Origin of the sequence: Pantoea sp. BR_17, assembly GCF_041955125.1 — a bacterium.
GTDB classification, from domain to species: domain Bacteria; phylum Pseudomonadota; class Gammaproteobacteria; order Enterobacterales; family Enterobacteriaceae; genus Pantoea; species Pantoea stewartii.
The window spans coordinates 52087-109757 of record NZ_JAVAXT010000006.1; the positions used below are offsets into that span (position 1 = coordinate 52087).

Annotated in this window: 48 protein-coding genes (1 of these 48 running past the window's edge); 15 read left to right on the forward strand and 33 right to left on the reverse strand. The window is 55.0% G+C overall.

What is annotated here, in order from left to right; translation table 11 throughout:
- Positions 1-103 precede the first annotated feature (103 nt).
- The 3 genes from RAC60_RS11235 to ppiA all read right to left on the reverse strand — a co-directional run bounded on the left by RAC60_RS11235 (position 104) and on the right by ppiA (position 1514).
- Positions 104-703, reverse strand: coding sequence for a putative adenosine monophosphate-protein transferase Fic (locus tag RAC60_RS11235; RefSeq protein WP_006120990.1), 600 nt, complete (start codon positions 701-703; stop codon positions 104-106).
- Positions 693-863 carry a YhfG family protein gene (locus RAC60_RS11240; RefSeq protein ID WP_006120991.1) on the reverse strand — a complete coding sequence of 57 codons (171 nt, stop codon included), beginning with the start codon at positions 861-863 and terminating at the stop codon, positions 693-695. The genes RAC60_RS11235 and RAC60_RS11240 overlap by 11 nt, the downstream gene beginning before the upstream one ends.
- A 78-nt stretch (positions 864-941) precedes the next feature.
- Complete coding sequence (gene ppiA, locus RAC60_RS11245; RefSeq protein WP_375093714.1) at positions 942-1514, reverse strand: peptidylprolyl isomerase A; 573 nt, start codon at positions 1512-1514, stop codon at positions 942-944.
- Positions 1515-1773: 259 nt separating this feature from the next.
- On the opposite strand from ppiA, the gene tsgA reads away from it, so the two are divergent.
- Positions 1774-2952 (forward strand): MFS transporter TsgA, encoded by a 1179-nt coding sequence (gene tsgA / locus RAC60_RS11250; RefSeq protein WP_110268742.1) that lies wholly within the window; start codon positions 1774-1776, stop codon positions 2950-2952.
- Between the two features lie 36 nt (positions 2953-2988).
- Here the strand turns inward: tsgA and RAC60_RS11255 are convergent, their stop codons facing one another.
- The 13 genes from RAC60_RS11255 to pilM form a co-directional block, all read right to left on the reverse strand.
- Positions 2989-4272: a cytosine deaminase gene (locus tag RAC60_RS11255; protein ID WP_033741564.1), complete on the reverse strand. Its 1284-nt coding sequence runs from the start codon at positions 4270-4272 to the stop codon at positions 2989-2991.
- Positions 4273-4625: 353 nt separating this feature from the next.
- Positions 4626-5630, reverse strand: a complete 1005-nt coding sequence (gene trpS, locus RAC60_RS11260) for a tryptophan--tRNA ligase (protein WP_033741566.1) — start codon at positions 5628-5630, stop codon at positions 4626-4628.
- A 17-nt stretch (positions 5631-5647) separates the two neighbouring features.
- A complete protein-coding gene (locus RAC60_RS11265; RefSeq protein ID WP_006120996.1) occupies positions 5648-6325 on the reverse strand; it encodes a phosphoglycolate phosphatase in 678 nt (225 codons plus the stop codon).
- The gene (gene rpe, locus RAC60_RS11270) at positions 6309-6992 is read right to left on the reverse strand and encodes a ribulose-phosphate 3-epimerase (protein ID WP_006120997.1); all 684 of its coding nucleotides are present in this window, start codon (positions 6990-6992) and stop codon (positions 6309-6311) included. The genes RAC60_RS11265 and rpe overlap by 17 nt, the downstream gene beginning before the upstream one ends.
- 66 nt (positions 6993-7058) lie before the next feature.
- Positions 7059-7871 carry an adenine-specific DNA-methyltransferase gene (dam, locus tag RAC60_RS11275; protein ID WP_006120998.1) on the reverse strand — a complete coding sequence of 271 codons (813 nt, stop codon included), beginning with the start codon at positions 7869-7871 and terminating at the stop codon, positions 7059-7061.
- A 96-nt stretch (positions 7872-7967) separates the two neighbouring features.
- Positions 7968-9023 (reverse strand): SPOR domain-containing protein, encoded by a 1056-nt coding sequence (locus RAC60_RS11280; RefSeq protein ID WP_375093717.1) that lies wholly within the window; start codon positions 9021-9023, stop codon positions 7968-7970.
- 71 nt (positions 9024-9094) lie between these two features.
- Positions 9095-10183 carry a 3-dehydroquinate synthase gene (gene aroB / locus RAC60_RS11285; RefSeq protein ID WP_033741570.1) on the reverse strand — a complete coding sequence of 363 codons (1089 nt, stop codon included), beginning with the start codon at positions 10181-10183 and terminating at the stop codon, positions 9095-9097.
- Positions 10184-10221: 38 nt separating this feature from the next.
- Complete coding sequence (gene aroK, locus RAC60_RS11290; protein WP_033741572.1) at positions 10222-10743, reverse strand: shikimate kinase AroK; 522 nt, start codon at positions 10741-10743, stop codon at positions 10222-10224.
- A gap of 363 nt (positions 10744-11106) precedes the next feature.
- Positions 11107-12378, reverse strand: coding sequence for a DNA uptake porin HofQ (gene hofQ, locus RAC60_RS11295; RefSeq protein ID WP_080752836.1), 1272 nt, complete (start codon positions 12376-12378; stop codon positions 11107-11109).
- A complete protein-coding gene (locus tag RAC60_RS11300; protein WP_375093718.1) occupies positions 12314-12709 on the reverse strand; it encodes a HofP DNA utilization family protein in 396 nt (131 codons plus the stop codon). The genes hofQ and RAC60_RS11300 overlap by 65 nt, the downstream gene beginning before the upstream one ends.
- Positions 12696-13184 (reverse strand): type II secretion system protein GspM, encoded by a 489-nt coding sequence (gspM, locus tag RAC60_RS11305; RefSeq protein ID WP_172913555.1) that lies wholly within the window; start codon positions 13182-13184, stop codon positions 12696-12698. The genes RAC60_RS11300 and gspM overlap by 14 nt, the downstream gene beginning before the upstream one ends.
- Complete coding sequence (locus RAC60_RS11310) at positions 13177-13719, reverse strand: PilN domain-containing protein (RefSeq protein WP_058701420.1); 543 nt, start codon at positions 13717-13719, stop codon at positions 13177-13179. The genes gspM and RAC60_RS11310 overlap by 8 nt, the downstream gene beginning before the upstream one ends.
- The gene (gene pilM / locus RAC60_RS11315; protein WP_375093719.1) at positions 13719-14525 is read right to left on the reverse strand and encodes a pilus assembly protein PilM; all 807 of its coding nucleotides are present in this window, start codon (positions 14523-14525) and stop codon (positions 13719-13721) included. Before pilM ends, RAC60_RS11310 begins: the two co-directional genes overlap by 1 nt.
- Positions 14526-14641: 116 nt before the next feature.
- On the opposite strand from pilM, the gene mrcA reads away from it, so the two are divergent.
- Complete coding sequence (gene mrcA / locus RAC60_RS11320; protein WP_375093721.1) at positions 14642-17194, forward strand: peptidoglycan glycosyltransferase/peptidoglycan DD-transpeptidase MrcA; 2553 nt, start codon at positions 14642-14644, stop codon at positions 17192-17194.
- 62 nt (positions 17195-17256) lie between these two features.
- Here mrcA and nudE read toward each other — a convergent pair whose 3' ends face one another.
- Complete coding sequence (gene nudE / locus RAC60_RS11325) at positions 17257-17823, reverse strand: ADP compounds hydrolase NudE (protein ID WP_006121006.1); 567 nt, start codon at positions 17821-17823, stop codon at positions 17257-17259.
- A 387-nt stretch (positions 17824-18210) separates the two neighbouring features.
- Between nudE and RAC60_RS11330 the strand changes: the two genes are divergently transcribed.
- From RAC60_RS11330 to pckA, 5 genes are all read left to right on the forward strand, one after another.
- Positions 18211-20346 carry an intracellular growth attenuator family protein gene (locus RAC60_RS11330; protein WP_039342672.1) on the forward strand — a complete coding sequence of 712 codons (2136 nt, stop codon included), beginning with the start codon at positions 18211-18213 and terminating at the stop codon, positions 20344-20346.
- 57 nt (positions 20347-20403) lie between these two features.
- Positions 20404-21069, forward strand: a complete 666-nt coding sequence (gene yrfG / locus RAC60_RS11335) for a GMP/IMP nucleotidase (protein WP_375093825.1) — start codon at positions 20404-20406, stop codon at positions 21067-21069.
- Positions 21066-21467, forward strand: a complete 402-nt coding sequence (hslR, locus tag RAC60_RS11340) for a ribosome-associated heat shock protein Hsp15 (RefSeq protein WP_006121008.1) — start codon at positions 21066-21068, stop codon at positions 21465-21467. Before yrfG ends, hslR begins: the two co-directional genes overlap by 4 nt.
- 46 nt (positions 21468-21513) lie before the next feature.
- Positions 21514-22380, forward strand: a complete 867-nt coding sequence (gene hslO / locus RAC60_RS11345; RefSeq protein ID WP_263757445.1) for an Hsp33 family molecular chaperone HslO — start codon at positions 21514-21516, stop codon at positions 22378-22380.
- 281 nt (positions 22381-22661) lie between these two features.
- A complete protein-coding gene (gene pckA, locus RAC60_RS11350) occupies positions 22662-24281 on the forward strand; it encodes a phosphoenolpyruvate carboxykinase (ATP) (RefSeq protein WP_054686900.1) in 1620 nt (539 codons plus the stop codon).
- Between the two features lie 36 nt (positions 24282-24317).
- On the opposite strand, the gene envZ is transcribed toward pckA, so the two are convergent.
- Together envZ and ompR are read right to left on the reverse strand one after the other, a co-directional pair.
- Positions 24318-25682: a two-component system sensor histidine kinase EnvZ gene (envZ, locus tag RAC60_RS11355; RefSeq protein WP_006121011.1), complete on the reverse strand. Its 1365-nt coding sequence runs from the start codon at positions 25680-25682 to the stop codon at positions 24318-24320.
- Positions 25679-26398, reverse strand: a complete 720-nt coding sequence (gene ompR, locus RAC60_RS11360) for a two-component system response regulator OmpR (RefSeq protein WP_001157751.1) — start codon at positions 26396-26398, stop codon at positions 25679-25681. Before ompR ends, envZ begins: the two co-directional genes overlap by 4 nt.
- Positions 26399-26931: 533 nt before the next feature.
- On the opposite strand from ompR, the gene yjbE reads away from it, so the two are divergent.
- From yjbE to RAC60_RS11380, 4 genes are all read left to right on the forward strand, one after another.
- Positions 26932-27180: an exopolysaccharide production protein YjbE gene (gene yjbE / locus RAC60_RS11365; protein ID WP_006121012.1), complete on the forward strand. Its 249-nt coding sequence runs from the start codon at positions 26932-26934 to the stop codon at positions 27178-27180.
- 148 nt (positions 27181-27328) lie between these two features.
- On the forward strand, positions 27329-27805 hold the full coding sequence (gene greB / locus RAC60_RS11370) for a transcription elongation factor GreB (protein WP_033741594.1): 477 nt from the start codon (positions 27329-27331) through the stop codon (positions 27803-27805).
- Between the two features lie 99 nt (positions 27806-27904).
- Positions 27905-30229 (forward strand): Tex family protein, encoded by a 2325-nt coding sequence (locus RAC60_RS11375; protein WP_185200421.1) that lies wholly within the window; start codon positions 27905-27907, stop codon positions 30227-30229.
- Positions 30230-30453: 224 nt separating this feature from the next.
- Positions 30454-32139, forward strand: coding sequence for a sugar phosphorylase (locus tag RAC60_RS11380; protein WP_375093739.1), 1686 nt, complete (start codon positions 30454-30456; stop codon positions 32137-32139).
- Here RAC60_RS11380 and RAC60_RS11385 read toward each other — a convergent pair whose 3' ends face one another.
- Together RAC60_RS11385 and bioH are read right to left on the reverse strand one after the other, a co-directional pair.
- A complete protein-coding gene (locus RAC60_RS11385) occupies positions 32140-32409 on the reverse strand; it encodes a YdgH/BhsA/McbA-like domain containing protein (RefSeq protein ID WP_006121016.1) in 270 nt (89 codons plus the stop codon). It abuts the gene before it with no gap.
- Between the two features lie 169 nt (positions 32410-32578).
- A complete protein-coding gene (gene bioH / locus RAC60_RS11390; RefSeq protein WP_033741601.1) occupies positions 32579-33355 on the reverse strand; it encodes a pimeloyl-ACP methyl ester esterase BioH in 777 nt (258 codons plus the stop codon).
- Positions 33356-33393: 38 nt separating this feature from the next.
- Here bioH and gntX point away from each other — a divergent pair, with 38 nt between their 5' ends.
- Together gntX and nfuA are read left to right on the forward strand one after the other, a co-directional pair.
- Positions 33394-34074, forward strand: a complete 681-nt coding sequence (gntX, locus tag RAC60_RS11395; protein ID WP_033741603.1) for a DNA utilization protein GntX — start codon at positions 33394-33396, stop codon at positions 34072-34074.
- Positions 34075-34132: 58 nt separating this feature from the next.
- A complete protein-coding gene (nfuA, locus tag RAC60_RS11400; RefSeq protein WP_033741605.1) occupies positions 34133-34708 on the forward strand; it encodes a Fe-S biogenesis protein NfuA in 576 nt (191 codons plus the stop codon).
- Positions 34709-34745: 37 nt separating this feature from the next.
- Here the strand turns inward: nfuA and malQ are convergent, their stop codons facing one another.
- The 5 genes from malQ to glpE form a co-directional block, all read right to left on the reverse strand.
- Positions 34746-36818, reverse strand: coding sequence for a 4-alpha-glucanotransferase (gene malQ / locus RAC60_RS11405; RefSeq protein ID WP_054686891.1), 2073 nt, complete (start codon positions 36816-36818; stop codon positions 34746-34748).
- A 9-nt stretch (positions 36819-36827) separates the two neighbouring features.
- Positions 36828-39233, reverse strand: a complete 2406-nt coding sequence (gene malP / locus RAC60_RS11410) for a maltodextrin phosphorylase (RefSeq protein ID WP_375093741.1) — start codon at positions 39231-39233, stop codon at positions 36828-36830.
- A 152-nt stretch (positions 39234-39385) separates the two neighbouring features.
- Entirely contained in the window at positions 39386-40144 is a 759-nt protein-coding gene (locus tag RAC60_RS11415) for a DeoR/GlpR family transcriptional regulator (protein WP_006121023.1), read from the reverse strand.
- A gap of 39 nt (positions 40145-40183) precedes the next feature.
- The gene (glpG, locus tag RAC60_RS11420; RefSeq protein WP_054632965.1) at positions 40184-41002 is read right to left on the reverse strand and encodes a rhomboid family intramembrane serine protease GlpG; all 819 of its coding nucleotides are present in this window, start codon (positions 41000-41002) and stop codon (positions 40184-40186) included.
- A gap of 29 nt (positions 41003-41031) precedes the next feature.
- Positions 41032-41358, reverse strand: a complete 327-nt coding sequence (glpE, locus tag RAC60_RS11425; RefSeq protein WP_006121025.1) for a thiosulfate sulfurtransferase GlpE — start codon at positions 41356-41358, stop codon at positions 41032-41034.
- 231 nt (positions 41359-41589) lie between these two features.
- Here glpE and glpD point away from each other — a divergent pair, with 231 nt between their 5' ends.
- On the forward strand, positions 41590-43095 hold the full coding sequence (gene glpD, locus RAC60_RS11430; RefSeq protein WP_039342698.1) for a glycerol-3-phosphate dehydrogenase: 1506 nt from the start codon (positions 41590-41592) through the stop codon (positions 43093-43095).
- 2099 nt (positions 43096-45194) lie between these two features.
- On the opposite strand, the gene glgP is transcribed toward glpD, so the two are convergent.
- The 6 genes from glgP to asd form a co-directional block, all read right to left on the reverse strand.
- Positions 45195-47642: a glycogen phosphorylase gene (gene glgP, locus RAC60_RS11435; RefSeq protein ID WP_375093743.1), complete on the reverse strand. Its 2448-nt coding sequence runs from the start codon at positions 47640-47642 to the stop codon at positions 45195-45197.
- Positions 47643-47660: 18 nt separating this feature from the next.
- The gene (gene glgA / locus RAC60_RS11440; RefSeq protein WP_033738165.1) at positions 47661-49094 is read right to left on the reverse strand and encodes a glycogen synthase GlgA; all 1434 of its coding nucleotides are present in this window, start codon (positions 49092-49094) and stop codon (positions 47661-47663) included.
- A 63-nt stretch (positions 49095-49157) separates the two neighbouring features.
- Positions 49158-50450: a glucose-1-phosphate adenylyltransferase gene (glgC, locus tag RAC60_RS11445; protein ID WP_033738167.1), complete on the reverse strand. Its 1293-nt coding sequence runs from the start codon at positions 50448-50450 to the stop codon at positions 49158-49160.
- Positions 50451-50463: 13 nt separating this feature from the next.
- Entirely contained in the window at positions 50464-52443 is a 1980-nt protein-coding gene (gene glgX / locus RAC60_RS11450; RefSeq protein WP_375093746.1) for a glycogen debranching protein GlgX, read from the reverse strand.
- Complete coding sequence (glgB, locus tag RAC60_RS11455; RefSeq protein WP_033738170.1) at positions 52440-54623, reverse strand: 1,4-alpha-glucan branching enzyme; 2184 nt, start codon at positions 54621-54623, stop codon at positions 52440-52442. The genes glgX and glgB overlap by 4 nt, the downstream gene beginning before the upstream one ends.
- 897 nt (positions 54624-55520) lie before the next feature.
- The gene (gene asd, locus RAC60_RS11460; protein WP_033738171.1) at positions 55521-56630 is read right to left on the reverse strand and encodes an aspartate-semialdehyde dehydrogenase; all 1110 of its coding nucleotides are present in this window, start codon (positions 56628-56630) and stop codon (positions 55521-55523) included.
- Positions 56631-56849: 219 nt separating this feature from the next.
- Between asd and RAC60_RS11465 the strand changes: the two genes are divergently transcribed.
- Positions 56850-57443, forward strand: a complete 594-nt coding sequence (locus tag RAC60_RS11465; protein ID WP_006121032.1) for a YhgN family NAAT transporter — start codon at positions 56850-56852, stop codon at positions 57441-57443.
- Positions 57444-57485: 42 nt separating this feature from the next.
- Here RAC60_RS11465 and gntU read toward each other — a convergent pair whose 3' ends face one another.
- Positions 57486-57671: the final stretch of a gluconate transporter gene (gene gntU, locus RAC60_RS11470; RefSeq protein WP_375093749.1), read on the reverse strand. 1155 nt of this gene lie beyond the right edge of the window; 186 of the gene's 1341 nt are visible here — the last part of the coding sequence; its start codon lies off the right edge, out of view — the gene reads right to left on this strand; it ends in the stop codon at positions 57486-57488.

A 57671-nucleotide genomic window follows, 5' to 3' on the forward strand; every position in this document is an offset into this window, starting at 1 on the left:
ACCAGAGCCGTATCTTATCATGCGGTGTGACGTGAGTGTGATGTGAGGAAAACAGACTATCAGGCGCAGGGAGACGCGCTCGCCTCCCTGGCGGGAACGGGGTTCAGACAGGATGCGCTTCGCTGACGATGCTGGCAAAGACGTCTTCCAGCGGTTGTAAATCCCCTGCCGCACCGGCCTGACTGGCGCTGACCCACTCTTCCGGATTCAGTTTTTCCCATTCCAGCAGGTAACCTGCATGCAGGGCAAGTTGCTCAAAGAAAATACGCTGCGCCCGGCCATTACCTTCGCGAAAAGGATGAAGCATATTGATTTCGCAATAATACCAGGCGACGCGTTTCGCAAACTCAGCTAAAGGCAGATCGGCCAGGCCGTTCTCTTCTTCTAGCGCGGCCATGAGTGCATTACCCTCTTTTTCGATATATTCGAAGTGACAAAAAGGGGTTTCGTCGCGCCAGATGTCCAGCGTGCGGAGTTCGCCGGCCCAACTGTAGACATCCTGAAACAGCGTACGGTGAATGTGACACAGGTAAGGCAGGCCGATTTTGGGTGGGCCCAGTTCAAGCGTGGCAAGCCGGGCGGCGCTAAAGCTCAGTTCCGCTTTTCGTAACTGTGCCTCATCATGAATATCGAGACGATTTTTGAGGACCGTGTCGTTTTGCCACAGGTAGGGATCCTGCGTGACGGCAGTATTAGCAGCCATATTGCCTCCTTAATGAGGCCAGACGGGCTTCCGCCTCTTCACCCTTAACCTCCGGTTCCGTCAGGGTAAAGCCTTCAAGCCGACAGCTTGCCCGATAGCTGGCATTCCGCCGCTGTCGCCAGAGCGCTGCCTTCTGTTTGTCTGTGAGTGTATTTGCCATACCGCCTCCTGCTCAGGTTTGCCCTAAGTATAAGAGCAAATTTTCCCTTTGCCGGAAACGGGATGGCAATCAAGACAATCAGGGAAGGACTTTTGCCGACAAAATGACCACCGGCTTGACGGGAACATTCTGGTAAGGCCCGACATCTTTGGTTGGCACCTGAGAGATTTTGTCCACGACGTCCTGGCCCTTCACGATCTTACCAAAGACGGCGTAGCCAAAATCGCGCTGACCATGATCCAGAAAGGCGTTGTCAGCGACGTTCAGAAAGAACTGGCTGGTGGCGCTGTCTTTGTCGGAGGTGCGCGCCATGGAGATGGTGCCGCGCAGGTTGCGCAGACCATTATCCGCTTCATTTTTGATCGGCGCTTTGGTTTGTTTTTGCTGCATTTCATTGGTAAAGCCACCGCCCTGAATCATAAAACCCGGGATAACGCGGTGAAAAATCGTGTTGTTGTAAAAACCACTGTTAACGTAATCAACGAAGTTTTTAACGGAGATCGGTGCTTTTTGATTATTCAGTTCGAGTTCGATGTTACCGGCAGAAGTGGTCAGCAGGACATGCGTATCACCTTTGGCCGCTAAAGCTGAGGCAGAAACAGAAGAGAGCGCTAACAGGGCAACTGCCGCTGTCAAAGTACGTTTAAACATGAGTAATTCCTTACTTTGGAGAGCTAGCTCAAAAACGATATTGATTGTAAAGAGCATGTAATACAAGAGCCAGCGTTTTACCTATATTTACGCTAAACGCACCCAAAAACGCCTGAAAAAGATTGCTTCCGCTTCGTGACTAAAATCACAGTATTGATGAAATGAATGACAACAGTTTTCACTCTTAGTTTATTAAGATCACGGTTCCGTTTACAATTTCTGCCGCTTCAACGCTCCCGCTTCCCAACAGGTTCAGAACATGACAAATCGTAATCGTATCGGCCTTACCTGGATTAGCTTTCTTTCCTATGCGCTCACCGGTGCCCTGGTGATTGTCACCGGTATGGTAATGGGTGATATCGCGAAAGATTTCCAGATTCCCATCGACAGTATGGGTAACACCTTCACTTTCCTGAACAGTGGCATCCTGGCTGCCGTTTTCCTTAATGCCTGGTTGATGGTCATTGTGCCGCTCAAACGCCAGTTGATTTTTGGCTTTGTGCTGATGGTATTAGCCGTTATCGGACTGATGACCAGCCGGGATCTGTCGGTATTTTCGCTGTGCATGTTCGTACTGGGCGTCGTCAGTGGTATCACCATGTCGATTGGGACGTTCCTGATTACCCACATGTACGAAGGCCGCCAACGGGGTTCACGCCTGCTGTTCACGGACTCCTTCTTTAGTATGGCTGGCACCATTTTCCCGATTCTGGCCGGCATTTTACTGGCACGTCATCTGTCGTGGTACTGGGTTTACGTCTGCATTGGCGTCATTTACGTCGGTATTTTTATCATGACGTTATTCGTGGAGTTTCCGGTTCTGCGTAAGCCAGAGAACAGCCCAACGGTTGAAAAAGAAAAATGGGGACTGGGCGTACTGTTACTGGCGATTGCCGCCTTATGCTACATTCTTGGCCAGCTCGGCTTTATTTCCTGGGTGCCTGAATATGCCACCAAAGTGATGGGCATGAATATTGATGATGCCGGTCAACTGGTAGGAAGCTTCTGGACCGCTTATATGGTCGGCATGTGGGTATTCAGCTTCCTGCTGCGCTTCTTCGATCTGCAACGTATTCTGATGGTACTGGCAGGACTGGCCACGGTGCTGATGTACTGGTTCGTAAGCAGCCAGGATGCAAGCATGTTGCGGTGGATTATTCTGACGCTGGGCTTCAGCTCAAGCGCGATCTATACCACCATCATTACGCTCGGCTCTCTACAAACCAAAGTCGCGTCTCCCAAGCTGGTTAACTTTATTCTGACCTGTGGCACCGTGGGTACCATGCTGACCTTCGTCGTTACGTCACCCATTGTGAAAAACAGCGGCGTGCACAGCGCGCTGCTAACGGCAAATGGCCTGTACGCCGTGGTGTTTATCATGTGTGCGTTGCTGGGCCTGGTGACCAAACACCGCTCGCACGGTCATATCACGCATTAATCCTCTCAGGGCGGCGGCAACGCGCCGCCCTTTGCTTCAACGCCTGAAGGTCACCGCTTCCCACGTGTCCAGACAGATTTTGCTCTCTGCGGGCTGCGTCGCCGCGATGACCTTTCCACGCCGAAGCGAATAACGCACCGGCACCTGCCGCCTGACCGCATCAAAACCGTTTTCTGCGGGCAGAATGATAAAACTGGCGTCATGACCACGCTGAATACCGTACTCTGCTAAATTCAGCGTGTTGGCACTGTTGCGTGTAATCAGATCGAGCCCGGCATTAATTTGCTCGTACCCCATCAGCTGACACACATGTAATCCCATATGCAGCACCTGAAGCATATTGCCCGTACCCAGCGGATACCAGGGATCGAATACGTCGTCATGGCCAAAACAGACGTTAATCTCCGCCTCCAGCAGCTCTTTCACCCGGGTAATGCCGCGGCGTTTGGGATAGCTGTCAAAGCGACCCTGTAGGTGAATATTCACCAGGGGATTGGCAACAAAGTTGATGCCGGAGAGCTTCAGTAAGCGAAACAGACGAGAAGTATAAGCCCCGTTATACGAGTGCATCGCTGTGGTATGGCTTGCCGTGACGCGCGCACCCATCCCGTCACGGTGTGCCAGCGCGGCAACGGTTTCGACGAAGCGTGACTGCTCATCGTCAATTTCGTCACAGTGCACGTCCACCAGCCTGTCGTAACGGTTGGCCAGCGCGAACGCTTTATGCAGGGATTCCACGCCGTACTCCCGCGTGAATTCAAAATGGGGAATCGCGCCGACGACATCCGCGCCGAGTCGCAGCGCTTCTTCGAGTAGCGCTTCGCCATTAGGGTAAGACAGAATGCCTTCCTGCGGGAACGCCACGATTTGAATCGTGATCCAGGGTGCCATCTCCGCTTTCAGTTCCAGCATAGCCTTGAGGGCGGTTAACGTCGGATCGGACACATCCACATGCGTGCGCACAAACTGTATGCCATTCGCGATCTGCCATTTCAGCGTTTGCATCGCGCGCCGTTTTACATCCTCATGACTTAATAAGGCTTTCCGCTCTGCCCAGCGCTCAATACCTTCAAACAGCGTGCCGGACTGATTCCAGGCCGGTTCACCCGCCGTTTGGGTGGTATCCAGGTGAATATGAGGCTCAATAAAAGGCGCGTACGCCAGGCCGCCTTCCGCATCGAGTGCTGCGCCCTCGGCTGACAGCTGCTGAGGCTGCGCCGTGATGCGGGCGATTTTTCCTTCCACGATCTCTATCTGCCACAGCCCTTCCCGGGTGGGCAAACGCAGATTGTTTATCCAGCGAAGTGGTGCTGTTGTCATTCCGGGCTCCTCATGCGTTAAGCGCTGCGAAGTAAAGCTAACACGATCTCTCTGCCGTGCTCCAGATGACTTTATTCGTTATTTAAATCACTTAGCGTGTACGAGGCCGAACCGGTGCCCTGCCTCTGCGGACAGGTCAGGCGCGATAGCAAAAGGTCGGGGACGAATAAGATGACATGATTACCGAAAGCGAAACGCAAGAAGGGTTGGCACATGTTCCGCTCCGTTTGCGCGTGGTACCTGGCCGTCATTTTCCTTTGTCGGCAGCGTGGTCAGCCTGCGCCGCCCATTACGCCGGGGGGAAAATCAAAACGGCGAGCCTTCGCTCGCCGTTTGACTTACAACGTTACCGATCAGGGTTGAGAAACAAACCCGACCGCTTCATAGACTTTTTTCAGGGTTTCCTGCGCCTGGGCACGGGCTTTCTGTGCACCGTCACGCATCACCTTTTCCAGCAACGCCTCGTCGTTGCGGAAGCGATGATAACGTTCCTGCAGGTCTGTCAGCATGCCCGATACGGCTTCTGCGACCGCGCCTTTCAGGTGCCCGTACATTTTGCCTTCGAACGCCTGCTCCAGCGCGGTCACCGGCGTACCGGTTACGCCTGACAGGATGTCCAGCAGATTCGAGACGCCCGCTTTCTCTTTAATGTCATAACGGATAACCGGCGGCTCTTCAGAGTCGGTCATCGCACGCTTAATCTTTTTAACCACCGATTTGGGATCTTCAAGCAGGCCGATCACATTGTTGCGGTTATCATCCGACTTAGACATCTTTTTCGTCGGTTCCAGCAGCGACATCACGCGTGCGCCTGATTTTGGAATGAACGGCTCCGGCACCTTGAAGATATCGCCATACAACGCATTAAACCGGCTCGCAATATCACGGCTCAGCTCAAGATGCTGTTTCTGATCTTCACCCACCGGTACCTGCGCGGTCTGGTAAAGCAGAATGTCGGCAGCCATCAGCACCGGATAACTGAACAAACCCGCGTTGATGTTTTCTTCATAGCGTGAGGATTTGTCTTTGAACTGGGTCATGCGGCTCAGCTCACCGAAATAGGTGTAGCAGTTCAGAATCCAGCTGAGCTGCGTGTGCTCCGGCACATGCGACTGAACAAAGATGGTGCTCTTCTCGGGATCGATGCCGCAGGCCAGATAGAGCGCCAGCGTATCTAAGGTGGCTTTACGCAGTGCAACCGGATCCTGGCGCACGGTGATGGCGTGCAGATCGACGATACAGTAAATGCAGTGGAAATCGTCCTGCATCTGCACCCACTGACGCAGCGCACCCATATAGTTGCCAATGGTCAGTTCGCCGGACGGCTGTGCGCCGCTGAAAACGATGGGTTTGCTCATGCTTATGTCCTGATAAATTACAGCCCGATAGCGGGCAAAAGTTCGTCAAAAGAGTCAAGGGTCAGATCGGGCTGGCTGCTGGCAATAGGTTCACCATAGTTATAGCCAAACGTCATGCCGACATTGGGTACGCCGGCAGACTGCGCGGCCAGAATATCATTGCGTGAATCCCCGACAAACAGCAGTTGTGAGGGCAGCAGCCCCCATTTACCCAACACCAGAAAAATCGCGGCAGGATGCGGTTTTTTAACCACCACATCATCGCCACCAATGATCAACGAAAACGCTTGGTCGATTCCCAGCGATTGCAGCAGCGGCGCGACAAACGGCGTCGGCTTATTGGTCACAATCGCCATCGGCATGCCTGTGGCCTGTAACCGTGTCAGCGTCTCTTTGACCTGAGGAAACAGGGTACTGCCCGCCTCCACCGTGCTGGCATAATGTTTGTCAAACAGCACACGCGCATCACGCTGCTCGTCCGGGTGTGGCTCGCGCCCGAGTGCCCAGGTCAGCGCACGGCACATCATAACGTCGGCACCATTCCCAATCCACGTTGATACGCGCGCCACGCCAGCAGCAGGCAACGCCAGGTCTGCCAGCGTCAAATCGATCGCATCCGCCAGCCCCGGCGCGCTGTCGACCAGCGTACCATCCAGGTCAAAGGCCAGCCCACGAATATCAGTGAAATGAGCCATTCGCTTTCTCCAGCTCGTTCCGCATGTCGTCGATCACTTTCTTGTAATCCGGATGGCCAAAGATGGCCGAACCGGCAACGAACATATCTGCACCCGCTGCCGCGATTTGCGCAATGTTATCAATCTTCACACCACCGTCGACTTCAAGGCGAATGCTGTAGCCGCTCTGATCAATCCGCTTGCGCGCTTCACGAAGCTTGTCGAGCGTGCCGGGGATAAATGACTGACCACCAAAGCCGGGGTTCACCGACATCAGCAAAATGATGTCCAGTTTATCCATCACATAGTCGAGGTAGCTGAGCGGAGTGGCAGGATTAAAGACCAGGCCTGCTTTGCAACCGTGCTCTTTGATTAACTGCAGCGTGCGGTCAACGTGCTCGCTCGCTTCGGGGTGGAACGTGATGTAGGTCGCGCCAGCCTTGGCAAACTCGGGGATTAACGCGTCCACTGGCTTCACCATGAGATGCACATCGATCGGGGCTGTGATGCCATAGTCACGCAGCGCTTTCAACACCATCGGTCCCATTGTCAGATTCGGCACGTAGTGGTTGTCCATTACGTCGAAGTGAACCACGTCGCCTCCGGCCGCCAGTGCCTTCGCGGTGTCTTCACCCAGGCGAGCAAAGTCTGCCGAAAGGATGGAAGGGGCCAGCAAATATTGTTTCATCCGATTCTCCACTGTTGTGCGCCAGCATGATGGCTGGCGTAGTACCCTGGTCGCGGACGAAACAGACTAGCTATAGAGTGCCAGCAGTTCGTCGACCTTGGTGCGACCGGTTATGCTTCGGCTAATAGAACGCCGGACTTTGACCACATGTAACACGGCATCCTGATACCAGCAACGCGTCAGTTCCGTATCATGGTTAGAAATCAGGACCGGAATTTGACTCTCAGACGCCAGCTTTGCGGCCAGTTGCGCCAGATGCTGCTGCTCATGCAGGCTAAAACTGTTGGTGTGGTAAGCCGTGAAGTTAGCCGTTGCGGACAGCGGCGCGTACGGCGGATCACAATATACCACAGAGCCTTTTTGGGCATTGTTCAGGGTAACATCGTAGGATTCACAGACAAACGTCGCCTTTTGCGCCCGTTCGGCAAACCAGAGCAGCTCGGCTTCCGGGAAGTAAGGTTTACGATAGCGCCCAAACGGCACATTGAACTCACCACGCAGATTGTAGCGGCACAGGCCGTTGTAGCAGTGGCGATTCAGATAGAGGAACAGCAGCGCACGCTGATAAGCGTCATGACTGAGGTTAAACTCCGTGCGCAGTTGGTAATAACGGATTTCGCTGTTTGTTTCGCTGGTAAACAGTAAACGCGCATCGCGAATAAAATCCGCCGTGCGCGTTTTGACAATATTGTAGAGATTGATGAGATCGTTGTTGATGTCGGCCAGATGATAGCGATCAAAATCGGTGTTAAGAAACACGGAGCCCGCGCCAACGAAGGGTTCGATCAGGCAATCACCTTGCGGCAAATGACGGTGGATCTCTTCGACTAAGGGAAATTTTCCCCCCGCCCATTTCAAAAAAGCGCGATTTTTTTTCATGCTGTCGTGGTAATTACATCTTATTGTGAGGCTGTGGTTGAACCGACAGCAGATCTGCGCTTAAAACAGGGCCCGCATGGGCAGGCCCCACATCACTTATTGACTGGCTTCTTTCCTGACCTGACTGACCGGTTTCACCCAGGGATTCTGTGCACGTACCTCTGCAGGCAATGTCGCAACGGCACGCTTTGCGTCGGCCGGCGTGGCGTAAGAACCACTGACCAGCACATACCAGGGTTGACCATTGCGCGTGGTTTTATACACATGGTACGCACTCAGGTTTTGCTTCTTCGCCCAGGCATTCAGGCTTTCCGCTTTAGATGCGCCGCTCAACTGCAACGTGTAGTTGCCGCCCGGTACTGATTTGCTGGCCGTAGCGCTACTGCCCGCCGCTTTTGCCGGCGCGTTATTCACGGAGGAGTGCGCTGGCGTTGTGTGGGTTTTATGCTCGCTGGCTGCGGGTTTAGACGCCGTTCTGGCAGGCTCACGCGTATGACGCGGCGTGACGGGTGCCTGCGCGGCGTTTTGACGACCTGTAGCGGGAAGACTCGCCGCTGCACCTGCTTTCCCACTCACCGTAGCGGGTGCGGTCGGCAGAGAACTGCTGCCTTCTGCACCCTGTGCGGCGCCATCCACCTGCTGTTGCTGGTTGGTCAATGCGCTGTTCAGGTCGCCGGGTAATGTAATGCGTTGCTGATTAGCCGGGGTTTCAACCGGGGCTGCCTGCGTGGGTGTGGATGCAACCGTTGGCATGGAAATATCACGTGGCGCATTTGTCGCCCCCGCTGCCGGTTCCGCTCCTGCTGCATTCGGAGTGCCGGTGGAAGGCTGTGCTGTTCCCGTGGCGTTCTGACCGCCGCTCATGGCGGTGGAGCCGCTGAGATCAATATTTTTTCCGTTGCCCGATCCTGCGGCCCCGCTGGTGGCGGTGCCTTTGTCAGTAGAGGACGACGCGGATTTGCTGTCGTCAGCGCCGTTGAGCGCTGAGCCAATGCCCAGCACGAGCAGCAGCAACACAAAGATACCGACGCCCATCATGACGTGCTGGCGCGAGACCGGAGCTTTCGTCGCAGAGGACGATTTACGTGGGCGCGAGGGACGACGGTCACTGGCGTCAGGTTTTAACTCATCATCCGGTTTGAACTCATCCATTTTGCCTCCTCCGTAAAGCGGCCGTTCGCACTGCGCACCCGCGCGTCGCGTCACCACTTACCTGCTGAATATCAAGATTTCTGGCAGTCATTAATTGCCGCCATCACCATATCATGAGCCACGCCACCACGCACTTCAGCGCGGCCTATCGCCAAAGGCAGTATCAGACGTAATTCGCCCGCCAGCACTTTTTTATCGCGCATCATATGGGGCAAATAGTCTTCAGCCTGCATCTCAACCGGTCCGTGTACCGGCAAACCGGCGCGCTGCAGTAACGCGATAACGCGTTGGCAATCCTGTTCGCTGAACTGACCAAGACGTTGCGCGGTTCGCGCCGCCATCACCATACCAGCGGCAATCGCTTCACCATGCAACCAGTTGCCATAGCCCATATGCGCTTCAATGGCATGGCCAAAAGTATGACCCAGATTCAGTAATGCGCGCTGACCGTTTTCACGCTCATCCGCGGCGACAACCTCGGCTTTCAGCTCACAGCAACGACGGATGCACCAGGCCAGCGCGGCTTCATCCAGCGCCAGAAGGCGATCAAGATTTTGCTCAAGCCAGTGAAAGAATTCACCGTCCAGAATGATGCCGTATTTAATCACTTCAGCCAGACCGGACGCCAGCTCACGCGGAGGCAGTGACCGGAGACATTCCGTATCAATCACGACCGAAGCGGGCTGGTAAAACGCACCTATCATGTTTTTGCCAAGAGGATGGTTAACCGCCGTTTTTCCGCCAACCGACGAGTCAACCTGAGACAGCAGCGTGGTCGGCACCTGAATGAACCGCACACCACGTTGATAGCTTGCCGCAGCAAAACCGGTAAGATCGCCAATCACGCCCCCACCCAGCGCCACCAGCGTGGTATCGCGCCCGTGGGGCTTTTGCAGAAGGGCGGTAAAAACCTGATCCATCACCGCCAGCGTTTTGTGCTGCTCACCGTCGGGCAAAATCACCTGATCCGTCTTCACTCCCGCCGCCTTTAGCCGCGCCGTGACCTTATCCAGGTAAAGCGGTGCCAGCGTCTCGTTCGTGACCAGCATGGCATTATCACCCGCTTTTAACGGCCAAAAAGAAGCCGGATCATTAAACAGTCCGGCGGCGATAGTGATGGGGTAACTGCGTTCCCCCAATGAAACGGTGATCTTCTCCATGATGCTCGATACCTGTCAAAGAGCTTTCAAACGTTGGATCAACTTTTTTCCAACATGTGGATAATCTGATTCGCCACCACTTTTGCACTTTGATCGTCAGTGCGGATGGTAACATCGGCGATCTCTTCATACAGCGGGTTGCGTTCAGCGGCCAGCGCTTCAAGTACTTCACGCGGTGGCGACTCGACCTGCAGTAAGGGGCGTTTTTTGTCACGCTGCGTACGTGCCAGTTGTTTCTCAATAGTGGTTTCAAGATAAACCACGACGCCGCGGGCGGAGAGACGATTACGTGTTTCCCGGGATTTTACGGAGCCACCGCCGGTCGCCAGGACGATGCCCTGCTTCTCGGTCAGTTCATTGATGATTTTTTCTTCACGATCGCGGAAGCCAGCTTCGCCTTCAACGTCAAAAACCCAGCCCACATCCGCTCCGGTGCGTCGCTCAATTTCCTGATCGGAATCGAAGAACTCCATATTGAGTTGCTGAGCCAACTGACGGCCAATAGTGCTTTTGCCGGCACCCATCGGCCCAACCAGAAAGATATTGCGTTTCTCTGCCATTTTGTCGGTATTACTAAGAATTCGTTAATGATACCCCGCTTTCAGCATTTTACTGGCGGGACAGGAACTGAGACCTCATGAGCGTTAGCAAGAGTCAGACGAAAAATTATCTCAACACTCAAGGCTGTTTGGCAACCGATTATATTGCTTACAGCACATCCATTTCTGAATTGGCCTGTTGTTCGCGAAACTGTAAGGCGTCAGTAAAGCGTTGTGACATGACTGCGTACAGAGGAATTCGCTCATCTGCTTGCCGGGTTCTTCCAACTCAGACGCTTACAACGTGTTAAAAATCGCTAAACCTTGTAAGCTAATTCCTGTCCTGCGTCAACGCAGTTAAACTTTAAGGGCACATTTTCCGTTTTATCGTGCCGTAAGCGCTGCTTCCCTGACCAATCGCGGCGTCATGAAGATCACCAGCTCGCGTTTTTTATGTTCTTCAGCCTGCTGGCGGAATAATCCCCCCACGACAGGCAGACGGCCAAGTAACGGCACCTGCGTTTGTCCCTGAGTGCGCTGCTGATGGAAAATACCGCCCAGGGCCAGTGTTTGCCCGTCGTTAACCGTCACCTGCGTTTCCATTTCCTGCTTATCAATCGACAGCACCTGCGAGGCGCTGGTCTGAACCACGCGCCCCGGCACGTTCTGGCTGATACGTATTTTCAACTGAATGCGGCCATTGCCTAAAACGGTGGGCGTGACTTCCATGCCCAGCACCGCTTCTTTGAATTCGATACTGGTTGCGCCGCTGTTACCGGCTGAGACTTCATAAGGGATTTCGGTGCCCTGTTTAATCGACGCGGTTTGCTGATGCGACGTAAAAAGCCGTGGGCTGGCGATGATTTCAACCTGGTTTTCCTGCTCCAGCGCACTGAGCTCCAGATCCAGCACTCTGCCGCCTGTCCGCGACAACGTGACGCCCAGCGAAACAGCGGGCGAGGTCAGCCCCAGGGGAATAGCCAGAAGCGGGTGATGTAAAGCCCGGCTGAGGCTTTCACTATCCTCAGACAGTCGCCAGTTGACGCCCAGCTCATGAAGATTCTCTTCACTAATCGTCACGATATGGGCCGCCAGCTCAACCTGTTCCAGCGGCACATCCAGCGCCTGAATCCAGCGCTCCGTGTCTTGCAGCGCCGGTTCAATGTCGCGTAGCAACAGGCTGTTGGTGCGCGTGTCCACAGAGGCGCTCCCGCGCGATGTCATAAGCGACTGGCGTTCCCCTTGCAGGCTGCGGTGCACCTCACTGGCACTGGCATAGAGCAGGTTGATCCTGCGCTGCATTAAAGGACGCTGCTGACGCGCTTCCGCCTGTTGTACCTTTTCTGCTTCGCGCCGCTGCTGCTGCCAACGCTCGGGATAAACCAGCAGAACGTTATCTTCTTCCAGCACAGTCAGTTGCGCCATCCGCGCGACCAGCGACAGCGCCTGTTGCCAGGAGACGTTGTCCAGCCGCAGTGACAGCGTTCCGTTAACCTCAGGGGAGATCATCAGGTTGATCTGCTGGTAATCAGCCAGCGCCTGTAAAATGCGCTCAATCGGCGCATCATCAAACGCGAGGCTCAGGCCCTCATCAGGGCTGGCGTGAGCGGGGATTTGGCAAAACAGCAGGAGTGTCAGAATCGCTATCCTTATCATGCAGGCGTCCTTTGAGATGAAACGTGAAACGTTGGGCCGGGCAACTGCCCGGAATAAATAGCTGAAGCGAACGGGAAGTAAACCGGAGGGTTTGCCAGGGGAGCAACGGAAAAGGCTGGTCGCTCAGGACGTGAACAGATTTGCCCTGTGGCGTCAGTAGCCAGCCCTGAAACCGGGGAGCACGACCAATGATGCCCTGCAAACGCCATTCGCTGAGAGGTTCAACCTCCGCCAGGCAGGCCGCGCCAGGAAGGGGACGAAACGGATCGCGTGCCTGCGCAACGCCAGCGCCACAGCTGAGTAACAGCAGAACAACACTAATGGGTTTCATCAGCGTCCAGCCAGAGTTGCGCCACCAGATAGTCAGAATGAGCGGTTAACTGAAAGCGATCAGGAAACGCCGTTGCAGACGTTGAAAGCGCAGAAAACAACGGCGGAAACTGGGCCCATTGCAGATGGAAAGTGAGGGCTCGAGGCTGTTCATCGGGCAGCCACTGCTCAAGCGCTGCACCCCGCTCTGCGATGATCGCCTCCAGCGTCGATGACGCGGCTGGCTTTTCCATCTGAATCTGCTGAAGTTGTGCCTGTAAAACAGCAAGGGCGGGATAGCGGGCAAACTGTCGCTGCAGCTGTTGCAGGTGCGCCTGCTGCTGCACGCATTGATGCCTGGCATCAGCCAGCACCCGTTTTTGCGGCTGTAGCACGGTCCACCAGGCCACACACAGCAGGCAGACCGCGCCCGCCAACAGGCTGCCATAACGCAGCGGTGGAGCTAACCGCATCCAGTGCCCGGTAAGGCTACTCACTAGTCGCCTCCTTAAGGCGAATATGCAAGACGAAGCGATACTCCCCTTCAGGCTGACGTTGCACATTGCCTTGTTTGATCTGTGAAAACAGCGCCACATCGCTTAAGCGCTGACGAAAGACGCGAATCTCCTGCATATGCTGCGCTTTGCCCTCCAGTTGTAACGACGTTTCCCGTTTATCCAGTCGCGTTAACCACAGCCCGTCAGGCAGCAAAGCAGGCAACGCAAGCCAGAGTTGCTGCCAGACGTGAAACTGCCTGCTCTGCTGGTGCAGCCAGTGGCGACGCTGCTGCGCCTCATCCAGTTGTTTCAACAGTCGCTGTTGCTGCACCACCTGCTGTTCAGCGGCCTTAAGGGCATGACTGAGGCCGACATGCTGACGCTGAACCCGTCTGAGCGCCTTATGATCCCGCCAGCACTGCCCTGCCACCAGCAGCACGACCAGTCCTGACGTGACAGCCAGCATACGTAAGCTCTGACGCCGTTGACGCTGCCAGCGCCAGTGCCGCCAGGGAAGAAGGTTCACAGCGACCATCAGCAATCCTCTTTCCGCAACGCCAGCCCGGCGGCCAGGACGAAGGCCCCCGGATGCGCGGGCAAAGGTGGCTGCTGATAGCGAAATATTTGCAGGGGGGAGAACGGCACCGTGCCAGCCGGCGGCAATGCGTTATCGGCATCACAATAATAAAGCGACGTCGCGTGGGGAAAAGCCTGCTCACGTAGCGCGTCAAAACCGCCCTCTCCGGCAAAAAGTGCGGCGTTGACGCCATCGCTCCACAGGTAACGTGCATCCTGGCGTAAAACCACTACACTTCCCGCAGCCAGTTGCGCCTGTTCTGCGACGATGTTGAGTGCGTTCGTCGCCAGTTCAAACACAGAGCATTTAAGGCCGGCCTGCTCCAGCGGTGCCCGCCACTGCGTAACGACATCCCGCCGTGCAGCCGTGACGCTTAGCCGTTCCAGGTTGGTATCGACGCGGTAATCCAGGGCCAGTTCACTGGCGTCCACCGGGAAAAGACGCTGAGCGGATGCCCGGACAAAGCGGCCCAGTGCGGGTTCTTTTAAGGGCGGATCAGGCAGAGAAAGCGGTTGCTGTAGTGCCAGGTGCGCGGGAAGACAGACCCGTAACGTATAGCGCCGTGGTAACACCTTACGCCACTGGCTTAATACAGACAGCAATGCAGGGGAAGATTGCAGCACACCGTTTCTTAACGTATCTTGCGGCAGCCGTTGCTGCCACCAGTGGCATAATTGCCAACCCCGGCGACGACGCAGGATGGCAAGGGCACAGCACTGCCGGTTCTGAATATCCAGTCCAATTTGCCAGGTGTGAAAAGCCATGCGCGCGATCTCCTTATCGTCCGGAAAAATGGACATATCAAAGCGTCTGGCTTGCCTTTATACTACTGCGCGGTTGCTTATAAACTGCCCAAACGACAACAGATGGGAAATCTCAGGTGAAGTTCGTAAAGTATTTATTAATCCTTGCAGTGTGTTGCATCTTGCTGGGAGCTGGCTCGATTTATGGTTTGTACAAATATATAGAGCCCCAGTTACCCGACGTTAACACACTGAAAGATGTGCGTTTGCAAACCCCTATGCAGGTTTACAGCGCCGACGGCGATCTTATCGCCCAGTATGGTGAAATGCGCCGTATTCCGCTCAGCCTGCAGCAGGTTCCACCTGACATGGTCCATGCGTTTATTGCGACGGAAGACAGCCGCTTCTATGAGCATCACGGTGTGGATCCCATCGGGATTTTCCGTGCCGCCAGCGTTGCGCTGGTCTCAGGCCATGCGTCCCAAGGGGCCAGTACCATCACACAGCAACTGGCGCGTAACTTTTTCCTCAGTCCGGAACGCTCCCTGATGCGTAAGGTAAAGGAAGCCTTTCTGGCGATTCGCATTGAGCAGTTGCTGAATAAAGACGAAATTCTTGAGCTTTACCTGAATAAAATCTATCTCGGCTACCGGGCTTATGGCGTTGGCGCAGCCTCGCAGGTGTATTTTGGCAAACCCGTTGGCGAGCTGTCGTTGAGTGAAATGGCGACCATCGCCGGGCTGCCGAAAGCCCCGTCAACCTTTAACCCGCTGTATTCCCACAGTCGTGCTGTCGCCCGACGCAATGTGGTGCTGGCTCGTATGCTGGACCAGAAATACATCACCCAGCAGCAATATGATGAAGCACGTAATGCGCCGCTGGTCGCCAGCTATCATGGCCCGAAAATCGTCTTCTCCGCGCCCTATCTGACCGAGATGGTGCGCCAGGAAATGGTGAAACGCTATGGCGTTAATGCGTATACCGATGGTTACAAGGTTTACACCACCGTGACGCGCCGTCTGCAGGAATCCGCGCAGGAAGCCGTGCAGAACAACGTCATCGCCTACGATATGCGTCACGGCTATCGCGGCCCTACCAGCGTGCTGTGGAAAGTCGGCGAGCCAGCCTGGGGGCAAACGCAGATTGTTAAAGCATTAAAAAATCTGCCTCTGTACGGGCCGCTTCATCCGGCCGTCGTAACGCATGTCCAGAGTGACGAAGCTACCGTCATGATGAAGGATGGCAGCAATGTGTCACTGACGATGGCGGGCGTGCGCTGGGCGCGTGCCTTTAAATCGGACACAGTACAGGGCCCGACACCCAAAAGCATTGCACAGGTGCTTCAGCCGGGCCAGCAGATCTGGGTACGCCAGGTCGGCGATACATGGTGGCTGGGCCAGGTACCGGATGTGAACTCGGCGCTGGTTTCACTGGACCCTAATAACGGTGCGGTTCGCGCACTGGTCGGGGGCTTTGACTTCAACCAGAGCATGTTTAACCGCGCGACTCAGGCGCTGCGCCAGGTGGGTTCAAACATCAAGCCGTTCCTGTATACCGCGGCGATGGATCGCGGGTTAACGCTGGCCTCCATTCTGAACGACGTACCGATTTCTCGCTGGGATGCCGGTGCCGGTGCGGACTGGCGTCCAAAGAACTCTCCGCCCACTTACGATGGTCCGATTCGTCTGCGTCAGGGGCTGGGGCAGTCTAAAAACGTTGTCATGGTTCGTGCCATGCGTGCAATGGGCGTGGATTACGCCGCAGAGTATCTCCAGCGTTTTGGCTTCCCGGCACAGAATATTGTGCATACCGAATCGCTGGCCCTGGGTGCCGCGTCGTTCACACCGCTGCAGGTCGTGCGGGGCTATTCGGTGATGGCTAACGGCGGCTTCCTGATCGATCCTTATTTCATCAGTAAGATCGAAAATGAACAGGGACAGACCGTTTTCGAAGAGAAACCCAGAATTGCCTGTCCGCAGTGCAACTTACCGGTGATCTACGGTGAAACCAAAAAAGCGCTGGCGCTGAATGCGGAAAGCGTTGAGAACGTTGCCCCGTCCGCCCCACAGCAAAATCAAGCCGTGCCGCAGCCTGAGCTGGAGCAAGTGCCCGCCCAGCCTCAGCAGGGTGGCGAGCAGCAGTATGCGCCGCACGTGATTAACACACCGCTGTCCTTCCTGATCAAAAGCGCACTGAACAGTAATATTTTTGGTGAGCCAGGCTGGATGGGCACCGGCTGGCGTGCCGGACGCGACCTGAAACGTAATGATATCGGCGGGAAAACAGGGACGACTAACAGCTCCAAAGATGCCTGGTTCTCGGGTTACGGCCCGGGCGTGGTGACCTCGGTGTGGATCGGCTTCGATGATGCGCGTCGCGATCTGGGTCGCAGTACGCTTTCTGGTGCCATTCCCGATCAGATTTCGGGCTATGAAGGCGGGGCGAAGAGTGCACAGCCTGCATGGGATGACTTTATGAAAGTGGCCCTTGAAGGTGTTCCTGTTCAGCCGTTAACGCCGCCTGAGGGCATTGTTACCGTGACCATTGACCGCAGTACGGGCAAGCTGGCCAATGGCGGAGGAAACACACGTCAGGAGTACTTTATCAACGGAACACAGCCAACCGAATATTCGGTTCATGATGCAGGCACGACCATCATGGACAATGGCGAAAGTCACGAACTGTTCTGATAAACGTGAGAGGCGGCCTGGCCGCCTCTCCGCTTTTTACCGCCCGAAAATCTGGTGTTCAATCAGTAATGCAGACGGCCCTGCTTCACCAGCCACTCACGCACCATAAACAACGCACTGACGTTGCGCGCTTCGCGGAAATCAGGCTCCTGCAGTAACGCCAGCATGTTGCTCAACGGCCAACGGTGGACCACCAGCGGCTCAGGCTCATCCCCTTCCAGCTTCTCCTGGTAAAGCCCTTCTGCAACCACGATGTTCATCTTGCTGGAAAAATAGGACGGCGCCATCGTCAGTTTACCCAGCAAAGTCAACTGGCCAGCCCCGAATCCCGCTTCCTCTTTCAGTTCACGGTCGGCCGCCTGATTGACCGTTTCACCCGGATCGATTAAGCCTTTTGGAAAGCCCAGTTCATAGCTTTCCAGGCCCACGGCATACTCTTCGATCAGAATCAGATGATCATCAATTATGGGCACAATCATGACTGCCTCGCGTTCCGACGGTTTCATGCGTTCATAAATGCGCCGGGCGCCATTGCTGAAGGCCAGGTCGACCGCTTCGACAGTAAACAACCGTGAACGTGCTACGGTTTCTACATTGAGGATGTCAGGTTTTTTTAACGACTTTTTCATATCAGCCTCAAACTTGCTGCGCCAGCACTCCGTAGCGAATTAGCATACCTAACCGTGGAGCATTGTGCGACTCAATGACGTCATCCGGTTACGCAGCCCACGTTTTCTCTATGCAATAACGGCTCTATTTCGGGCACAAAAAATTTGCGTTAGTCAATATCTGCCTTCAAAATTCAGACAATGCCGATACAATACTATGTGCATGATAGTTACTATTCTGGCACTGTGTGCTGTAATAACGCCTAATCAAATGATTTACAGTACAATTTTGTTTGTTGTTAAACTTGTCAGAGTTGTTTAACCTCCCATCAATCGCCTGAAATCAGGGGCGCGTCTGGGGACGTAAGTCTAAAGTGAAGGCAGTATTTTGGCTGAATTGAGCAAAGCATGAGCACAATAATTATTATATTGGCCTTAGTGCTAACCTGTTCAATTCTGGCAGGTATTGGATTTTGGTACGCTATGCGGCGCAGGCCGCCGTTGGCGAAACCGTTGCCATTCATCAGCCCGCCCTGCCGTAAACTGACTGAAAGAGAGCGCAGAGCCGTAGAGCAGTATCTTGCCGCCCTGGAAAAACAACCCCGTATCCTCAGCCCTGGTGAATCCCGCCGTCGGCACGAAAAGCTGGTGCTGACCGCCCAGAGCAACAATGTTTATCCGGTTACCCGCGCGATTACCCGCTATGGGCTTTCCACCGACGATCCGCATAAGTGGCGCTACTATCTGGATGAAGTTGAAGTCCATTTGCCGCCGCTGTGGGAACAGTACATCACCGATGAAAATTACGTTGAGTTGATCCGTACGCAATCGATCCCACTCATCATTTCGTTAAACGGCCACTCGCTGGTGGATTACGCGATTGATCAGCAGTCACTGCCTAATCTGATACGTCCGGCATCCACAAATGCCTCTATCCGTAAGGCCGAAAGCGAAAACGTTGAGTTAGTTCGGGTGCGCAAAGAAACCCTGGAAGAGTATCGACTGTCCCGCCCTGATGGCACGCGCGAGGCCGTTATCATCTCGTTTGCGTTGATGATGTTTTTTATTGGTTTGTTATTACCCACAAGTCTGATGATCTGGCTGGTGGTGATTGCCAGCGCGATGGTCGCCGCAAGTCTGTGGTTAATGTACCGGATTCCCGGTGAAAATGGTCTGCGTGAGATCCACTGCCTGCGCGGCGCGCCAAAACGCTGGGGCTTATTTGGCGAGTCCAATCAAGAGCAGAGCAACATCACGCTGGGGATTATCGACCTGATTTATCCCGCGCACTGGCAGCCTTACGTCGCACACGACCTGGGACAGGTTACAGACGTCGAAATTTATCTTAACCGTCAGGTGGTGCGTCAGGGGCGTTTTCTTTCTTTGCAGGACGAGGTAAAAAACTTTCCGCTTCAGCGCTGGCGGAAAAATGTCGTTCTGGCCTGCGGTGCCTTTATTGTTCTGGCCTTCTTACTCACCTGGATACCGCTCAGTATGCCCATCAAGCTCAGCCTTGCATGGGTAAAAGGTACTGACAGCCTTGATGTCAGTAGCGTCAATCAACTGAGTCGTGAAGATTTGAAAGTGGGTGACAGCCTGAAGGTTACCGGGACCGGCATGTGTGCCGTGCCGGGCAATTATCAAAGCAATCGCACTTATATCTACATGCCGTTCGACTGCTCGCAGATCTACTGGAATAACGCTACGCCTCTGCCACTGCCTCACTCAGATATTATTGAGAAAGCCTCCGCGCTTCTGGAAACCACCACAAAACAGCTGCATCCCGAAACCAATACGGACCCCAAACTGAATCCGCAGTTAGCGTCTGCGATTCAGAAATCAGGCATGATTTTGCTGGATGACTTTTCCGATCTGGTGTTGAAAACGCAGGCGCTGTGCAGCCAGGCACAGGACTGTGTTCGGCTTAAAAACGCGTTGGTGAATTTGGGCAATGCCAAAGACTGGGACACATTAGTCAGCCGCGCCGATTCCGGTCAACTTAACGGGATGAATGTCCTGCTGCGCCCTGTCAGCGCGGAAGCGCTGGAAAATCTGGTGCACACCGCGACGTCGACCTTCTTTTATCGTGAAACGCGTCGTGCCACAGAAAATCTCAACAGCCCACCGCCGGGCGGGTTTGTGATTGTCAGCGACGAAGGGCACCAGTTAGTCAACCAGCCTCAGCCCGCGGTTCCCTTGTTTGATCTGGATGCGGCCTCACAATGGCAGGAGCTGCAACGTCTGTCCTCACTGCTGTTGCACACGCCGTTCAGCGCGACGGGCATCATCACGAACATCTACACAGATGCCAACGGCACGCGTCATATCGCCCTGCATAATGAACCTGATGCGATGGCAAAATGGCGCTATCTCGGTGCCGCCTTGCTGTTAATCGTGCTCCTGGCCTGTGGCCTCACTAACGGCCTGCTGGCGCTGCGTCGTATGCATCTGAATCGTCAGCGTATGCTCGCGATTCAGCAATACTACGACACGTGCTTTAACCCTTCCCTCAGCACTATACAGGGCGTGCGCTCCGTATTCTGACCGGCCTGCAACTGTGCTACCCTGTGGCGCGAAAAGGCAATGGGTAAATCCGCCATGATGTGTAACGGTTCTGATATTGATACCGTGCTGTTGGATATGGACGGCACGTTACTGGATCTGGCGTTTGACCGCGTCTTTTGGCGGGAAGAGGTGCCGGATGCGCTGAGCGCGCATCGGGGCATCCCTGTCGAACACGCGCGGCAGTTGATGGAAGAAAAATATCAGGCCGTGTCCCATACGCTAAACTGGTATTGTCTGGACTACTGGTCAGAGGCCCTGCAACTGGATATCCACGCGATGCTCTGGGCACACCGTCATCGCGTCCGCTTACGGCCCGATACGCTGCCTTTTCTGCAGATGCTGCGGCGCGCAGGTAAGCGCACTATTCTGCTGACCAATGCGCATCCCTGGAATCTGGACGTTAAACGACGACAAACAGGTTTAGCACCACACCTTGATTTATTACTTTCCACCCATACCTTTGGCTATCCGAAAGAAGATCAACGTTTGTGGCAGGCGGTCGCGCAACACACGGGCTTTGATGCATCACGAACATTGTTCATTGATGACAACGAAATCCTTCTTGATGTCGCTAAATCCTGGGGAATCGGCTGGTGTTTAGGCATCCGTAATCCTGATTCCGGTCGTCCCGAACAACCCTTTCAGCGTCACTATGCAATAAGCCATTACCGCACAGTGATCCAGGCCTGGGAGCAGCTATGAAAGAAAAATCTGAAGACGGTGTTCGTCTTGATAAATGGCTTTGGGCGGCGCGGTTCTATAAAACCCGTTCCATTGCGCGCGAGATGATTGAAGGCGGTAAGGTTCATTACAATGGTCAGCGCAGCAAACCAAGTAAGCTGGTTGAACGTGATGCGGAGCTAACACTGCGCCAGGGCAATGATGAACGTACCGTCGTAATTACCGGGATCAGCGAACAGCGGCGCCCGGCCAGTGAAGCGCAGCAGCTTTATCGTGAAACGGACGCCAGCATTGAGAAGCGCGAAAAAATGGCGCTGGCGCGCAAAATGAATGCGCTGACTATGCCCCATCCCGATCGCCGGCCTGACAAAAAAGAGCGCCGCGATTTGATGAAATTTAAGTTATCGGGTGATGAGTAAGACAGGCCTTGATGCCGCTCACCGCCCGCCCAAAGAGAGAAAAATTATGTCTGTAAACGATCAACTGCGCCGTTATCTGTTTGAAAATGCTGCTGTTCGCGGCGAACTGGTCAACGTTTCAAACACCTGGCGTGAAACCATTAAAAACCACGATTATCCACCCGCTGTGCAAACCCTGCTGGGTGAGTTACTGGTGGCAACCAGCCTGCTTACCGCGACGCTGAAATTTGATGGTGAGATCACCGTGCAGTTGCAGGGCGATGGTCCGCTGACGCTGGCCGTGATCAATGGGAATAATCAGCAGGAATTACGCGGTGTCGCGCGAATGAAAGGCGAGATCCCTGACGACAGCACGCTTAAGAGCATGGTGGGCAACGGCTATCTGGTGATTACGATTACGCCAGAAAAAGGTGAGCGCTATCAGGGCGTGGTCGGTCTGGAAGGTGACACGCTGAGCGAATGCCTGGAAGATTACTTCATGCGTTCAGAACAGCTGCCAACCCGACTGTTTATCCGCACCAGCGATGCAGGCGCCGCCGGGATTCTGTTACAGGTTCTGCCCGCGCAGGACACGGATAAAGAGGATTTCGACCATCTCGCTACGTTGACAGAGACGATTAAAACAGAAGAATTGATCGACCTGCCGGCAACTGATGTGCTCTGGCGACTGTACCATCAGGAAGAAGTGACCGTTTACGATCCCCAGCCGGTGATCTACAAATGTACCTGCTCGCGTGAACGTTGCGGCGAGGTCCTGAAAACGCTGCCGCAGGAAGAAGTCGATGAGATTATTGCCGAAGACGGCAAAATCGATATGCATTGCGACTATTGCGGATCGCATTATGTTTTCGATGCTGTCGATATTGCCGGTATCCGCAGCAACTCCGTGGAAAACAGCAGCCGTCTTCACTGATCCGACCAGGGCGGTTCTGCCGCCCTCACCTCTGCTTTGCTATGCCCTTAATTTACTTGATAAATTATCTTTTTTTACTTTCTTAACATCTTAAAAACGTTCGAAACACGACCTTAACGCGCCCTGAGTCGCATTTTTAAAAGAACATACCTTCCCCCTCAGACTCAGTAGAGTACACTGCGCGCGATCTGTCTCCTCGCCTGACCGGGCGGCCTTTGACCGACACGATCCCAAACTCTTTTTGCCCGTACAGAACAGACACCGATTTAAGGAGCAGTAAAATGCGCGTTAACGGCCTGACCTCGAAAGCCCTTGCCGATCTGGGCATCACCGATACCACTGAGGTGGTTCACAACCCTGATTACGACACGTTATTTCAGGAAGAGATGCGCCCGGAGCTCGAAGGTTTTGAGCGTGGCACCCTGACGCAAAGCGGCGCAATCGCAGTCGATACCGGGGTGTTTACCGGGCGCTCGCCTAAGGATAAGTACATCGTCCGCGATGACACCACGCGCGATACGCTGTGGTGGAACGATCAAGGCACCGGAAAAAACGATAACCAGCCTCTGTCGCAGGAAACCTGGCAAGCGCTGAAAAAATGCGTGACGCAGCAGCTTTCAGGTAAGCGTCTGTTTATTGTGGACGCCTTCTGCGGTGCCAATCCTGACTCACGCCTGAGCGTACGCTTTATTACCGAAGTGGCCTGGCAGGCACACTTTGTGAAAAACATGTTTATCCAGCCCAGCGCTGCCGAACTGGATAACTTCACGCCGGATTTTGTGGTCATGAACGGCGCAAAATGTACCAATCCGGACTGGCAGGCGCAGGGACTGCATTCTGAGAACTTCGTGGCCTTTAACCTGACGGAAAGGATGCAGCTGATTGGCGGCACCTGGTATGGCGGGGAGATGAAAAAAGGGCTGTTCGCAATCATGAACTACCTGCTCCCACTGAAAGGCATTGCGTCAATGCACTGCTCGGCCAACGTGGGTAAAGCCGGTGACGTGGCGGTGTTCTTTGGTCTGTCCGGCACGGGTAAAACCACATTGTCTACCGATCCGGATCGCCAGCTTATTGGCGATGATGAACACGGCTGGGACGATGACGGCGTGTTTAACTTTGAAGGCGGCTGCTACGCCAAAACGATTAATCTTTCTGAGCAGGCCGAACCCGAAATCTACCGCGCCATTCGCCGCAATGCGCTGCTGGAAAACGTGGTGGTGCGTGAAGACGGCAGTATCGATTTTGCGGATGACAGCAAAACCGAAAACACCCGCGTCTCCTATCCGATTCATCACATCGATAATATCGTGCAGCCGGTTTCCAAAGCAGGTCATGCGAAGAAGGTGATTTTCCTGACCGCCGACGCCTTTGGCGTACTGCCTCCGGTCTCCCGTTTAACGCCAGAGCAGACGCAGTACCATTTCCTGTCGGGATTCACCGCCAAGCTTGCCGGCACGGAACGTGGTGTGACCGCCCCCACGCCAACATTCTCAGCCTGCTTTGGTGCCGCCTTCCTGACACTGCACCCCACGCAGTATGCAGAAGTGCTGGTGAAGCGCATGGAAGCGGCCGGTGCGCAGGCTTATCTGGTTAACACCGGCTGGAACGGCAGTGGAAAACGCATTTCGCTGAAGAACACCCGCGCCATTATCAACGCGATTCTGGCCGGTGAGCTGGATGATGCGCCAACGGAAACGCTGCCGGTATTCAACCTTCAGGTCCCTAAAACCCTGGGCGATCTGGATGAAGACACCCTGGATCCACGTCGTAGCTGGGAAAGTGAAGCGAAGTGGCACGCTGCGGCGGATGATTTGGCCCAGCGTTTTATCACTAACTTTGAGAAGTATACCGATAATGCGGCAGGTGCCGCGTTGGTTAAAGCCGGTCCACAGCGCTAATCGCCACGGCGCGGCCTGAACCGCCGCGCCGTTGTTTTAGCTCAGCGAAAGATTGCCGCTGTTTTGAACTGCTTCCGGGGTTTCTGCTAACGGCAGCCAGGCACGGATGCGTAATCCTCCCCGCTCACTGTCGCCAATTTCCAGCGAACCCTGATGTGCATCGATAATACGCTGCACGATAGCCAGTCCCAGACCGGTACCGCTGGTGCTACGCGCACTGTCACCGCGCACAAAGGGCTGGAACAAATGGGCCAGTTGATCGGGTTTAATACCCGGGCCATCGTCTTCAACCTGGAACCAGGCGCGATGCAGTTCCCGACCGCTGCTGACCTTGATCCAGCCATTTCCATAACGTGCTGCGTTCACCACCAGGTTAGCCAGCGCACGTTTAATGGAAAGGGGATTAATCTCCAGCATCAACTCTTCCGCCATCACCGCATTTTCGATTTCACGCTCGTAGCCGCTTTCTGCGGCCACCACTTCACCTAAAACGCTGTTCAGGTCGGCCAGTTCGGTCTGCATTTCCTGACCGGTGCGCAGGTAGTCAATGAACTGCTCAATGATGGCATTGCACTCTTCGATATCTTTATTGATCGATTCGGCCAGATAGCCATCCTGCTCGTTCATCATCTCTGTGGCGAGGCGAATACGGGTCAACGGCGTACGTAAATCGTGGCTGACGCCCGCCATGAGCAACGTTCTGTCGTCAGCGAGCTGTTTAACGCCTGCCGCCATCTGGTTGAACGCGCGCGTGACCGAGCGCACTTCTGACGCGCCATACTCACGCAGTGGCGGCGGGATAATGCCTTTGCCGACCTGCAGTGCGGCGTGTTCCAGGTCCACCAGCGGGCGGTTTTGTATACGGATAAATAGCCAGGCCCCGCCGATCGCCAGCAACATTATCGCCAGGGTATAGCGGAACAGCGGCGAGAAATCACCCTGGTGAATTTCAGTCAGCGGCACGCGCACCCAGATATCGGGCGACAGCCAGGTCTTTAACCAGACAACCGGGGAGTTTTTATTAACCTCGACGCGCACATCGGTCGGGCCACCAAGCTGCTGCCCCATCTGATCGCTGAGGAACTTATAGTGCTGTGCCCAGCGCAGTCCGCTCTCCTCTGCTGCCGCATTGGTATAGAGCGAAATACCCAGTTCACGATAGATTTCGCGGCGAAACGCGGGTGGCACTTCCAGCTGCGTGCCATCTTCCAGTTGTAGACGGTCCGTCATCAGCATACGGACTTCATACGCCAGAACCTTATTGAACTGTTGCAGGCTGGGAAGAATGGCGAAGTTCAGCACCACCAGGTAGGTCGTTACCAGGCTGACAAACAGCAAGGTAACGATCAACAGCAGGGTGCGGGCAAACGAACTTCGTGGCGAGAAGCGCAACCGCCTCATGCTTTACTGCCGTCCGGTACAAAGACGTAACCCAGGCCCCAAACGGTCTGGATGTAGCGTGGATGAGCCGGATCTTCTTCCACCATGCGGCGCAGGCGAGAGATCTGAACGTCAATGGAACGCTCCATGGCGCTGTACTCACGACCACGGGCCAGGTTCATCAGTTTATCGCGCGACAGCGGCTCACGTGGATGACTCACCAGCGCCTTAAGCACGGCGAATTCGCCGCTGGTTAACGGCATAGGTTCATCTTCACGGAACATTTCCCGCGTGCCCAGATTGAGCTTGAACTTACCAAACGCGATGACCGCTTCTTCCTGCGAAGGCGCACCGGGCAGCTCATTGGCCTGACGACGCAGCACGGCACGAATGCGCGCCAGCAGTTCACGCGGGTTGAATGGCTTGGGAATATAGTCGTCCGCACCGATTTCCAGCCCCACGATACGGTCCACTTCTTCACCCTTAGCCGTGACCATGATGATAGGCATGGGGTTGCTCTGGCTACGCAGACGACGGCAAATCGACAGCCCATCTTCGCCAGGCAGCATCAGATCCAGCACCATCAAATGGAAGGATTCGCGGGTTAACAGACGATCCATCTGCTCGGCGTTGGCGACACTGCGCACCTGAAAGCCTTGTTCGGTAAGGTAGCGTTCAAGCAGAGCGCGTAAACGCATATCGTCATCGACGACCAGGATCTTGTAGTTTTCTTGCATTTTTAACTCCCAAAGGCGCGATTGCCTGAGCCAATATTGTTAAAAAAACATGTGGCACAGCGACAGTGTTTAATGGTTTATATTCTAGTCAAAATTGTTACAAAGCATATTAAACAGCAGCTTATATTTAAATTCACGTTCTGCTGACGGAGAAGCCGTTCCGTTTCGTCCTCCGTGGGACAGAATACGGCAAATCTGAAATATTGGCTAAAATTCCGCTATTTACTGGTTTTAACACCGTACCAGTAATAATCGCGTTAACAAAAACAATGGGTTGCCAGAAAATTTGACTTAAATCGAATCTGTTATTGCCCACTTCTCCGGCAAGCTGCGGTTTATGACTCTGATAACAGCATATTCTTCCGCAAAAAAACAGGATAATACGCGACCGTTCTCGGATTAGTATGAGATCCGCTTTTAATGAGTCCACTTGCAGCTAAAGTCCAATAAATCAATCAGTAAAGCTCACTTTGCGTACTGCCTGATATCACCCAGACTAAAGCAACGCCAATCTGTCGCTTTACGGGGAAAACATGAAAAAAACGATCTTACTGCTGAGCGTACTGGCCTTGTCCAGCATCAGCCAAAGTTATGCCGCCCCTGCAGCCGGTGAAGCCGCCGGTGCACAGGCCACCACAACCGCTCAGGGCAACTCCAATGCCATCGGTATTGGTGCCATTGGCGCGCTGTTGGGCGTAGCGCTGGCGACCGCAGGCGGTGGCGGCGGTGATGGTAACAGCAGCAGCACCTCAACCACGACGTCGACCAAAGCGGGTAAATAAGTCAGCCTCCTCGCCTCATTGTGCTTCCCTGAGCGTGAAGCGCAGTAAAAGGGTTTTTAGCCTGTTAAAAACCCTTTTCTCGCCCCCTTTTTCGCCACACCGGATTTGCTTTACACTGAAGCTCTTTTGATTTGACCGGCTGCAGTACATGAGAACGCGACTGATTACCCGTGAAGGTTTTAACACCTTAAAAGCTGAACTTGATTATCTGTGGCGGGAAGAGCGACCCGAGGTCACCAAAAAAGTGACCTGGGCTGCCAGCCTGGGCGATCGGAGTGAAAATGCCGATTACCAGTACAATAAGAAGCGTTTGCGCGAGATTGACCGCCGCGTCCGCTATCTCAGCAAAAGTCTTGAGCAACTGCGTATTGTGGATTATTCGCCCCAACAGGATGGCAAAGTATTTTTTGGTGCCTGGGTGGAAGTCGAGAATGACGACGGTGAAGTGAAACGCTTTCGTATCGTGGGCTACGATGAAATTTTTGGCCGTAAGGATTACATCTCGATTGACTCGCCGATGGCCCGTGCGCTGTTAAAAAAAGCGGTCGGTGATATGGCCATTGTTGAGACGCCAGCCGGGCCGGCCGCCTGGTATGTTAATGAAATTAGCTATATTGAAGCCTGATTCAGAATATCGCTGAAAGCAGGCCCATTCTCTGGCATTTTCGCCCATCAATCCGTATAACTATCGGCTATTTCTCAACCCAGAAAGCATAATAGTCCGATGATGAATGTTCTTAGCCAGCTAATTGCAAGTGAGCTCCAGGCGCGCCCCGAGCAAGTTGACGCCGCCGTCCGCCTGTTGGATGAAGGGAATACCGTGCCATTCATTGCACGTTATCGTAAAGAGGTGACGGGCGGTCTGGATGATACGCAACTCCGCCAGCTGGAAACCCGCCTCGGCTACCTGCGTGAACTCGCTGAACGCAGGCAGGCCATCCTGAAATCCATTGAGGAACAGGGAAAACTCACCGACGACCTGGCTCAGGCCATCAATGCAACGCTCAGCAAAACAGAACTCGAAGATCTTTACCTGCCCTACAAACCCAAACGCCGCACCCGTGGGCAAATCGCCATCGAAGCCGGTCTGGAGCCGTTGGCCGAGACATTGTGGCAGGATCCCTCGCACGATCCGGAGCAGCTGGCTGCCGGTTATGTGAATGCCGATAACGGTGTCGCCGATGTGCGCGCAGCCCTTGATGGCGCGCGCTATATTCTGATGGAGCGCTTTGCTGAAGATGCCGCGCTGCTGGCTAAAGTACGCCACTATTTGTGGAAGAATGCCCATCTGGTATCGAAAGTGGTGGAAGGTAAAGAGGAAGCGGGCGCGAAATTCCGCGACTATTTCGACCACCATGAGCCGCTGCATACCGTACCGTCTCACCGTGCACTGGCGATGCTGCGCGGACGTAACGAAGGCGTGCTGCAACTGTCACTGAATGCCGATCCGCAGTTTGATGAGCCACCGCGCGAAAGTCATGGCGAAACCCTGATTGCCGAACACCTGAACCTGAGACTGAATAACGCGCCCGCCGACAGCTGGCGCAAGGCTGTGGTCAGCTGGACCTGGCGCATCAAGGTGATGCTGCATCTGGAAACTGAGCTGATGGGCACGGTTCGCGAGCGGGCCGAAGATGAGGCCATCAACGTCTTTGCACGCAACCTGCACGATCTGTTGATGGCGGCACCTGCGGGCATGCGTGCCACTATGGGCCTGGATCCGGGCCTGCGTACCGGCGTGAAAGTTGCCGTCGTTGACGCCACCGGCAAGCTGGTCGCCACCGATACCGTTTATCCCCATACCGGCCAGGCCGCAAAAGCGGCGGCGGCCGTGGCGGCGCTGTGCGTGAAGCACCAGGTCGAACTGGTGGCGATCGGAAACGGTACCGCCTCACGTGAAACCGAACGTTTCTTCCTTGATCTGCAAAAGCAGTTCCCGCAGGTCACGGCGCAAAAAGTGATCGTCAGCGAAGCGGGCGCATCGGTCTACTCCGCGTCAGAGTTAGCGGCGCAGGAGTTCCCGGATCTGGATGTCTCCCTGCGCGGGGCGGTTTCCATTGCCCGCCGCTTACAGGATCCGCTTGCCGAGCTGGTGAAAATCGACCCGAAATCCATCGGTGTAGGCCAGTATCAGCATGACGTCAGCCAGAGTCAGCTGGCGAAAAAGCTGGATGCGGTCGTGGAAGACTGCGTGAATGCCGTCGGCGTTGATCTGAACACCGCTTCCGTACCGCTGCTGACGCGCGTAGCAGGTCTGACGCGCATGATGGCGCAAAATATCGTCGGCTGGCGTGACGAAAACGGGCGTTTTCAGAATCGTCAGCAGTTACTCAAGGTGAGCCGCCTGGGGCCGAAAGCCTTTGAGCAATGCGCAGGCTTCCTGCGTATCAATCACGGCGATAACCCGCTGGATGCGTCTACGGTTCACCCCGAAGCCTATCCGGTCGTCGAGCGCATTCTGGCGGCCACGGAACAGGCCCTGACCGATTTGATGGGCAATCCGGCCAGCCTGCGGAATCTGAACGCTGTGGACTTTACCGATGCGCGTTTCGGCTTGCCGACCGTGACTGACATCATGAAAGAGCTGGAAAAACCCGGCCGCGATCCCCGTCCTGAGTTTAAAACCGCGCAGTTCGCGGAAGGCGTGGAAACCCTGAACGACCTGATGCCGGGCATGGTGCTGGAAGGTGCGGTCACTAACGTCACTAACTTCGGTGCTTTCGTGGATATTGGCGTTCATCAGGACGGGCTGGTCCATATCTCTTCCCTGTCCGATAAGTTTGTGGACGATCCGCATCAGGTCGTGAAGGCGGGCGACATCGTCAAAGTCAAAGTCATGGAAGTGGATCTGCAGCGTAAACGTATCGCGCTTACTATGCGTCTTGACGAGCAGCCGGGTGAAGGCCATGCCCGCAGTGGTAAGAGCAGCACGGCACGTGAGGAAAGACGTCCCGCAGCGAACAAAGGCCGGGCGCGTCCCACCAGTCAGCCAGCAGGTAACAGCGCCATGGGTGATGCCCTGGCTGCGGCCTTCGGTAAGAAGCGCTAGTTAACGGCGTTTACGTCGCCTCTTTCCCGGTGCGGAAGGAGGCGACGCTTCACCCTCTCTTCCCCTTTACGCTGTTCTTAGCCCTCCGCCAGGCTTTGCCTGCCAGCAAGCCGTTGCGCCCTTTCGCTGGCTGCGCGTGCGATTAAGTTGAAAATCCTCACCCTGACGCTACGCTAAAAAGACGCCCGTGATAATAACGACACCCGCTGTGGCAGCCCCTTAAAATGGAAAAAATCACTGCTTTACTCGATGCGATTTATGCCGATGCCTTTCCACAGGCTTTACGTGAACGCCTGCTCGTCCTGATTGCAGACGCTCGCGATACCACAAAATTGCCACGTAAAGCGCACTGGGACGAACAGGATGTCGTACTGATTACCTATGCCGATCAGTTTCGCGAACCGAATACGCCTACGCTCCGCACTTTCTCACGCTTTTATCAGCAGCATTTGCAGTCGACCTTTCCACTGGTGCACCTTCTGCCGTTCTATCCTTATTCGTCCGACGACGGTTTTTCCGTCATCGATTACCATCAGGTCAATCCGTTATGTGGCGACTGGCATGACATTGCCCTGCTGCATCAGGAAACACGACTGATGTTCGATTTTGTCTGTAACCATATGTCGGCGCACAGCGCATGGTTTAAGCATTATCTTGCACAGGATCCGGGCTGGGATGATTTTTTTATAAGCCTGCCGCCCACTACCGATCTGAGTGCGGTAACGCGGCCACGGACGTCGCCCTTGCTCACCCCGTTCACGCTGGCAAACGGTGACATTCGTTTTGTCTGGACCACCTTCAGCGTCGATCAAATTGACCTGAACTTTGCCAGCCCTGACGTGCTGCTGCGCATGGTTGAGGTCCTGCTCGACTACCTGAAACGTGGAGCCGATTACGTACGGCTGGATGCAGTGGGCTATATGTGGAAAACACCCGGCACCACGTGCATTCACCTCGAAAAAACGCATCTGCTGGTCAAACTGTTTCGTGCCATCGCCGACGAGGTTGCACCGGGCACCGTGATCATTACTGAAACCAATGTGCCGCATAAAGACAACATCAGCTATTTCGGCAAGGGTTATGATGAAGCCCAGATGGTGTATCAGTTCTCGCTGCCGCCGCTGGTGCTGCACGCCATCCACACCGGCTCGGCGCGTGCGTTACGCCAATGGGCCAGTACCCTTACGACAGGCAATGGCAATACCACTTTTTTCAATTTCCTGGCATCGCACGATGGTATTGGCCTGAATCCGGCACGCGGTATTTTATCTGAAGTGGAAATTACCGCCCTGGTGCGCGATCTGGCGCTGGAAGGTGCGCTGATCTCGTACAAAAATAATCCTGATGGCACGACCAGCCCCTATGAAATCAACGTGACCTATTTCGACGCGCTCAACCGTGAAGGCGATGACGATGAAACGCGGCTCAAACGCTTTATGTTAGCGCACGCTATCTTACTGGCGTTTCCGGGCGTACCCGCCATTTATATCCAGAGCATACTGGGTGCACGTAACGATTATGAGGGCGTACGCGAAGCCGGCCATAACCGGGCGATCAACCGGCAAAAATATGCGATGCCGGAGATTGAAGACGCGCTGGCAAACAGGAACGGTTTACGCCATCAGGTTTATACGCATTTGAGTAAACTGATTCAGCAGCGTCGCCGTCTGGCCGCTTTCCATCCCGATAATCCGATGCAGCTCTTTCAAAGTGACAATGCGCTGTTAATAATGAAGCGTGATGAGCCCGTCCGCGGCGATGCGTTACTGTGTGTATTTAATCTCAGTGGCAGACAGGTTAAAGCGCTGTTACCCGAAGCGCGCCTTTTTCAGGATGTGATCAGAGGTGAGAAGGTGGATGGCACCCAGCCCGTGGTGCTGGATGCCTGGCAATTCATGTGGCTACGCTAATTACTTGTACACTTCCGCAGTTGCACTGAACTTACCGTGCTCACGGCCCGCGATCACCAGGAAGTACTTGCCGCCCTTCTCATCCGCTGCTTTTGACAGCTTCTTCTTGGCATCCATTGGCGAGGTGGTTTCTGCCGTGGTGTTTACGGTACCAATTTTGGTCAGATTCATCTTCTGCACTTCTTCTTTGGTGACTTCTTTCGCCGCCAGTGCAGAAAATGACACTGCGCCCATCATCACTGATGCAACTACCCATTTCATAACCTTCATTTGTCTACCCTCATTCATGATCCATTGTTGAGATGTAAGCAGCCGCAAATCGCTTAAGGCTATATCGAACGGCATAGTCATTTCCCTGACTAATCGCATAGAAGTGCAGCGGCCTTGCTCACTCATCAAGTATTGCCGCTACACAGAAATTTGCCAGTTACGGTCTGGGTTAACTGTCTAATCCGCTGATAAATGAAATAATATGCTGGCAGAAGGCGTCAGGATGAGAAATAAACGGCGCATGTGCGGCTTTGTCTGTCACAACAGAAGGCGATGCCGGTAACTGTTGGTCAAGCTGTTGCGCAATGCGACGGGGCACCAGACCATCCAGCGCGCCATAGATGCGCAGAAAAGGCAGCGAAAGCGTGGCAAGCCTGTCACGTAAATCGCATTCGCTCAGAATCTGCAGGCCACCATTCAGCACCGCTACGTCGGGCATCGGCTGTGACAGCACAATGTCTTTCAGCTGGCGTGCATCGGCGCGGGCGCTTTCCGAGCCCATGGTTTGCAGAGCCAGAAAACGCTCAACGGTACGCTGAAAGTCCTGACTCAGCTGCTGCTGAAAGTTATGTAAGGTTAAAGGGGCAATCCCAGGCCAGTCATCGCGGGCGGTAAAGCAAGGTGACGAGGCGACGGTAATCAGGGCACGTAATCGTTCGGGGACGCTCAACGCCAGCTGCGTGGCAACCAGCCCGCCCAGAGACCAGCCCAGTACAGTGGCGCGCGAGGGCAGATGCGGCTCAAGCACCTGTGCCATCGCTTCCAGCGACATCGCCGGGAATCCCTGGCTGCGGCCATAACCGGGTAAATCCACTAAGTGCAGACGGAAATGCGTGCTGAGTCGCGGCACGATGTTTTGCCACACTTCCGCATTCAGTCCCCAACCGTGCAGCAGCACAAGATCGTTATCTCCTTCGCCGCAGGTATGCCAGTAAAGTGAGCTCATCCGTTATGCTTCCATCATTCATTAATAAGGAGGCCACTATGCTACCAATGCCCGCCCTGTGTTGGCTATGCCAGTTGCCGCTACGTCTTGCCCGGCACGGCATTTGCTGTGTCTGTCTGCGCCAGTTGCCCCGCCTGCCCCCGTTATGCCCGGTGTGCGGTCTGCCTGCCGCCTCTGGCAACCTGACCTGCGGGCGCTGCCTGCGTCACCCGCCGCCCTGGCAGACGTTAGTCTGCGTCAGCGCCTGGCAGCCCCCGCTCAGCACATGGGTAAACCAGTTAAAATTCTCCGGGACAACCGCACTAAGGGTGATGCTGGCGCGTTTGCTTTTGTTAAGCTGGTTGAATGCGTACCGTAGCAAACGGACGAGCCGTCCCGATCTGCTGATGTGTGTTCCGCTGCATTCACGACGCTGCTGGTGGCGCGGCTACAATCAAACGGCCTTGCTGGCCGCACCCCTGGCTCACTGGCTGGGCTGTGCATTCAGTCCGGCGTTATACCGACGGCGCGCAGGTGCCGTTCAGCATCACTTAAGCGCCCGCCAGCGTCGTCGCAACTTGCGAGGAGCGTTTCATCTTGAAGCCGATGTCACCGGACGCCATATCGCCCTGATCGATGATGTGGTCACCACCGGCAGTACGGTCAAAGAAATCAGCCGGCTGCTCCGGGCGCGAGGCGCAGCCAGCGTGCACATCTGGTGCCTGTGCCGTACCTTGTAGAGCCCGAATGATGGGCGTATTATAACCAACTAAATTAGTCAACTATTGAGCAACTGACATGATCCGAATTACTGATTCTGCCCAAGAGCATTTTTCAAAACTGCTGTCTAAACAAGAAGATGGCACCCAGATTCGCGTATTCGTGATTAACCCGGGTACGCCAACGGCCGAATGCGGCGTGTCATACTGCCCACCCGATGCGGTTGAAGCCACGGATACTGAACTTAAGTTTGAAAAACTGTCCGCGTATGTTGATGAACTGAGCGCGCCCTATCTGGAAGACGCTGAAATTGACTTCGTCACCGATAACCTGGGCTCGCAGCTGACGCTGAAGGCGCCTAACGCTAAGATGCGCAAGGTTTCTGACGATGCGCCACTGGTTGAGCGCGTTGAGTACCTGTTACAGGCGCAGATTAACCCACAGCTGGCCGGACACGGCGGACGCGTTTCGCTGATGGAAATCACCGACGACGGTTTTGCTATCCTGCAGTTTGGTGGCGGCTGTAACGGCTGTTCGATGATCGACGTTACCCTGAAGGATGGCATTGAGAAAGAGTTGCTGGCAGCCTTCCCGCAGTTGAAAGGCGTGCGCGATATTACTGAGCACCAGCGTGGCGAGCACTCGTTCTACTGATGTTTACGCGCGACAGCCCGGCTGTCGCGCGTTCCCGTTATCCCGCCTTTCGCCGTTTAGTCACGGTTTTCAGTAGTTTATTGACGTCATCATCGGCAAAGATGCTTTCCAGTGGCTGCACCAGCTTGCGACGCCAGTTGGGATATTGATCGACGGTGCCCGGGACGTTAACCGGCGTGGTCATGCCCAGCCAGTCCTCAGGCTGCAACCCAAGCAGTGCACTGTTGGTATCCGCCAGAAAGCGGTGCACAGACTGATTCAGACCGGGCGTCATCGCCAGCGACGCCGCCTGTTTTGCGCTCCGTGCCGGCACCGCGCCCGCTTTATGTAGTGCATCGAGCAGCGCCTGCTTTTGCTTCAGTCGCTGCTGCTGCAGGTTGAGGACAGTTTTTTTATCGGGATAAAGCCCAAGCTCCTCGCCAAGCTGCAAATCGCCGCCACTCCAGAACCCTGTCAATGTGGGCAGATCGTGCGTGCTGGCGCTGGCGATTGACTGCCGTGGATAGGCCCGGGGCGCGCGATACTGGCCCTGCCTGCCCTGTTCAAACCACAACACTTTCCACGAAAAGACGCCACTGTCGCGCAGCAGACTGACAATCTCTTCAGGCACGGTACCTAAATCCTCGCCGATCACCATACAGCCCTGTCGGTGGCTTTCCAGCGCCAGAATACCTAACAGATCGTGAACCGGATAAGCCACATATGCCCCTTTATCCGCCGTTTCACCCGCCGGTACCCACCAGAGGCGCAGAAGCGCCATTACGTGGTCGATACGTAGCGCGCCGCAGTCACGCATATTCGCACGCAGGATGTCGATAAAGGGCTGATAACCTCTGGCCTGCAGAACATGGGGATCCATCGGCGGCAGCCCCCAGTTTTGGCCCAGCGGACCAAGCCGATCGGGCGGCGCGCCGATGGACGCTTTCAGCCGGTAGAGCTCTGGATCGTGCCAGGTTTCAGCGCTGCCTTCTGCTACGCCGACAGCCAGATCGCGGTACAGGCCGACACTCATACCCAGCGCCTGACTGCGCGCCCAGCACTGCGAAAACTGCTGCTGCGCCAGCCACTGCAACCACTGCCAGAAAGCAATCTCCTCGCCGTGCTGTTCGCACCAGTTCTGCACCTCCGCGGAGCGGCAGTCACGCCAGCTTTCGGACCAGGCAGGCCAGCCTGTCAGCGCGGAGCCTTCACGCTGCATGTCTGCCTGCAGACCGTCATAAACGGCCTGATAGCGCAAACTGTCGCCCCCTTGCTGGATAAATTCGGCAAAGCGTTGTTTCTGCTCATCTTCCGCACGCCGGGCCTGGAACTGAGTCCAGCTATGGCGCAACGCCGTCAGCTTCAGCGCCATCACTGCATCGTAATCCACCCACTCACTTTCCCGGGCCTTGCTGAGTGCTTTTTGGGTTTTCGCGCTTTTCCACCACTTTTGCGCCGCGCGGCTCTGCTGGAAATCCTCTACCTGTGCCACATCGATATAGATAATGTTTAACCAGCGACGGGACGACGGACTGTAAGGGCTGGCAAAAGCGGGGCTGGCCGGATAGAGCGCGTGCAGGGGATTCAGGCCGACAAAATCACCACCGCGCGCGGCAAGCTGCTCCAGCAAATATTCCAGATCGCCAAAATCACCAATGCCCCAGTTTTTCGCTGAACGCACGGTATAAAGCTGAACCAGCGCGCCCCAGCGTTTCTCTCCGGCACGCAAGGCCGGGGGCAGATAACAGCGGCGCGGCGCGACGATCACTCTCGTCTGCCACGTACGCTTGCCCTTGCTCAGGGTAAGCTGGTGATAACCCTGCCCCAGAGGAGAAGGCAGCGTAAAGGGCGCACCACCTTCGAGTGTTCCGCTAAAAGTTTTGCCTTTCTCTGTCTGCAACTGCCAGCTTATGCGACCGTCAATCTGTGGCGCCAGCACGCGTTGGCGATTACCGCTGAAGACCACAACAGGCGGCAGCGGTGATTTGCTGGCTTTCTGCGGGTTTTCCATCACGGCGAGCAAGGCACGCTTTGTCTCATCACTGATCGCTTCCGGTTCACCGTTCGCATTGAAGTACGTCAGCGCTATTCCTGCCGCCAGTGCGGCTTTATCAAGTGAAGTGGATGTCATCGCAATTCCTTAGCGTTGCGCCTGCCAGATGCGCTGTTGGTAGTCCCGAATCGAACGATCCGAACTAAAAAACCCGGCTCGTGCCGTATTGAGAATGGCGGCGCGCGTCCAGGCTTCCTGATCGCGCCATAACGCCTCAACGCGTTTTTGCGCATCGACGTAAGCCTGATAATCCGCCAGCACCAGCCAGGGATCGCCATTTTTTGTCAGACTCTCCAACATTAGGTCGAATGCATGCTTATCGCCATTACTGAACTTCCCTTTTTTCAGAGACGTCAGTAATTCATCCAGCTCTTTGTTATGCTTGCGGATCTTTTGCGGCTTGTAACCTGCCGCTTTAAGCGCCTTAACCTCATCCACGGTATGGCCGAAAATAAAGATGTTTTCTTCGCCGACCTGTTCGGCGATTTCTACATTCGCCCCATCCAGCGTGCCAATAGTGAGTGCGCCATTTAATGCCAGCTTCATGTTGCCTGTGCCTGAGGCTTCGTAGCCCGCTGTGGAGATCTGCTCCGACAGATCGGCAGCAGGGATCAGGTATTCGGCTGCCGTAATGCGGTAATCCGGCATAAAGACGACTTTGAGTTTGTCGCCAACAAGCGGGTCGTTATTCACCACGTCTGCCACCTTGTTGATGGCATAGATAATGTTTTTTGCGAGGTAATAACCCGGTGCGGCTTTGGCACCAAAGAGAAACACGCGGGGAATCATGCTGGCATCATCGGGATTATCGCGAACGCGTTTATAGCAGTGCAGAATATGCAACAGGCCTAAATGCTGACGCTTATACTCATGCAGTCGCTTGATCTGCACATCAAAGATCGCTTCTGGATTAACGAGGATGCCGGTGCGCTGCGCAATGTAGGTAGCCAGACGCGCTTTGTTATGGCGCTTAACCGCACGGAAGCGCTCACGGAAGGCAGGATCATCCGCACAGGGCTCCAGGCCCTGTAAGGCCGTCAGATTACTGACCCATTCGCATTGAAGCGTGTCGTCAATCAGGCTCGACAGGGCGGGATTACACTGCTTAATCCAGCGGCGCGGCGTGATGCCGTTCGTGACATTGTGGAATTTTTGCGGCCAAAGCTGATGGTACTCGGGGAAAAGATCGGTCACGACCAGGCCGGAATGCAGGGCCGCCACGCCATTCACTGCAAAACCGCTCACCACGCACAGGTTTGCCATGCGCACCTGACCATCGGCCACCACTGCCAGCTTCTTCCATATCGCTTTATCACCTGGCCAGCGCTGTTTAACCTGCTGTTTCAGGCGGCGATTGATCTCTTTGATAATGACCATATGACGCGGCAGCGCACTGCGCATCAGCTTTTCATCCCAGCGTTCCAGCGCTTCAGGCATTAAGGTGTGATTGGTATAGGCAAACACGCGGCTGGTGATATGCCACGCCTCATCCCAACTCAGCTGATGCGCATCCAGCAATACACGCAGCATTTCCGGTATAGCGATGGTGGGATGCGTATCGTTTAGCTGGATCACTTCATGGTCTGGCAGGGCATGGATACTGCGCCCTGCCTGATGATGACGTCGCAAAATATCCGCCACTGCGCAGGCACACTGAAAATATTGCTGCATCAGGCGCAGGCGTTTTCCCTGTGGGTGATCATCGTTGGGATAAAGCACTTTAGTCAGGCTGGCGGCATCAATCCCCTGCTGTTCAGCCTGTAAAAACTTACCATCGTTAAACAGCGTCAGGTCAAAAGGATGTTCGCTGGTGGCTTTCCACAGCCGTAACGGCAGCGTCACCCCGTTACGGTATCCCGTGATCGGCAGATCCCAGGCTTCCCCGCGAAGATAAAGGGCAGGTACCCATTCCAGGCGACCTTCATCGCGCTTGATCACTTTTCCACCCAGCCCGACACGCACATCCAGCGCTGCGTTATGGCGAAACCAGGGATAGGTGTCGCGCTCCCAGTCATCCGGTTCTTCAACCTGTTTGCCCTCTGCGAAGCGCTGGCGGAACAGGCCATATTGATAATTCAGCCCATGTCCGGTTGCAGGCTGGCCTGCCGTCGCCATGGCGTCCATGTAACAGGCCGCCAGCCTTCCCAGGCCGCCGTTACCTAAGGCTGGATCGACTTCTTCTTCCAGCAGTTCGCTCAGCTCAACCTGATGTTCAGCCAGCAGGGCTTTTACCTCATCAAACCAGCCCAGATTAAGCAGGTTATTGCCCGTAAGACGTCCCAGCAGAAATTCCATCGACAGATAGTTCACATGACGTTGTGGCGAGAGGGATCGGGCGGTGGGCTGCACACTGATCACATCATTCACTGCGGCACTGAGTGCCTGCCACCACTGATGCGGCGTCATTTGCCTGGCGGAGGTGTAGCCAAGATGTTGCCATTGGCGGGTTAATGCAGCCTGAAAGCGGGATTTATTGAATTTCTGCTGTGGCATATCACTCCCTTTGTATCCATATGGGTAAGGTAAACATGGCATGCGCATGGGCCGGCAACATGGCCAGCGACCGTTTTAATTAAATACGTGAGTGCGGGAAAAAGCGACAGACTGAGGTAAAAAACGCCAGTTTACTCACTGGCGGGCAGGAATTAGCAAAGTTCGAGGTGAACGTCGTGCTGTTCAATCACCTTCATGACGCTGGCGGGCGGCATTTTATCGGTATAAAGATAATCAAGCTGGCTCATATTGCCCAGGTTGACCATGGCATTACGTCCAAATTTCGAGTGATCCACAACCAGCATGACACAGCGTGAGTTCTCGATGATGGCGCGCTTGGTGCGCACCTCGTGGTAGTCGAACTCCAGCAGTGATCCGTCCATATCAATGCCGCTAATCCCGAGGATGCCGTAATCAAGGCGAAACTGTGAAATAAAGTCCAGCGTCGCTTCGCCCATGACCGCGCCGTCACGGGTACGTACTTCGCCACCCGCAATAATGACTCTGAAGTCCGGTTTGCCCATCAACAGCATGGCTACGTTCAGGTTGTTCGTCACCACGCGCAGATCGCTGTGGCCCAGCAGCGCATGCGCCACCGCTTCCGGCGTAGTGCCGATATCAATAAACAGCGTTGCGCCGTCGGGAATCTGGCTGGCAACGCGCTGGGCAATGCGCGCTTTTTCGGCCGACCACATCATTTTACGGTCCTGCCAGGCGGTGTTCTCCGAGCTGGAGGGCAAAGCCGCCCCACCGTGGTGCCGTTGAATTTTATTTTGATCGGCAAGGTCGTTTAAATCACGACGAATCGTTTGTGGGCTGACTTCAAAATGGTCGACCAGCTCCTCAGTACTGACATATCCCTGACGCCGAACCAGATCAATAATGGCGTCATGACGTTGCGTCTGCTTCACATTCCTCTCCTGTTTCGGGCTTATTCTTCTTCGTTGTGACTAGCGTTTTTTCTTGCGCGTATCAACAAATGCCATCGCCAGGCCAACCAGTAGCCCACCCACGTGCGCGGCGTTGGCGATGGCCAGACCAAAGGCCCCAAACCAGCCGACCACCAGCCAGACGAGGGCAAATCCGATTAACCCGCGCTCCAGACAGATACCACTCTCAGGATCGCGTTCGCCACGCAGCCAGCAATATCCCATTAATGCATAGACCACGCCGGACAGACCACCAAACCAGATGCCGCTGAACTTTGCCTGCAGCCAGCCACTGAGCAGGGCGGAGATCAGTAAAATGACAAAAAGTTTGCCGCTGCCTAACCGTTTTTCAACCGCTCCACCGAGATACCACCACCACATCAGGTTAAACAGGATATGCAGCAGCGAAAAATGCAGCAACGCATGACTAAACCAGCGCCAGACCTCAAAGTGCTGATCGGCATCGGGCCAGGCTAACCAGTACATTACGGTGCGATCGCCCAGCACCTGCATCAGAATAAAGACGGCGATACAGGCCAGCATCACGACGGTCGTCAATGGTCCGGCCCGCTCACGTATGTTTGCCCAGATGTTGCTGCGCTCATAGCGCAGGCCGCTGTCGGTTTTACCACTTTGCCAGCTCGCTGCCAGGTAGCGCGGATGATTGGGATCGCGCACGAACGCCTGAAGTTCGTTTTCGACCATTGAAAGCTGACTTTCATCATCCAGCACAATGACATAGTGACTTTCATGCTCAATACGCAATTTCACGCCACGCGTCGCCATGTAGTCAACAAAAGCCTGCGCCATGCGCGGCTGATTAAATTGGGTAATGCGCATTACTCACTCTCCGTGTTACGCCCGCTTATTTATTCAGCGCCGCTGGCAACCTGTTGAGGAAAGGCGGCGCGCCAGGCGTCAAATCCGCCATCTATACTGTAAGCCGTGGCAAATCCCTGACCATGCAGATAGTCCGCCGCGCCCTTACTGCTGTTGCCGTGATAGCACATCACCAGTACAGGCAGGCTCATGTCAGTGGTGCTGATGAAATCATTGAGGTTGCTGTTCGACAAATGCAAGGCGCCGCGAGCATGGCCGAGTGCAAAACTTTGCGCATCGCGAATATCCACCAGCACTGCGCCCTGCTCAAGATGCGCCTGCGCCTGGTGAACATCGATACATTGGTAGGTTTCCATGGTGTCTCTCATCATGTTTCATCATCAAAATGACAGCTAGTGTAACCCGATAATCCTCGGCAATAACCTGACAATAATTGTGGCTACTCACCTTTCCGCACACATAATGTTATCCATATCACGCAAAATTGTTTTTAAGCGGTTAAATACTGGCATCAATGTTGGTTTGCGATTATGATTATGCTCGAAAACGAACATAAGTGAACTATTCCGAACATCGGAGGAGACAACGTGGAAACCAAAGACCTGATCGTTATCGGCGGCGGCATCAACGGTGCTGGCATCGCAGCAGACGCTGCAGGACGCGGACTGTCGGTGTTAATGCTAGAGGCGCGGGACCTGGCTTGCGCGACCTCTTCCGCCAGTTCAAAACTGATTCATGGTGGCCTGCGCTACCTTGAACATTATGAGTTTCGTCTGGTAAGTGAAGCGCTGGCTGAGCGCGAAGTGCTGCTAAAAATGGCACCGCATATCGCGTTCCCGATGCGTTTCCGCCTGCCGCACCGTCCGCATCTGCGCCCGGCCTGGATGATTCGCACCGGTCTGTTCATGTATGACCACCTGGGCAAACGCACCAGCCTGCCGGGCAGTAAAAGCCTGACCTTTGGGCCGGATTCGGCGCTGAAGCCTGAAATTAAACGTGGTTTCGAGTATTCCGACTGCTGGGTCGATGATGCCCGTATGGTCGTCCTCAATGCGCAGGAAGTGGTTAAGCATGGCGGTGAAGTGCGCACCCGTACCCGCGTTACCCGCGCGTGGCGTGAAAATGGCCTGTGGATGGTCGAAGCAGAAGACATTGACAGCGGCAAAACCTTGACCTGGCAGGCCAAAGGTCTGGTCAACGCAGCCGGCCCCTGGGTTAAGCAATTCTTTGACGACGGGCTGGCGCTGAAGTCGCCCTACGGTATCCGCCTGATCAAAGGCAGCCATATCGTGGTGCCACGCGTTCACAATGAGAAGCAGGCTTATATCCTGCAAAACGAAGATAACCGCATTGTGTTTGTCATTCCGTGGATGGACGAGTTTTCCATCATCGGCACAACCGACGTGGAATATAAAGGCGATCCGAAAAATGTCGCTATTGACGATAACGAAATCGACTACATCCTGAAAGTGTACAACGGCCACTTTAAAAAGCAGTTAACGCCAGACGATATCGTCTGGACCTATTCCGGCGTGCGCCCGCTGTGTGATGATGAATCGGATTCGCCGCAGGCCATCACCCGTGACTACACGCTGGACGTCCGTGATGAAAACGGTAAAACGCCATTACTGTCGGTCTTTGGCGGTAAATTAACGACCTATCGCAAGCTGGCTGAGCATGCGATGGAGAAACTGGCGAAGTATTATCCCAAGGCTGGCCCGGCCTGGACGAAGAACTGCGTATTGCCCGGCGGTAATATCTCTGGCACCAGTGATGACTACGCTGCCAGCCTGCGCCGCCGTTATCCGTTTATTACTGAAAACATGGCGCGCCACTATTCCCGCACTTACGGCAGCAACACGGAACTGCTGCTCAACGATGCAACGTCGCTGGAAGATCTGGGTGAGAACTTTGGCCACGAGTTTTATGAGGCCGAACTGCGTTACCTTGTTCAGCATGAATGGGTGCGTGAAGTCGACGACGCTATCTGGCGCCGCACCAAGCAAGGTATGTGGCTCAATGAAGCTCAGCAGGCCCGTATCGCTGAGTGGCTGGCGGAGAAGGCCAAGCCGACGCTGTCGCTGGCCTCGTAACAGCGCGTCAGCGCTGAGCACACGGCACAAAAGGTTACGGCCTGTTGTGCCGTTTTTTTTGCCTGCGCGGCTGGGCGGTGGTGGGAAAGCGGCTGATGAAATGCTGAGAGGTTTTCGCTCGCCAGACGGCCTGGAGTTTCAGCCAGCCCGATGCGGGCGACCGCCCAACTCCCCCGCTTTGAGATTTGCGCCTGCTCAGGCGTTTTTATTGCTTTGAATACCGATAATTGATGCTTGTGCGAGAAGTCTTTTCAGGCACTGAGAAGGTTTGAGTCGCTGACATCTGATGAAGCGCTGAGAGGGTTTCGCTCGCCAGGCGGCCAGGAGTTTCAGCCAGCCCGGTGCGGGCGACCGACAAGGGGCCGCCAGCCGCCGTGGCCCCTTGACCCCGGGCTCCCGTCCTGCCCACCCGCCGCTTTGAGATTTGCGCCTGCTCAGGCGTTTTTATTGCTTTGAATACCGATAATTGATGCTTGTGCGAGAAGTCTTTTCAGGCACTGAGAAGGTTTGAGTCGCTGACAGCTGATGAAGCGCTGAGAGGGTTTCGCTCGCCAGGCGGCCAGGAGTTTCAGCCAGCCCGGTGCGGGCGACCGACAAGGGGCCGCCAGCCGCCGCGGCCCCTTGACCCCGGGCTCCCGTCCTGCCCACCCGCCGCTTCGCGGTGCCTTCGCTCCTTCAGGATTTCTGCGGACCGCCAGGACGCGCCATCCGTGGCGCGGCCCGGCTCTCGCCGACGTCCTGTCGGCTCATCCGGAAATCCCTCATCCGCTCAGCGGGTGGGAAGGCCGCCCCAAACCCCCGCTTCACTGTCTCTGTGTTAAAGCCACTTCCGGTGTCGCTGTAGGTGACCGGAAAGTCCTACAGTCTGCTGGTTTTGAATCAATGCCTGTTTATAAAAACTTTTTTTGAATCCCACTGTACACATTCACTACAGACAACACCCGCTTTTAAAAGAAACCAGGACTGACAGGCGGGGGTTTTTCTGCCGGCATCCGGCGCGCTGAGGAGGGAACGGAGGCCAGGACGGAGCGGCAGGGATGCCGCGCAGAGGACGGCTGCGCCAGGGACGGCGCATCCGGACGGTCCGTCAGGCCGGAGTGAGAGACGAAGGAACAGCGACGGCTGCCGGCCGCCGGGATTGTTAAGGGGCTGGCGCAAGCCCCTTAACCCGGCCGCCTGCACGGACAGGCTGAAACTGCCATCGCCTGGCGGGCGGAAAATTCCCGGTGCAGGACCGTAATCTTCCCGCCCGACAAACACCCGCTCAGACAATACTACTCTAAATCAGTAACACGATCCCACAGGCAGGGGTTTCCTGCCGACATCCGGCGCGCTGAGGAGAGAACGGAGGCCAGGGCGTCGCGGCAGGGATGCCGCGACGAGGACGGCCCGTGAGGCCGGAGTGAGAGACGAAGGAACAGCGACGGCTGCCGGCCGCCGGGATTGTTAAGGGGCTGGCGCAAGCCCTTTAACCCGGCCGCCTGCACGGACTGGCTGAAACTGCCATCGCCTGGCGGGCGGAAAATTCCCCGATGCAGGACCGTAATCTTCCCGCCCCGCGGCCAAACAGACAAATCCTCAGACAACACCACACCACATCAGTAACACGATCCCACAGGCAGGGGTTTCCTGCCGGCATCCGGCGCGCTGAGGAGGGAACGGAGGCCAGGACGGCGCGGCAGGGATGCCGCGCAGAGGACGGCTGCGCCAGGGAGGGCGCATCCGGACGGTCCGTCAGGCCGCAGTGAGTGACGAAGGAACAGCGACGGCTGACGGCCGCCGGGATTGTTAAGGGGCTGGCGCGAGCCCCTTAACCCGGCCGCCTGCACGGACAGGCTGAAACTGCCATCGCCTGGCGGGCGGAAAATTCCCGGTGCAGGACCGTAATCTCCCCCGCCCGGCGCGCAAAATATTCCCGGCGTACGACTGTAATCTCCCCCGCCCGGCGGGCAAAATATTCCCGGCGCACGACCGTAATCTCCCCCGCCCCGCGGGCAAAATACTCCCGGCGCACAACCGTAAACCCTCACCCCACGAACAACGCCCCCAATAAAAAAGGGGCTGTCACCAGCCCCCTCAATCTCAACTTTACCGCCAGACTACAACCTCACCGGCGAAATATTCCAGATCTCATCCGCATACTCCTGAATCGTGCGGTCAGACGAGAAATAGCCCATGCCGGCGATGTTCATGGCGGCGCGGCGCTGCCATTCGTCTGGCTGACGATACAGTTCATCGACCTTACCCTGCGTATCCACATAACTGCGGTAATCCGCCAGCAACTGGTAGTGATCGCCAAAGTTCACCAGCAAATCGAACAGGTTACGGTAGCGGCCCGGATCCTGCGGGCTAAAGACGCCCGAGGCGAGCTGGGTCAGCACCTGGTGCAGTTCGGCATCTTCTTCATAGTACTTACGCGGGTTGTAGCCTGCCTGACGCAAGGCTTCGACCTGCGGAGTGGTGTTACCAAAAATAAAGAAGTTTTCTTTGCCCACATGCTCCAGCATTTCGACGTTGGCACCGTCCAGCGTGCCAATGGTCAGCGCACCGTTGAGGGCAAATTTCATGTTACTGGTGCCCGAGGCTTCGGTACCTGCCGTCGAGATTTGCTCAGAGAGATCGGCCGCCGGAATAATAATCTGCGCCAGACTCACGCTGTAGTTAGGGATAAAGACGACCTTCAGCTTATTTTTAACCTGAGGATCATTGTTAATCACCTTCGCCACATCGTTAATCAAATGGATAATGTGCTTGGCAACGTAGTACGCCGAAGCCGCTTTACCCGCAAAAATATTCACGCGCGGCACCCACTCGGCATCGGGATCGGCCTTGATGCGGTTGTAACGGGTAATCACGTGCAGGACGTTAAGTAACTGGCGCTTATACTCATGAATACGCTTGATCTGAACGTCGAACAACGCGTTAGGATCGATCACCACATCGAGGTTTTTCGCTACCCAGACGGCGAGCCGTTTTTTGTTTTCCAGCTTGGCATCCGCCACTTTCTCAATAAAGGCCGGGTAATCGATACAGGCTTTCAGCTCGCTGAGCTGGCTTAAATCTGTCCGCCAGTTACGGCCAATCTGCTCATCCAGTAATTCAGACAGAGGTGGGTTTGCCAGCGCCAGCCAGCGGCGCGGCGTAACGCCATTGGTTTTGTTGCAGAAACGGCCGGGGAACAGGCGGGAGAAATCGGCAAACAGGGACTGAACCATCAGGTTCGAGTGCAGCTCTGAAACGCCATTGACCTTGTGACTGACGACCACGGCCAGCCAGGCCATGCGCACCCGGCGCCCGTCGTTCTCATCAATGATAGAAATGCGCGACAGCAGATCCCAGTCGTCAGGATAATATTCCTGAATCGTTTTAAGGAAAAAGTCGTTGATTTCAAAAATGATGCTGAGGTGGCGCGGCAGGATCTTGCCAATCATATCTACCGGCCAGGTTTCCAGCGCTTCGCTCATCAAGGTGTGGTTGGTATACGAAAACACCTGGCAGCACACATCGAACGCATCATCCCAGGTAAATTTATGCTCATCAATCAACAACCGCATCAGCTCGGGAATCGCCAGCACCGGATGGGTGTCATTGAGGTGAATGGCAATTTTGTCCGCCAGGTTGCCCCAGGTCCGGTGCATCGTCCAGTGACGATTCAGAATGTCCTGCACGGTAGCCGACACGAGGAAATATTCCTGGCGCAAACGCAGTTCCCGACCGGAATAGGTTGAGTCGTCGGGGTAAAGCACGCGGGACACGTTTTCTGAGTGGTTCTTGTCTTCCACAGCCGCAAAATAGTCACCCTGATTGAATTTACCCAGGTTGATTTCGTTACTGGCCTGCGCGCCCCACAAACGTAACGTGTTAGTAGAATCCGTATCGTAGCCAGGGATGATTTGATCGTAGGCCATAGCCAGAATCTCTTCGGTTTCCAGCCAGCGAACCTTGGCCCCTTCGTGCTGAACACGGCCACCGAAGCGAACTTTATAACGGGTGTTGAAACGCTGGAACTCCCACGGGTTGCCGTATTCAAGCCAGTAATCCGGTGACTCTTTCTGCTCGCCATCCACAATATTCTGTTTGAACATGCCGTAATCGTAGCGAATGCCGTAGCCGCGGCCCGGCATACCGAGCGTTGCCAGCGAGTCCAGGAAGCAGGCCGCGAGGCGACCCAGGCCACCGTTACCCAGACCGGGATCGTTCTCTTCTTCCATCAACTCGGCCAGATCGAGGCCCATTTCGTCGAGCGCCAGATTGAGATCGTCGTAGATCCCCATCGCCAGCAGAGCATTACCCAACGTGCGCCCCATCAGAAATTCCATCGACAGGTAATAAACCTGCCGCACATCCTGAGAAAGTTGCGCGCGGTTAGAACGCAGCCAGCGCTCAACCATACGATCGCGCACGGCCAGCAGTGCGGCGTTCAGCCATTCGTGTTTATTCGCAATGGAAGGGTCTTTACCAATGGTGAACATCAGTTTGTATGCAATTGAGTGCTTTAAAGCATCAACCGTCAACGTAGGTGAAGCGTAAGTGAATGGTGTATTCATTTTCAGTTTCCCAATCCGTTACAACAAACGTTGATAAAGATCGCGGTAGGCTTGAGCGGCGACCTGCCAGCTAAAATCCATCCCCATCGCCTGACGCTGCACATAACGCCACAGTGAAGGGCGAGACCACAACACAAACGCGCGACGAATGGCCCTTAATAAAGACCAGGCATTACTGTCTTCAAAACTGAATCCACTGGCAATACCATCCGCAAGGTTTTCCAGCGAACTGTCGTTTACCGTATCGGCCAGGCCGCCCGTGCGACGCACTAATGGCAGGGTGCCATATTTCAGTCCGTAGAGCTGTGTCAGACCACAAGGCTCGAAGCGGCTTGGCACCATGATGACATCCGCGCCGCCAACAATGCGATGCGAAAACGCTTCGTGGTAGCCAATCTGTACGCCAACACTGCCGGGATGTTCCGCCGCAGCGGCCAGAAAACCCTGTTGCAGTTCGGCATCACCCTGCCCTAACAGCACCAGTTGTCCGCCCTGAGCCAGCAAACCGGGCAGCGCTTCCAGTACCAGATCCAGCCCTTTCTGCCGGGTCAGGCGGCTGATCACGGCAAAGACGGGGGCTTTGTCGTCCACCTTCAGTCCCATCGCCACCTGCAGCTGACGCTTGTTTTCCGCTTTGGCTTCCAGCGTATCGCGGTTATAGCGTGAGCTCAGCAGCAGATCATGGGAGGGATCCCAGATTGCCGGATCGACACCATTTAACACACCGCTTAAACGCCCTTCGCGCATCCGTTGGGCCAGCAGGGTTTCCATGCCGTAACCGTATTCGGGCGTGGTGATTTCATGCGCATAGGTTGGGCTTACGGCCGTCACATGATCTGCGTAAAACAGGCCCGCTTTCAGATACGAGATCTGTCCAAAAAACTCCAGGCCGTACATATTAAAAAACGATTGTGGCAGTTGAATCTGATCCAGATGATGCGCGGAAAATAGTCCCTGATAGGCCAGGTTATGCACGGTGAAAACGGATTTTGCAGGCCGTCCACGCGCTTCAAGATAGGCACAAGTCAGCCCTGCATGCCAGTCGTGTGCGTGGACGATATCGGGCCGCCAGTAGCTGTCCAGTCCGCAGCCTAACTCACAGCCCATCCACCCGAGTAAAGCAAAGCGTAAATAGTTGTCGACGTAGGCAAACTGCGATTCATCATGATAAGGACTACCCGGACGATCATAGAGATCAGGGGCATCAATAAGGTAAATGCCTACCCCATCAAACTGCCCAAACAGTAAGCGAACGGGCCCGGCAAACGTCTGCAACTCCGCCACCAACTGCGTATCCGGTATTCCTTTACGTAATGCAGGAAACGCGGGAAGTAACACTCGCGTATCTGTTCCACCCGCAATTTGTGCCTGAGGTAATGCCCCGACTACATCAGCCAGCCCGCCCGTTTTCAACAGCGGGAAAAGTTCTGAACAGACATGTAAAACCTGCATCCTCGACCTCATTAAGTTACCAGGCACGATCCTCGTGCCGATGGGTTGTGTGCCGCTTGTCGTTTATTGTCCCGCACTACTGAGTTTGGCCAGCATGGCGCGGGTTACCAGTACAATGCCTTCTTCTGAACGGAAAAAGCGGCGGCTGTCTTCATCAGGGTTTTCACCAATCACCATCCCTTCTGGCAACACACAGGCGCGGTCAATGACGCAGCGGCGCAGACGACAGGATCGGCCAACCACCACATCAGGCAGCAGTACCGTTGAATCAATGTTGCAAAATGAGTTCACCCGCACGCGGGAAAACATAACCGAATTCACGACCACCGAGCCCGAAATAATGCAGCCGCCAGAGACCAGGGAATTCATTGTCATACCATGGCTACCGGAACGGTCCTGGACAAACTTCGCCGGGGGTAAGGGTTCCATATGGGTACGAATCGGCCAGCTGCTGTCGTACATATCCAGTTCCGGTGTGACCGAGGCCAAATCGAGGTTCGCACGCCAGTAAGCCTCCAGCGTACCGACATCCCGCCAGTAAGGCGGAGCCTCGTGATCGTTTTGCACACAAGAGATCGCAAATGAATGGGCGTAGCCCTCACCACTTTCTACGACCTTCGGCAAAATATCTTTGCCGAAATCGTGGCTTGAACCGGCCTGATGCAGATCGTCCTCCAGCAAACCATAGAGATACTCGGCGTCGAAAACGTAAATCCCCATGCTGGCGAGCGATTTTGTGTCATCGCCCGGCATGGTTGGCGGCTTCGGCGGCTTCTCCACGAAATCGATTACTTTATTGTTTTCGTCAACCGCCATCACACCAAACGCGGTCGCCTCTGCGACGGGCACCGGCAGACACGCGATCGTGCAGCGGGCATCGTTCAGCACGTGATCCAGCAGCATTCTGGAGTAATCCATTTTGTAGATGTGATCGCCTGCCAGGATAACCACATACTGCGCGTTGTAACGCCGGATAACGTCGAGGTTCTGGGTCACCGCATCCGCTGTGCCGCGATACCAGTGCTCGGTGGAAAACCGCTGCTGAGCCGGAAGCAGATCAACAAATTCATTCATCTCTTCGTTGAAGATAGACCAACCACGCTGAATATGTTGAGTTAACGTATGAGATTGATACTGCGTAATGACGCCGATACGGCGAATGCCGGAGTTAACACAGTTGGAGAGCGCAAAATCGATAATGCGGAATTTGCCGCCAAAATGAACGGCGGGCTTGGCGCGTTTGGCGGTCAGATCCACCAGGCGCGTCCCGCGTCCTCCAGCGAGTACAAGGGCGATGGTTTGTGTAGGGAGCTGGCGCGCCAGCATAAGATGTTCTGCTCTTTCTAATTTAACCATGTCTGACTCCTTATCATTGCTTTTGGAACACACACACAGCGTGTGCGGGACCATGCCAGACAGTTAATCGGATGGGGTTACATTCCCCGGTAAAAGGAGGAAGGACGTGCCATTCTCCGTCTGGTAAGGCGATATCACATTGCGTATCTGTCGCATTTATTGTTATTAACCAGCAACCAGAGAGCAGAATTTGCAACCTGCGCATGCCCTGCTTCCAGCCGCCTTTATCCACAGGTTTACCCTGGTCATCCAGCCACTCGACATTGCCGTCCTCGTTCTGCCACCAGCTATCCGCAGTGAGTGCCGGAATGCGCTTACGCAGGTGAATCAGCGATGCGGTAAAGTCGACAAGGCCTTTTTCTTCATCGTCCCACTTGAGCCAGGTCAGTGGGTTGTCCTGGCAGTAGGCATTATTGTTGCCGTGCTGGGTTTGACCACGCTCGTCCCCGGCCAGCAGCATCGGTGTGCCCTGAGCAAGCAACAACGTCGTCAGCAGCGCTTCCGTGCTGCGCCTGCGGCGCTGGGCCACATCCGCACTGACCACCAATCCTTCTGTACCATGGTTATGGCTGTAATTGTTACCGTGTCCGTCACGGTTTTGTTCGCCGTTGGCTTCATTATGTTTTTGACTGAAGCTCACCAGATCGCGCAGCGTGAAACCATCATGCGCGGTGATCATATTCAGGCTGGCATGGGGCTTGCGGCCATTGTGCTGAAAAAGGTCGCTTGAGGCGGCAAACCGGCGGACAAAATCCCCCATCGTCACATCCCCATGCAGCCACGTCCGGCGGGCCGTATCACGAAACTGATCGTTCCATTCAGCAAACTGTGCGGGGAAATTCCCTACCTGATAACCATTGGGGCCAATATCCCAGGGCTCGGCAATCAGTTTGACCGTTGAGAGGATCGGGCAGGCGCGCATGGCCTCGAACAGCGCGGCGTCGCGATGGTAGTCAGGCTCACGCCCCAGAACCGGTGCCAGATCAAAGCGAAAGCCATCCACGTGGCAGACGCGCACCCAGTAGCGCAACGCCTCCAGTATCCAGTTCATGACCTGAGGATGGCTCAGATTGAGTGTGTTACCGCAGCCAGTCCAGTTGTGATAACCGCCCTGGTCGTCGAGCCAGTAATAGCTGGCATTGTCGATGCCGCGAAAGGATATTGTCGGCCCGGTCTCATCCAGTTCTGCTGTATGGTTAAACACCACGTCCAGGAGCACTTCGATGCCCGCAGCATGCAGGCGCTTCACCGTCTGCTGAAACTCCTGCAGCGGAGACAGCCCATCCTGGCCGGAAGCATAACGAGGATCGACCGCCCAGAGGGCAAAAGGGTTATAGCCCCAGTAGTTGGTTAAGCCCAGACGCAACAGGCGCGGCTCGCTGGCAAAGTGGGCCACAGGCAGTAACTCGATAGCCGTAATGCCCAGTTGGAGCAGGTAATCGATCATCACAGGATGCGCCAGTGCGGCATAAGTGCCACGCAGTGCCTCAGGAATACCGGGATGCAGCTGGGTCAAACCGCGAACATGGGCTTCATAAATCATGCTGCTGCCCCATGGCGTGCGCGGTGCCTGATCTCCCTGCCAGTCGAAATCCTCCATCACCACGACAGATTTGGGTGCCAGCGCCGCGTTATCGCGTGTGTCGGGCTCCCTGTAGCCACAGTGGAAACGCGGATCGTCGGGGATGTCGCCCAGCACTGCTTTGGCACAGGGATCGACCAGCAGCCTGGCGGGATTGAAAACATGCCCCGCCTGCGGTGCCCAGGGGCCATAAACCCGGTAACCATAGCGCTGTCCGGGCTGGACGCCCGGAAGATAACCGTGCCAGATATCGCCGCTACGCGCAGGGAGTTCAACGCGCTGCTCAAGCCCGTTCTCGTCGAACAGGCAGAGTTCAACGCGCTCAGCATGATGGGAAAACAGCGTAAAGTTTACGCCCTTCCCGTCATAGCTGGCACCCAGCGGGTGGGGATGTCCGGCACGCACAATCATTCTCCCTCCCGCACCAACCATACCGTCGCCAGCGGCGGTAAGTTCAGGCTCAGTGACTGGGGACGACCGTGGCTTTCCTGCTGATCGGTATGGACACGATGATTACGTACGTCGCTGCCGTGATAGTCATGCTGATCGGTATTGATGACTTCGCGCCAGCTGCCCGCCTGATTGACGCCAAAGCGATAGCCCGGCCGCGGTACAGGCGTAAAGTTGCTGACGACAATGATTTCATTGCCTTCACGATCGCGACGCACAAAGGCAAAAACTGAATGTTCGGCGTCATCCACCACCAGCCACTCGAATCCGGCCGGATCGAAATCAAGCTGATGAAGCGGGGTGTAATATTGGTAGGTATGGTTCAAATCGCGCACCAGACGCTGCACACCGTGGTGCCAGTTGTCTTCCCCTTCCAGCAAATGCCAGTCCAGACTGACATCATGGTTCCACTCTTTGCCCTGTGCGAATTCGTTGCCCATAAACAGCAGTTTTTTACCCGGGAACGCCCACATCCAGCCGTAGTAGGCGCGGAGGTTGGCAAATTTTTGCCAGGCGTCGCCGGGCATGCGATCCAGGATAGAGCGTTTACCGTGCACTACCTCGTCGTGGGACAACGGCAGGACAAAGTTTTCGCTGTAGTTGTACATGATGCCGAAGCTCATCAGGTTGTGATGGTAACGGCGATGAACGGGATCGAGCTTCATGTAGTCGAGCGTGTCATGCATCCAGCCCAGATTCCATTTGTACCAGAATCCCAGGCCGCCGCTTTCAGGAGGACGTGAAACGCCGGGATAATCGGTAGACTCTTCGGCCATCGTCACCGTACCGGGCGCAACATGCCCCAGCGTGCGGTTGGTGTAGCGCAGGAAGTTAATCGCTTCGAGATTTTCCCGACCGCCATATTGATTGGGGATCCATTCGCCCTCGGCGCGGCTGTAATCGCGATAGATCATTGAAGCAACGGCATCCACGCGCAGACCATCAATACCAAAACGTTCCAGCCAGTAAAGCGCGTTGCCTGACAGATAGTTACTGACTTCGCGGCGACCAAAGTTGTAAATCAGTGTGTTCCAGTCCTGATGGTAGCCTTCACGCGGATCGCTGTGTTCGTACAGTTCTGTGCCATCGTATTTCGCCAGGCCAAAGTCATCGCTGGGGAAATGGCCTGGCACCCAGTCCAGCAGAACGTTGAGTCCCGCTGCATGGGCCGTCTCGATAAAGTGACGGAAATCATCCCGGGTGCCAAAACGGCGCGTGGGCGCATACATGCCCAGCGGCTGATAGCCCCAACTGCCGTCAAAAGGATGCTCATTGATGGGCAGCAATTCGATATGGGTAAACCCCATCTCTTTCACGTAAGGCACCAGCTGCTCAGCCAGCTCTTTGTAGCTGAGCCAGAAGTTGTTGTCGGTATGGCGGCGCCACGATCCCAGGTGAACTTCGTAAATAGAAACAGGCTTGTCGAAGCCATTGGCCGCTTTACGGGCCTCTGACATCTCGACTTTTTCTGGCAGGCCACAAATCATCGAGGCCGTTTGTGGCCGCATTTGCGCCTCAAAGGCATAGGGATCGGCTTTGATTCGCAACTGACCCTGCGCATCGATGATTTCAAATTTATAGAGCTGCCCGTTAATGGCCCCAGGAACAAACAGCTCCCAGACCCCCATTTCCTGGCGCAAACGCATCGGATGGCGACGGCCATCCCAAAAGTTGAAATCACCGACAACGGAGACACGACGCGCATTAGGAGCCCAGACGCAGAAACGCGTGCCGATGACGCCATCAATCACATCACCATGCGCGCCCAGGGTTTCATAAGGCCGAAGGTGAGTCCCTTCCGCCAGCAGCCACAAATCCATCTCCTGCAACAGAGGACCAAAGCGGTAAGCATCATCGATGAGGTTTTGCTGACCATGCCAGTTCACAGCCAGTTGATAGCGAAAGGGATTCTTACGACGAGGAATAACGCCGCTGAAAAACCCGCGCGCGTCATCGCATTTCAGTTGAGCAAGCTTACGTCCTGTGGAGGTTTCGATAACCCAGACTTCAAGGGCCTCGGGGAGCAACGCCCGCACTTCAAGACCGTTTTCCGTTTTATGCATCCCCAGTAGCGAAAAGGGGTCGGAATAGTTACCCGCAAAAAGGGCATTGATCGCCTGGCGATCGGGTAGCTCTGACATGACTTTCTTCCTGTGATAGTTGGCAGGCTAAAAGACCACGATGCACGCGCTATCGCATATCTCTTGCGCTGCTCTTCATTGAGCCATGAGTACAGCGGCGTGGGCGCCAGCAAAAAACGCTTGTCACCACGCGCCTCCTTAAATCACAACCAGTAAGCATTAAGCCTGTCTGCTTGATGCTAATCCCGCAGTATCACCAGACGACTATCCGGCACTCCGAGACATTAGATAATTTTGACTTTTCCCTGCCGTCCGGTTCCTGATGCAATCCTGCGTCATTCGGACGATTTTCCTGTATACCGTCGACTTCAACCGCGGAGCCGGTATGTGAGCGCCCTTGCACAATGATGAAAAACAGTAAAATATATTAATACATAACGGATTTATGTCTCATAATCTTCACTCAAATGCAGTATCTTTTTTTGGCGCGATCATCATGCCTGCGTGCCGTATGGACGAAAGGCGGTCAACGGCCTGCCGGACTCGCCACCTGTCTTACGCGCCGTGAGCCGTGAGCCACGGCGACATTTCCCTGGCCGCTTTAACATGACATAAAACGGACAACTACCGAGTGTGCGTTAACAGTGTGACAGGATGCTGCTCACACGCCGGAACCATGCGCCTTTTGAAAAAAAACGCGGCCAGCTTGCACCGAAAAAAGTCTGTCTTTACCAGCCACAACAACCAGTTAGTGAATACATTAAAACAGCCCGTCTGTTACACGCCCTTGTTAAATCATAGCTTGGCGGCGAGCGTTGACAGAGCAGATCAGCAAAAATTTATTTCTGGACAGGCAAAAAGGGGAAGCGGATCACTTAGTGATCGTAACGGTAGAACAGTTTGCAGGGATTTGTAGAAAAAAGACCGGAAAAACCCGGTCTTTTTCGTCTTTCAGATTTAGTCGATCAACAGACGTAACATGCGGCGCAACGGCTCAGCCGCACCCCACAGTAGCTGATCGCCCACGGTAAAGGCCGAGAGGTATTCTGGCCCCATATTCAGTTTGCGCAGACGGCCGACCGGCGTGTTCAGCGTCCCCGTTACCGCCGCAGGCGTCAGTTCACGCATAGTGATTTCACGATCGTTAGGCACGACTTTTACCCATTCATTATGGGACGCCAGCAGTTGCTCAATCTCGGCCAGCGGCAGATCTTTTTTAAGTTTCAGCGTGAAAGCCTGACTGTGACAGCGCAGCGCACCGACACGGACGCAAAGTCCATCGACAGGAATGACGCGCGGGGTCGCCAGAATCTTGTTAGTCTCAGCCTGTCCTTTCCACTCTTCGCGGCTTTGGCCATTATCAAGCTGCTTGTCGATCCACGGAATCAGGCTGCCCGCTAACGGCACGCCGAAATTATCCGTCGGCAACGTGCCAGAGCGCGTGAAATCCGTCACGCTACGTTCGATATCCAGAATGGCAGAGGCAGGATTTTGCAACGAGGTCGCCACGTGATCGTGCAGCATGCCCATCTGTGTGAGCAGCTCGCGCATGTGACGGGCACCGCCCCCGGACGCAGCCTGATACGTAGCCACGGAGACCCATTCAACCAAATCATGTGCGAACAGGCCGCCCAGTGACATCAACATCAGACTCACCGTACAGTTGCCGCCAACAAAAGTTTTGATGCCGCTGTCGATGCCCTGACGAATAACCTGATGGTTAACCGGATCCAGGATAATAATGGCATCGTCTTTCATGCGCAGCGTGGACGCCGCATCAATCCAGTAGCCATTCCAGCCACTGGCACGCAATTTCGGATACACCTCAGAGGTATAGTCGCCGCCCTGGCAAGTAATGATGATATCCAGCGCCTTCAACGCGTCAATATCAAAGGCGTCCTGCAATGTTCCCTGCTGTTTGCCCGCAAACGTCGGGGCCGCTTCACCATGTTGTGAAGTGGAGAAGAAGACCGGATTGATTACATCAAAATCACGTTCTTCACTCATGCGGGACATCAGCACTGAACCCACCATACCGCGCCAACCCACTAAACCTACATTCTTCATGTCATATCCGTTTCAGGGTGATAAACACCTGACTTTCTCATCGAAGGGAAAAGTGTCGTGGTACTTTCACGCCACTCTGCGTAATAATCAACGTTGCCTGTGATGATTAACTCTACAAAATGCAGATTTTCTGGCAAGTGAATTAATGTAATCGGGCCAACTTTTTCAGCAGCCCTGCTAATAACCCGGCTTTATCTATAACGAGAAGATGTTAAACGAATGACTGAAATGATCTCAGCAACAATATTATTGTTGTTAATAATGGATCCGTTGGGCAATTTGCCGATTTTTATGTCGGTTTTAAAGCATCTGGAACCCAAACGTCGGCGCGTCGTGCTTATTCGCGAAATGTTGATTGCCCTTATCATCATGTTGTTGTTTTTATTCACGGGCGAACGCATTCTGGCCTTCCTTAATCTGCGAACCGAAACCGTCTCCATTTCCGGTGGCGTTATCCTGTTTTTAATCGCTATTAAGATGATTTTCCCCTCACCGGAAAGCAGCAGTACCGGGTTACCGGCGGGCGAAGAACCCTTTCTGGTGCCGCTGGCCATCCCACTGGTGGCGGGGCCTTCACTGCTGGCGACACTGATGCTGTTATCCCACCAGTATCCAAACCAGATGTCGCATCTGGTTGGAGCCTTACTCATCGCCTGGGGCGTAACGGTGATGATCCTGCTGTTATCGGGCCTGTTTCTGCGTCTGCTGGGGGACAAAGGCGTTAACGCACTGGAGCGCCTGATGGGATTGATCCTGATTATGCTGGCGACGCAGATGTTTTTAGACGGGATTCGTGTGTATCTGAAGCTATAGCTGTCGGCGTTAACCCGGGCAGCGTTGCCCGGGTTAAATCGCTCAGGTGAGCAGGGTAAAGGCAATCATCCCGACCACCGCGCCCACGGTGCCTAAAATGGTTTCCATCAGCGTCCATGTCTTGAGCGTTTCACCTTCGGTCGCGCCGGTGAAGCGGCCAAACAACCAGAAGCCCGCATCATTAACATGGCTGATAATAATGGAACCGCCGCCGATGCAGATGGACAA

Coding starts and splice junctions, on each gene's coding strand:
- RAC60_RS11235 (WP_006120990.1), bottom strand. CDS start 703: ATGGCTGCTAATACTGCCGTCACGCAGGATCCCTACCTGTGGCAAAAC.
- RAC60_RS11240 (WP_006120991.1), bottom strand. CDS start 863: ATGGCAAATACACTCACAGACAAACAGAAGGCAGCGCTCTGGCGACAG.
- ppiA (WP_375093714.1), bottom strand. CDS start 1,514: ATGTTTAAACGTACTTTGACAGCGGCAGTTGCCCTGTTAGCGCTCTCT.
- tsgA (WP_110268742.1), top strand. CDS start 1,774: ATGACAAATCGTAATCGTATCGGCCTTACCTGGATTAGCTTTCTTTCC.
- RAC60_RS11255 (WP_033741564.1), bottom strand. CDS start 4,272: ATGACAACAGCACCACTTCGCTGGATAAACAATCTGCGTTTGCCCACC.
- trpS (WP_033741566.1), bottom strand. CDS start 5,630: ATGAGCAAACCCATCGTTTTCAGCGGCGCACAGCCGTCCGGCGAACTG.
- RAC60_RS11265 (WP_006120996.1), bottom strand. CDS start 6,325: ATGGCTCATTTCACTGATATTCGTGGGCTGGCCTTTGACCTGGATGGT.
- rpe (WP_006120997.1), bottom strand. CDS start 6,992: ATGAAACAATATTTGCTGGCCCCTTCCATCCTTTCGGCAGACTTTGCT.
- dam (WP_006120998.1), bottom strand. CDS start 7,871: ATGAAAAAAAATCGCGCTTTTTTGAAATGGGCGGGGGGAAAATTTCCC.
- RAC60_RS11280 (WP_375093717.1), bottom strand. CDS start 9,023: ATGGATGAGTTCAAACCGGATGATGAGTTAAAACCTGACGCCAGTGAC.
- aroB (WP_033741570.1), bottom strand. CDS start 10,183: ATGGAGAAGATCACCGTTTCATTGGGGGAACGCAGTTACCCCATCACT.
- aroK (WP_033741572.1), bottom strand. CDS start 10,743: ATGGCAGAGAAACGCAATATCTTTCTGGTTGGGCCGATGGGTGCCGGC.
- hofQ (WP_080752836.1), bottom strand. CDS start 12,378: ATGATAAGGATAGCGATTCTGACACTCCTGCTGTTTTGCCAAATCCCC.
- RAC60_RS11300 (WP_375093718.1), bottom strand. CDS start 12,709: ATGAAACCCATTAGTGTTGTTCTGCTGTTACTCAGCTGTGGCGCTGGC.
- RAC60_RS11310 (WP_058701420.1), bottom strand. CDS start 13,719: ATGGTCGCTGTGAACCTTCTTCCCTGGCGGCACTGGCGCTGGCAGCGT.
- pilM (WP_375093719.1), bottom strand. CDS start 14,525: ATGGCTTTTCACACCTGGCAAATTGGACTGGATATTCAGAACCGGCAG.
- nudE (WP_006121006.1), bottom strand. CDS start 17,823: ATGAAAAAGTCGTTAAAAAAACCTGACATCCTCAATGTAGAAACCGTA.
- RAC60_RS11330 (WP_039342672.1), top strand. CDS start 18,211: ATGAGCACAATAATTATTATATTGGCCTTAGTGCTAACCTGTTCAATT.
- yrfG (WP_375093825.1), top strand. CDS start 20,404: ATGTGTAACGGTTCTGATATTGATACCGTGCTGTTGGATATGGACGGC.
- hslR (WP_006121008.1), top strand. CDS start 21,066: ATGAAAGAAAAATCTGAAGACGGTGTTCGTCTTGATAAATGGCTTTGG.
- hslO (WP_263757445.1), top strand. CDS start 21,514: ATGTCTGTAAACGATCAACTGCGCCGTTATCTGTTTGAAAATGCTGCT.
- pckA (WP_054686900.1), top strand. CDS start 22,662: ATGCGCGTTAACGGCCTGACCTCGAAAGCCCTTGCCGATCTGGGCATC.
- envZ (WP_006121011.1), bottom strand. CDS start 25,682: ATGAGGCGGTTGCGCTTCTCGCCACGAAGTTCGTTTGCCCGCACCCTG.
- ompR (WP_001157751.1), bottom strand. CDS start 26,398: ATGCAAGAAAACTACAAGATCCTGGTCGTCGATGACGATATGCGTTTA.
- yjbE (WP_006121012.1), top strand. CDS start 26,932: ATGAAAAAAACGATCTTACTGCTGAGCGTACTGGCCTTGTCCAGCATC.
- greB (WP_033741594.1), top strand. CDS start 27,329: ATGAGAACGCGACTGATTACCCGTGAAGGTTTTAACACCTTAAAAGCT.
- RAC60_RS11375 (WP_185200421.1), top strand. CDS start 27,905: ATGATGAATGTTCTTAGCCAGCTAATTGCAAGTGAGCTCCAGGCGCGC.
- RAC60_RS11380 (WP_375093739.1), top strand. CDS start 30,454: ATGGAAAAAATCACTGCTTTACTCGATGCGATTTATGCCGATGCCTTT.
- RAC60_RS11385 (WP_006121016.1), bottom strand. CDS start 32,409: ATGAAGGTTATGAAATGGGTAGTTGCATCAGTGATGATGGGCGCAGTG.
- bioH (WP_033741601.1), bottom strand. CDS start 33,355: ATGAGCTCACTTTACTGGCATACCTGCGGCGAAGGAGATAACGATCTT.
- gntX (WP_033741603.1), top strand. CDS start 33,394: ATGCTACCAATGCCCGCCCTGTGTTGGCTATGCCAGTTGCCGCTACGT.
- nfuA (WP_033741605.1), top strand. CDS start 34,133: ATGATCCGAATTACTGATTCTGCCCAAGAGCATTTTTCAAAACTGCTG.
- malQ (WP_054686891.1), bottom strand. CDS start 36,818: ATGACATCCACTTCACTTGATAAAGCCGCACTGGCGGCAGGAATAGCG.
- malP (WP_375093741.1), bottom strand. CDS start 39,233: ATGCCACAGCAGAAATTCAATAAATCCCGCTTTCAGGCTGCATTAACC.
- glpG (WP_054632965.1), bottom strand. CDS start 41,002: ATGCGCATTACCCAATTTAATCAGCCGCGCATGGCGCAGGCTTTTGTT.
- glpE (WP_006121025.1), bottom strand. CDS start 41,358: ATGGAAACCTACCAATGTATCGATGTTCACCAGGCGCAGGCGCATCTT.
- glgP (WP_375093743.1), bottom strand. CDS start 47,642: ATGAATACACCATTCACTTACGCTTCACCTACGTTGACGGTTGATGCT.
- glgA (WP_033738165.1), bottom strand. CDS start 49,094: ATGCAGGTTTTACATGTCTGTTCAGAACTTTTCCCGCTGTTGAAAACG.
- glgC (WP_033738167.1), bottom strand. CDS start 50,450: ATGGTTAAATTAGAAAGAGCAGAACATCTTATGCTGGCGCGCCAGCTC.
- glgX (WP_375093746.1), bottom strand. CDS start 52,443: ATGATTGTGCGTGCCGGACATCCCCACCCGCTGGGTGCCAGCTATGAC.
- glgB (WP_033738170.1), bottom strand. CDS start 54,623: ATGTCAGAGCTACCCGATCGCCAGGCGATCAATGCCCTTTTTGCGGGT.
- asd (WP_033738171.1), bottom strand. CDS start 56,630: ATGAAGAATGTAGGTTTAGTGGGTTGGCGCGGTATGGTGGGTTCAGTG.
- RAC60_RS11465 (WP_006121032.1), top strand. CDS start 56,850: ATGACTGAAATGATCTCAGCAACAATATTATTGTTGTTAATAATGGAT.